We start from the raw sequence: 55,179 nt of genomic DNA, 5'->3' as shown, positions 1-55,179 counted from the left end.
TTGAAGAAGCCGGCGCACGGCGCTAAGCCGGGTAAGTTGTTAGCCCCAGGCAAGCTCGCTGCGCGGAATAATTTTTCCCTCGTGCACGGCGAAGCCGCTGTGCCATAGTGCATCGCGGTCGTGGCGGTTCAGCGTTTCCGGGTCCAGCTGCAGGATCAGATCCGGGCGGCGGGCAGCGGTACGTTCAAGCTGCTTGCCGCGGCGGAAACGCGCGATCTTTGCATGGTTACCCGAGAGCAGTACCTCCGGGACCTCACGACCTTCCCAGCTAGCGGGCTTGGTGTAGACCGGGTATTCGAGCAGGCCATCGGAGTGGGACTCCTCAACCAGAGACTCGGGATTGCCAATGACTCCGGGGATCAGCCGGCCAATGGCCTCAACCATGGCAAGCACTGCAACTTCTCCCCCATTGAGCACATAGTCACCAATGGATAGCGGACGCACATCATAGGCTTCGGAGGCGTGCTCGATGACGCGCTCGTCAATCCCCTCATAGCGGCCGCAGGCGAAAGCAAGGTGCTGTGCCTCGGCAAGCTCGTAGGCCATGGCCTGGTCAAAGACTGCTCCGGCGGGCGAGGGAACAATCAGGATTGGCTTTTCTCCGGTGGCGGTGGCTACCGGGGATTCCACGGCGATACGCCCCAGTGCTGCCGCCCACGGCTCGGGCTTCATCACCATGCCGGCGCCGCCACCGTAGGGGGTGTCATCAACCGTGCGATGGCGATCGTGGGTGTAGTCGCGTAGATCGTGGACGTTGAGGTCCAAGAGGTTTTCGCGACGGGCCTTGCCGATCAACGAAAGATCTAGGGCAGCGAGATACTCGGGAAAAATTGAGACAACATCAATGCGCATGATTCGTCCCTAGGCTTCCTTGCCGGCGTCATCTGCGGCCGACTCTTCGCGGTTAACTTCAAAGAGTCCTGCCGGTGGGGTCAACAAAATGTAGCCGCCCTCGATGTTGACCTCGGGAACAATGTCTTCAACGAACGGGATGAAGATTTCTTCGCCATCATGACCTTCAATAACCAGTAGGTCTTGGGCGGTGTTGGTGCGCAGGGCGGTAACCTTGCCAACTACCTTGTCGGCAATGCGTGCTTCAAGGTCAACAAGTTCGTGCTCATACCAGCCTTCTTCATCGTCATCGAGTTCCTCGGTTTCGATGAAGAGCTTGGCTCCACGCATAGTTTCGGCAACGTTGCGGTCAAGGATTTCTTCGAAGGCAAGCAGCAAGATTTCCTTGTTCCAGCGGGCACCTTCAACCGTCAGGGCTTTGACCCCGGGGTGCTCAACCTCGAACACCGCACCCGGAACAAAACGGTCCTGTGGTGTGTCGGTGAGGACCTGCACGGTGACCTCGCCGCGAATACCGTGTGGTTTGCCAATGCGAGCTACCTGCAGGCGCATGCGTTTCTCCTTGAATTACGTGGGGGTGGTCCCCCAGTGCGTGTGCGCCGGAAAACCGCTAAGTCTTGGTTCAATCTTACGTGGGGGTTTAGAGCATTTTGACCCGTTGGTGGTGAGCGATGCATCCCATTTTGTGTTTAACGCACAATGGTCTCTCAGCCTCCTTGATAGGGGGCGAGAGACCATTGCTACACAAAAAGTGTGAAAGAGGCTGGCTACCGGCGACGATCAGTGTCGACAACGTCGACGCGGATCGATTCTTCCGCCAGTGCGGCAATCACGGTGCGCAATGCTTTAGCGGTGCGACCCTGACGTCCAATAACCCGACCGAGATCCTCGGGGTGCACGCGCACCTCAAGGATGTCACCGCGACGGTTTCCCTTCAACGCGACCTGCACGTCATCCGGGGTGTCTACGATGCCGCGTACCAGGTGATCCAGCGCATCTGTGAGCACTGGTTACTCAGCCTCGGTTGCTTCTGCTTCGACCTCGGCCTCAGCAGGCTTTTCGGCCTTCTTGGTGATGGCCTCGGGCAGGATGACCGAGCCCTTCTCCGGGATAACGAAAGCAGGCTTGGCAACCTTGGTCTTCAAGGTACCTTCCTGGCCTTCGATGCCCTTGAACTTCTGCCAGTCACCGGTGATCTTCAAGAGAGCGGCAACCTGCTCGGTCGGCTGTGCGCCGACGGAGAGCCAGTACTGTGCGCGATCCGAGGTGATCTCGATGAACGAAGGCTCTTCGGTCGGGTGGTACTTGCCGATTTCTTCAATCGCACGGCCATCGCGCTTGGCACGCGAATCCATGACGACGATACGGTAGAAAGGTGCGCGCATCTTGCCGAAGCGCTTCAGACGAATTTTAACGGCCACTTTAGTGGTCACTCCTGTTTTCTCAACATGTGCGAAGTTCTGTTTCTGCACCCGTGGGGCGGGTCATACCGCAGATCTTCAAAAGGACAGGATTCAAGGCGGAGAGAGGGGCCGCTTCAAATCGAGTACCTGTCTATTATGCCAGAAACTTTTACACTTCACAGACCACTCGGAGATTTTCATCAGTAGTGTGTCAAATTTCACAACCGTGCCCTTAGTGACTAAAAAGTTCAGTGCCGCAACCTTCGAAAAAACCGCCTATTCGGGGAGTCGAATAACGCTCAGCGCCCGGGTAAGGATTGGGCGAGGATCCTCCTGATCGCTTCGTGCCCAGCGTAGCCAGCCGGCAAAGAGGCATGCCGAATACGCTGCGGCAAGATAATCGGCGATATCCTCATCAGCACCTGTATCAGCCAAATAGTCGCGCACCGTTACGCGTTGCTGCTTGAGTTTTGCATGGACAAGGGTTGCCAACTCTTCGTAGGCACCAATCAGCAGTAGGCGGCCGCGGGTGACAGCAAGATCCGGCAAGTGATCCACCGGGGCCAGACCGGCCGCCAACAAAACGCCAAATGGGTCACCAGCCACATCCCCCTGCATCATCAGGCTTCTACTCGTGCTCACGGCCTCATCTAGTCCACCCCAGACCAGCGCCGCCTTGGTGGGGAAATACCGATAAAGACTCTTGCGTCCAATGCCCGCGGCAGTAGCGATGTCTTCCATGGAAACAGACTCGTATCCACGCGCTTCGAAGAGCCGGAGGGCAATGGCCGCTACCGCCTCGGGGTCGATAGTTGCCGGGCGTCCGGTACCTCTGTGAGTGGCATTTGGCTGTTCATCGTGCATTTCACAAGTATGGCCTATTGAGTTATGACACAGAGTGTCATAACCTTAAGGTGTCTTGTTGTTCCACATATGAGGGAGTCTTTGTCGACCATGAGCACCGAAACCACTTGGCAAGAAGTTCCAACCACCGGCCGCTTTGCGGGTCAGACGGTCATCGTCACCGGCGCAGGCTCGGGAATTGGTGAGGCAACCGCGCTACGCGTGGCTCGCGAAGGCGGCAAGGTCATTGCCGCAGATATCAGCACCGAACGTCTAGACGCTCTGGTTTCTGCAAACCCAGATCTAGACCTGGTCCCGGTTGCCGGGGATATTACCAATCAGCAGGTTGTTGATTCGGTAGTTGCAGCAGCCAACGGCCGCATCGACGCTCTGGCCAACGTCGCAGGAATCATGGACAAGTTTGAACCCATCCACGAGGTTGAGGATTCCACCTGGGAACGCGTGTTCAACGTCAACGTCACCTCGATCCTTCGCCTAACTCGTGCGGTAGTTCCGCTCATGCTTGAGGCTGGGCGTGGATCGGTGGTCAACATTTCCTCCGAAGCCGGGATTCGCGGTTCCGCCGCGGGCGCCGCCTATACCGCATCGAAGCACGCGGTGGTTGGCATCACGAAGAACTCGGCGGTCATGTACGGCAAGTCGGGCCTGCGTTTCAACGCAGTGGCCCCCGGGGCAACCATCACCAACATTGAAGCGCCAATGGATTCGACCTTTGCCCAGCAAAACCTTGGCCCGCTGATGGCCGTGAATGTTCCTACGGCGGCAACGGCAGCACAGCTGGCCGCCTCCATTACCTTTCTTTTGAGCGATGATGACACCAACGTCAACGGCGTTATCCTTGCCTCCGACGGTGGATGGTCGGCGGTCTAACGCCCCCCACGCACTACCAAATCAAAGCCGCTCGCAGCCCTCCACCTGGTGGGGTGCGAGCGGCTTTCTTCATACCGGATAATTGATTGACCACAGAGCTAACCCTGCAACGAGAAGGAATCGATGGCACCGGCAGATCACTGGAAACGCGCTCAACTCGATGACCATTTTTGGGAATCCCAACGCGCTGGTGCACGGGCACCTCATGTGGCACCCATCAACGCGCTCATCGACGAGCTCACTATCGCCAAGGATTCGGTGCAACTCCCCTACTCGGCACCGTGGCACGGCGGTATCGAGGCGTCGGTGCTATGCGTACTCAATGACCCCGGTGAACGAGCCGGCGTTCCAGAGTTTTTCTGCATTCGAAATCCTGACCGAGCAGCGGATCGCCTCAGACACCTGATGACCGAGTTCGAGATAGCCCCAGAGGAGATTTCTTTCTGGAACGGGTACCCGTGGCCACGCGAAACCAAGAAGGATCTGCTACCCGACGAAGCACTCGAGGGAGGCAAAGCTTTAGTGGAAGCACTCTCCCTCATGAAAAATCTCAAGCTACTGCTACTGTTGGGCCGCAAGGCTAGAGATGCAGCAGATGCGGTACTGCCCGAGCTTCTGGCCGCCCATCCCGAGGTCCAGATCATACGTTCGTTACATCCACTGGGTGCCAAAAGTACAGTACAACGCCAGGCACAAAAGCATCTTTGGGAAGCGGTTGCATCCCGGATTGAGCAGGCCAGGCCCTGATTCGCTGCGGCAGTTATCCCCCTTGATGATGCGCTAAACATCACCCAAGTTGATTCAAAAATCCCCACCACCTTGCACGCCGGCGTGACATGCTAGTTAGATACGTTCCCAAACCGTTCCAAGAGAGACTTGAAATGCCCCGCTTAATGACCGACCCCGACTTCAGAAACTCCCAAGAAGCGGAGTTGTGGGCCGAACATGTAGCTCCCATTAATTCCCTGGTTGAGGATCTGCGCGCCGAGAACCCCACAAGTTCGGTACAGTTCACTGCCCCACTTCATGGTGGAACCGACGCCCGCATCTTGGTATTGCTGCCGGCGCCCGAATCAGTGAACCGCCCACAGGATGGCTCGGACATCCTCTCGACCGAGAACGATGACGCAAATGCAGAGGCTCTTGCCACGCTGTTGGCCGAGGCCCGCATCGATTCGAAGGAAGTCATTCTCTGGAATGCTTTCCCGTGGTACCTCCCGAGCGACGAAACGGGCATGCTCAAGGCCTCCCGCCTGAATGAGGGAATGGAACCCGCAAGCCGTTTCCTGCGTCTTGTACCAACACTTCGTACTGTGATCCTAATGGGCAAGGGACCGCAGGATTTTTGGGCCAAGCTCTCGAAGAAATATCCAGAGGCCCTCACCCGTATCACCGCTATCAACGATGCGGCGCCAGCTCCCCTGGTAAGCACCGGAACCAAAGCTCAACAGGCATCTCGCCTAGAACGCCGCAGCGCCGCATTGCGTGAAGCCCGCAATCTAGTTCGCCCGGAACATGGTCGCGAAACCTTGCGCCGCGAAACCATGGTCCGTGCCGAAGAGCTAGGCCCGGAGCACCTCGGCCGCGTGGTTGAGGTGACCGACGGAAATTTGACCCTTCACGGTCCACTGCTCAAGGCATTCCAACCAAGCCCCGAATGGCGTGTGACGGTTACCGTCAGCGTGGCAAACCAGCGCCGTTCGCTCGGCGTTACACCCGATACCTGGGTTCGTATCTATCGTGGAGCTGGCGTTCGTTAAAAACACCCTCCGCTAAACGCAAAGTGCCCGTGGCTACCAAATCAAATCGGTAGCCACGGGCACTTTTTAGGTGCGGGCCCACTTAGCTGAGCACCGCAAATAATTCCTACTTGGAAGCTTTACGCACCGGATCAATTACAGACTCAACAGTGCCCTTGCTACGCTTCTCAGCGCGTTTTTCCTTGATGGACTTCGAAGGCTTCTTAGCTTCGGCCTTACGTGGTGACTTTGACATGCTGTGCCGTCCTAGCCGGGAATGCGAGGCATTCCCAAAAGTGAGGGGAAAGTACCCCTACCAGCGAACCCTACGCGTAAACGCGCGCCAATGAGCGGAACCCAAGTTTTTTATCCTCCGAGCGCAACAACCATCAATCGGAAATATATCTCCGGACCGGGCCCACCGACGAGCGTGTTTAGTCGTGTTTGTGCTCGTGCATATGTGCACGTTCTCCGCCATGATCAAAGATGGTGAGGATTTCTACGGGCCCTTGGTGGGCTCCGATGTGGTGGGGAACCATGGTTGAGAATTCAGCGGCATTGCCTTCCTCGATGAGGATGGTGCGCTCCCCGAGGACGAGGCTAACGGTTCCGGAAAGCACGGTGAACCATTCACGCCCCGGATGCACGGCGAGTTCAGCCTTTCCCTTGGATCGCTCCGGGGTGATGCGCATTTTGGCGACAGTGGTTCCGTTGGCCGTATGTTCGCGTGAAAGCAGCCAGATGCTTAGTCCTGCTTGGTGCTCTGGTTCTGGCCTAATAACCACGTCTTCGTCGCCCGTGGGTTCGACGAGCTGATCCAGTGTTGTTCCAAGCGCTTTGGCAATGGGTACCAGTTGGTCAAGGGCTATGCGTCGATGGCCGGTTTCGATGCGGCTGAGCGTTGAGGGGCTAAGGAAGCAGCGTGCTGCCAGGGCATCAAGTGACCAGCCCTTGGCCAGGCGCAGGCCTTTGATGCGTTGGCGGATAACAGTGTCCATGGAAAGTTCTTGCGTCATACGCAAGAGTGTATGCCATAGGTGCATTGCATGGTTAGGCTTGGTATATGACGAATAACCATCACCAGCACGGACACCATCCCACCGAACACACTGGTTCTCACTCACACGAGCATTCGCATTCCCCCGAAGATGAAGCGCGGATGGCCAAGATGCTCGATCTCGATGCAAGCGTTCTGGCCGACCACCTAGCCGAAGTCACCGACTGGATTGCGGGCAACGCGGGAACACCACACAAGATTGCTGATCTTGGTTCGGGCACCGGCACGGGAACCATCGCCTTGGCGAGACATTTCACCGCGGGAACGGTGTATGCGGTTGACAGCTCCAAAACCATGCTTGAGCGACTGCACAGCAGGGTGGTTGCCTTGGGATTGAACGAACATGTCGTTACCGTTCATGCCGATCTTGATGCCCAGTGGCCAGAGATCGGAAACCTTGATCTTGTGTGGGCCGCTTCTTCCATGCACCACGTAGCAAAGCCCGCCAAGACCTTTGCCGAAGTTTTTGCTGCGATGAATGCCGGCGGCGTTTTTGCCGTCATTGAAATGGATGGCTTCCCACGCTACATTCCAGAAGATTTGGAACTCGGTACACACGGGCTGGAGGCACGCATTCGTGCGATCATCGACAACCGGGGTTGGAACAAGTACCCGGACTGGGAAACCGATTTAGTTGCTGCAGGATTTGAGGTCGAACAACGCATTTTCAGTTACGACTTTGCCCCGGAACCCGAAGTTGTTGGACCGTATGCCGAACTCCTGCTTGGCAACGTTCGAACCGGAATCGCAGATCAGCTCAGCCCGGAAGATCTGCCAATTATTGATGCATTGCTCGATCAAGCTCATCCCGCAGCGCTTGTTAATCGAACCGATATTAGATTGCGCGGATCACGTACCGTGTGGCTTGCGCGTAAGCCATAGTCGACATCCTGCGTATGGTGTTTTCTCGCTAGCTTCGCCGCGAACCAAACACCACCTCGGCGGTCTTGGAAACTGTTGCGGTGCGGCCCGGAGCACTTTGGAATTGCCAGTACAGATTCATGTGCGCAATAACTGAGGCTGGCTCCGGGGCGCCCCACGCAGTGCGATCTGTGCAGGTGTGGGCATCGGAAACAAGTATTACGTCGTAACCACGGGTGAAAGCACCGTGAATCGTAGATCGAACACAGGCATCACTTTCGGCACCGGAAATTGCAAGATGCCCCACACCGGCCGCGGCGAGAACTGTTTCAAGCTCCGTTGCTTCAAATGAGTCACCATGGTTCTTTGCGATGAGCGGCTCGGTTTCGAGCGGCCTCAGGCTCTGGACGAATTCCCATTCGTTGCTTCCAAAAACTAACTCTTCATCGCTGTGCTGTACCCAAATAACTGGGGTCTTGGATTCTCGCGCAGATTCAACAAGCAGAGAAATGTTCTTGGTTACCGATTCAACATTTTGGGCATCGGTGATAACCGCATTTTGCATGTCGATGACCACCAATGCTGTTGCAATCCTGTTTTCCAACGTACTCATGATCATGTCCTTTGCGATGTTCATTCGGTTGGTTCCACAGTTGAGGATACGCCGACGCCGACGACATTTTGGTGACTGCCCAACGACGTGCGACCTAGCGATCTAGGAAGCTACATCAGGTGATTTCGTTGGAGGCAATAAACGATGTTGTGCCCCAAGGGCCGTCACCAAGAATCGCGTGGTTTAGATACGTTGCCCGTCGAAGACCCCGGCACGGCTCGTGAGCATAGAACCCGCTTAAGGCCATACTACGACCAGGTGCGTTAGCCCGTACTTTTAGATTTACTGCATGTTTTGGCCTCTGATATCCGTCTTGATCGCATCCAGAATCCTTGCAAGCTCAAGCACCGTCAGCACGTCTTCAAAGGTGAAGAGCCCCGGTGAAAATCCAATTGTAGGATCCCTTCACCCAGACTCTTCACCGACAGATATCTATTTAGCCGCAGGGCTTCCAGCTCTTACCACCTGGTGCGTAGCAACGTGGGCCGGTGTATCCGGAATAGGAGCCACCAGATTTCTTGGGTGCACGCTTCTTGGCTGGCGCCTTGTAGGTTTTCTTGGGAACAACGTTTTTCTTTTTCGGCGCCGCTGCCTTCTTCTTTGCGGCGGCCTTGCGTTGCGCTTCGGCCTTGGCGGCATGTGCCGCTGCGCTCTGACGCTTGGCCTTGGCCTGCTGCTCGGCTTGGATCTTCTGTTGTTCCTTGAGTTCTGCAGCCTTCTGCTCGGCCACAATTTTCTCTTGCTTTGCCTTCTCCTCTTGGACCTTCTGCGCAGCTGCGGCTTCCTTGGCAGCCTTTTCCGAGGCGGCTAGCGTACTTTGGCTCCGCGTCAGCTTCACTTCGATATCGGTCGCACGCTTCAGCGCGGCATCAAGCTTTGGTTGCGCCGCACCACGACGTGCAGCCCAAATACCTGCAGCCACGGTACTTTCACCCTCATGAAGCGATTTCAGCGCAGCATTCTTGGCCTTGCCGGCGAGAATTGCTGCGGCTGCAACGCCAAGCGCACTACCTGCGGCTACTGCCGAGGTGGGATCTGCATCCTCAACTTCATCAAAATCGGCAAGCGCACCGGCAACGGTAGCCGGTACCGTACAGGCGATAGCTTGACTAAAAAGTCCGGTGGCAGCTGTTTGCGCCGCTTCTTCGGCCGCTTTAACTTCGGCGTAGAAGCGCTCATTGGGCTGAAACAATACGGCTACCCCGAGTCCGGCGGCAGCTATTTGTGCGTTGACAAGCTTCTCATCTTTATAGACGCCGGCCAGCGTACGACCATAGGGATCAAGACGTTCGATGCCATAGGCGAGGGTCACCTTATCGCCCGGAGCCAGCAGGGATTCGGTAAAGTCTGTTGCTTCTTGGCCCAGACACTCGACGGGCTTATCCGGATGCTTAGTTTCCGGCGTATCAATATTTAGCAACCTGACGGTCGTGTCAGTGCCGGAGATATCGGCAACGATTGTATCGCCATCGATAATTCGAACGACCGTGGCGGCCGATTCGTCAGAATTCTTACTTGGTGCCGGCACCGCGGTGCATGCCGTCATGACCAACCCGAAGCTCATGACCGTTGCAATGGCTGCTCCAAGCTTGCGCTTGGCGGCCACTACTTTGTTCGTTCCCCCGAACATTTAGACTCCCTTGGAATGCGCGAATCACAAAACCGCAAGTCTATCGGCTTTTACACCGCGTACTTGAACTGGATGAAGAGCTTGAAACTCAGCGCGTTTCCGGTGCACCAGAGCAATCGGCTTTAGCCTCAAAAACAGCGGGGATTTTCAGCGTGTAGGGGATCCCCCATTGGTTGGTGTAGCGAACTTTGAAACCTGACAGTGAGGATTCTCGCGTTGCCTCTGCAGGTTCTAAAGCCATGATGATCGATTGCACCGGGGCATTACCCAAACGTGCTGGGAGCAAATCCCGCTTGGTCCATGCAGCGGCGGCGGCAGTTCCATCATCGAAGAGTGGGTAGCCAATGCTGCCGATGGCGAATATTTGGTCCTGAACACCGGCCCCGGAGAGCCTGTAGTTCACTGGCTCGAGCATTTCAATTGACTTGATGTCGACCCAGCGACCGTGTCTAACTCGAATTGACGGCGCGGTGATGATACCCGTTCTGTCACCAACGTTTTCGGTGTTATGACAGGTTTTAGAACCTAGATCATGTTCTTGGACGGGATCGAACATTTGGTATGCCGCCCAGCTGCCAACTGCCAGCACAGCAACGAGTAAACCAATCGCCGCGAATAGTGGCCAACGTCGTTTCTGCCCGGCGTTCTTCTGTGCCGTGGGCCGCCTGGTAGCCATGATTCTAGTTCTTCCCCCGGTCGCTTCGAGTCAAGGTTGCTGCAGCGCTGTAACGCAATACCGTATCCTCCGGTCATCCTATCCAAAGCAATGCTTTGAACGGTGATACGCAGCAAACAGTTGTACCGCGTCGGTTCAATTCCGGATACTCGGTTCAAGAATTCGGGGGGGTGGTTCGATCCTGGGCCTTTGACCATCCGGTTGCTGCTTGGAACGACGAGTAGGCGGCAGGGCACGTCCGATCCCTTCTGGGGTGGAGGTGTCCTGCTGCCTACTGTGTTGGTGGTGCTTATTTTGGGGGTTAGGGGTTTCCCGGTGGGGAGCCTCCCGGCGGGTTTCCCTCTTGTTTTCGCTTGGGATAACCCTCAATTTTGATTCCCGGGAGCGGCGGTGCCTTGGAGATGTAGGTATGTCCGCTGGGGGTGGTGATTTTGAAGGTATGTCGTTGCCCTTTAATGGGCTTTTCTTCCCAACCTGGGGCTTCCTTGGTCTGGTTACACCCTGCACAGCGCGATGAGCTGTTGGCTTCAGTGGTTTTTCCGTTCTTCCGAACCTGGACCACATGATCCATATCCTGAATTTTTCCGTTGCAATACGGGGTTCGGCAATATTGGTCCCGCGCTTTAATGAGTTTTTTCAGGTTTCCTGTGAAACGCCGTGCCTGAGATTCCATGGCCATCAGGCGGCCGGTGCGGCTATTCACGTAGATCCCGCGCACCCAAGTGGCCAGCTGATCTTCGGGATCTTCGGCGATCAACTCTCTGGCACGCTTGGCGCTGATCATTCCATAGCCCGGGATCATCACCGGTTCATCGCTTTGTCCGGCCAAGACTGCCGCATCCATCACCAAGAGTATTTCCAGCCGAGTCTTCCGACCGGGGTGGGCTCCGGTGATCAACCCATAGAAGGCATCCGCTTGGATTTGGCCGGCATTTCGTTTTTCATCGGTTTGTTTTTGAGCCTTGGCTTTTTCTCTCGCCAGAACCTGAAGTATCGCAGCTCCCATGGATAGCGGAAATGTTCCGCTGATGAGGATTTCATGGGCATTGATCTGATATCCACCGATATGGCGGTTCTTCCACGCTTTGTCTTCCAAATCTTCTTCGGTCTGAGGTTCCAACAATAAGGCCCAGTAAGAAATGACCGAGGTCAGCAACGCGGTTCCCTGGTCAAAACAGCTGTTAACCTCTTCCCACAAGAGCTGGTCGATCAGCCGCCGATTCTCTTGTTGCAGATGTCTGGTTCCGCTGATCACCACTTGAGCTTGAACCCACGTGAGTTTTCCTGCACGTAGCCCTTGCAAAGTCTGGGGAAGATCGTCTTCCAAGATGCGGGAGCTATTGGTGAATTCGGTTCCGCGCTTGGGAGATAACCTCAGGGCCAACGCAATTTCTTTAGAGGCGCCCCAGCCCGGATTCTTTTCTCGCACTCTGCGGCTCTGCCGATCAAGAGAAAGTGCATCTTCGTAGGCGACCGCATGATCGACTTGCTTGGCCACCAGAGCACTTTTCGTTTCCTCCATGGCCACAAGGTTTTCTACCGTATCGAAATGATTATCGGGAACATCCATGCGGTTCAGGCTCGCGGCCAAAGCACGAATACCGTCGGCACCATGAACGGTGAGGAAATCGGCGATCACCTGAACCATGTTCACTCCGTCGGCTTGCAAGTCCGCGTAACTCAACTTCTTCTTGGAACCACTACGGGTGGCTTCAATAGTAGGAGTACCGCTTGATGACTTCTTCGCCATACCACAAGTATAGAACTAAGCAGCGGTGATTTGAAGTATAAATTTTAGATATTCGAAGTTATTTTCTATTTATTTCGAAGTGTCTAGCCAGCACCTAAACACCGGCCAAACTCTGGGTAATCCCCTCATACACAAGCATCCCAGCCGGCACCGACGATTCGGTTGGATAGGGCACAGCCGGCGGCCAATACATATCCATCGTATTTTCAGGGGGTGTCGGCCAATACCTCTAGGGACGCGGGAGTTGTGCTGTTCGGGAAACAACCCTTTGGCGTTCGAACGTAGAGCCGGATGCTTGTACGCTGAGCGAATGGCAAATTCCACCAAAACCCAGTGTTGCGCAGTCAAAACCAAGCTCCTTCCTACCCTTGGCGTGGGACTTGCAAGTGGGCTGCTCACACTCATTGATCCGGCAAAAATGCGCTCATCAACCCGCACTACCCTGTGCATTGCCACGGGCACGCTGGTCGGCGGATCGATATGGTTTGGTACTGGACAAGACCCTGACACCAAACACAACATCAAGCTACGCTCCGGGATGACCCTTCTGCTTTCCGCACTCGGATATGCCAGCACCAAGATGGGCTTTGCCCTAGATGCCAAAATTCACCAGGGCCTGGTCAAGCGCGGAATTACAAACCCGCGCACCCTCATGGCAGTTGGCGCTGCGATACTCACCGTCGGATCGTACTTACTAGAGCCGCAGAGCACCGAAGAACCAGCAGTAGCTCTGAAAGAACCTACCGAATCCGGCACACCAAGCTCCGAGACCATTGTGTAGGTCCAAGCCCAAGATAAGAGCACTACACTGTTCACCGAGCCAACTCCCTCCCCTTTCTGAGCGAAAGAAGCAACTTGCAGCGCAGCACCATCGAATCCCCCAGCCAACACGTGCCCGAAGCGCTTGCCTCGGCGCTGGCCCAGGAGCAAGCAGTTCTTGATACTGCGCGCCAGAATCGTGACAGGGCTTTAGAAACAATTCGAGCCCAACTTTCGGTGCCAAGCAATGACCCGGTGGAACAAACACGCCTGCGCAATTTGCACGCTCGCGCCGAGGAACTACGCAATGCCGGAGACTCGCTGCTCTTTGGTCGGCTAGATGCGCTGAATGGAACCACCCTTCACATTGGCCGGATGGGGATTCCGGGTATCGAAGAGTACAGCGACCCTCTGGTCATTGACTGGAGAGCCCCCGCCGCACGGCCCTTCTACACCGCCACCCCCGTAGATCCGCAAGGTCAGGCACGCAGACGTCACGTACGCATTGCCGACGCAACGGTTATCGGCCTCGACGATGAACAGCTCGATGGCAGCAGCCCAACGGATGCGGTGGGTAACGGCGCGCTGCTCGCTGCCCTGCAAGAGAAACGCACCGGCAAGATGGGCAGCGCCGTGGCGACCTTGCAGCGCGAACAAGATGACATTGTCCGTGCCGAGGCTTCGGGTCCGCTGATTGTTCAGGGCGGTCCGGGGACCGGAAAAACCGTGGTGGCCCTGCACCGGGTTGCCTACCTGCTCTTTACGCATCAGCTACTTGCCACTCGCGGGGTGCTGGTCCTTGGACCCTCAACGCGCTTCCTTGAATATATTTCTCAGGTACTGCCCGCCCTGGGTGAATCGGCGATGGTTGCCGCAACGCCGGATACCTTGGTTCCGGGGGTTCGTGCGCACCGCGGCGAGTCGCGTGAACTCGCCGAAATCAAGGGACGCGGCCTGTGGCAGGGTGCACTTGTTGACTATGCCGGGTCTTTCACTCCGCGAGCCACCGATTTTTCGCTGCAGTGGGAAGGTGAAAACTACTCAATCCCCTCAAGGCTCATTGAGCGAGCCATTACCGCAGCACGTTCGGGACGCAGCTATCACGGCGCCCGCTCGGTGTTCGCCGAACACATCTTTGAGCTGCTCACCGATGCCGTGATCACCCGCGGTGAAGAACTCATGGCAGGGATGGAATCCGGGCTTGAAGACATCTTAGGTGGCGTTGATGCTGCGTTGGCCAAGGACGATGACCGTGGCGTCACCACCATGGCCAGCGGTAGCGATGTTGATGGTTCCTACACCGATGAAGATCTTGAGCAGCTGCGCGAAGCCATCGCCAGCGATGCGCGAATCACCGCATCACTTGAGGATTTTTGGCCACGGCTCGATGCATCCACATCCTTGCAGGAGCTACTAGCCAGTGCAACACTGCTCAAAAAGTGGACTAGCGGATTATCGGACGACGAGATTCGGGCACTAACGCAAGAACCTGCCGGGCTGGCTCCCAGCGATATTCCACTGCTCGATGCGCTCATGCATGAGATCGGAGAGCTGGATTCGTCATCCGACCAAGGCGAATTCACCACGGGTCAGGCTGCCACGCGCCGCGACTGGGTTTATGGGCATGTGGTTGTCGATGAGGCCCAGGAACTCTCACATATGCAGTGGCAGATGGTGGTGCGCCGCTGCCCCACCAAATCGATTACCGCGGTAGGTGACATCGATCAGACCGAGGCCCCACACCAACATACAAGCTGGGCCGAATCTGTCAGCGCTCCCCTTGGCACACGTTGGCGCGAGGCCAAATTGAGCATTTCCTATCGCACCCCCGGCGAGGTCATGAAACTCACGCACCCGGTACTGCGCCTGGCCAATAGCCATAGTGAGCCTCCGCGCGCCGTGCGTTTCTCCGGTATCGACCCCTGGGAGCACAACGTTTCCGAGGTGAATCTGCTGACACATTCACACACAGCCATCACGGATCTTGCCGATCGATGGGACGGCGGATTGGTGGGCATCATTGCTCCGGTGACCCGAGTCGAAGCATTGCGAGCCGCATTGCCGGGTTTCGCGGTGCTCAGTGCCACCGAGTCCAAGGGCCTTGAATGGGATGCAACACTACTAGTTGACCCCGCCGGAATCGCCGCCGAACCTCGCGGCTACAACGGGCTCTATGTTGCGCTGACCCGTTGCACCCAGGAACTTGGGCAATTAGTACTTGTGCCCTAGTTTTTGCGCCCGGTGAAATGCTCCATTGATTTGTACACCCCAAAGACGCGCCCGGCTACAACATCCCACACGGCCAGCGGCAGTACCCCGCGTAGGGCGGTGCTTAGCTTGACGGTCCATGGCATCATCAGCATGGCCTGACCATCCTTCATGGCCTTCCAGACTCGCCGGGTCACCGTCTCGGGTTCCATCAGCGGGGTCAGCAGGGGGCCGCGGGCACCGGCAAACATGCCCGTCTTAATGTAGGACGGGCAAAAGGTGGTGACCAATATGTGTTTGTGCCCGGCCAGGATCAGTTCCAGCCGCAGCGAATCGGACCAGCCGATCACCGCCCACTTAGAGGATGAGTAGATGCTCATGCGCGGGTTTGCCAGCAGTCCGGCCGCCGATGCCACATTGACGATGCGAGTGGGGCGTTTTCCGCGGATCATCTCCGGTAAAAATTCGCGGGTAATGTGCATCAGTGCCAGCGCATTGATATTCATGGTTGCGGCAATATCGGCGCGCTGGTCGTGTTCCCAGAAGTATTTGCCGCGCACGATTCCGGCATTATTGATCAGGATATCCGGGGTGCCCGGCCCCTTGCGGACCTCGGCCGCGGCTTCCTCAATGGCTTCAAGTGTGGAGACATCAACCACCTGGGTATGAATTTCACTTCCCTGCCCGCGCAACAAGGCCGCGGACTCTTCAAGGGCCGCCGCATCAATGTCCCAGAGGATCACGTGCCGGGCCTTATCGGCAACGGCAAGCTGCGCATACATCCGTCCCATGCCCATGCCGGCTCCGGTGATCAGCACGGTTGAGGCGTGCAGCGATTCAAGACTCTGGCTCATGAATTGTCCTTCTTCCGGGTGGGGATGAGTTTGCCGGGGTTCATGATCCCGGTGGGATCCAGTGTGTGTTTAACACTTGCCAAGACCTCGATGCCCAGGGCACCGATTTCGTGTTCCATATAGGGCGAGTGGTCGATGCCGACCGCGTGGTGATGGGTGATGGTGGCACCCGCACCAACGATCGCCTTGGAGGCCGCGGCCTTGATGCGCTCGTTTTGGGCCAGCCCGTCAGGCTCCAGCGCCCCAAGGAAGGTGAAGTACAGCGAGGCACCATCCGGGTAGACGTGCGAGATGTGGGTTTGTACGTAGCCTGGTTTGCCGTGCTCCCCCAGCGCGTCAAGGATTGCGCCGCGCACCGCCGCGTAGGTGGAATCTAGTGCGCTCCAGGTGGCAGAGGTTTCTAGGGTTTCTACATAGACGCCACGGGTTAATAGTTCATCGCGTAGATAAGGTCCGGAAAAGCGGCCGTGTTCCCAGGCCGTTGCGGGCATGGGTCCCAGCCGCACACCAGCGGCGGCCTTCAAGATCCGCGCACTGCGTCGTTTACGCTTAGTGACTTCCGCGCGCGGGCCTTCCCACACGAACAGCGCAAGTGCCGGGGTCTTTTGGCCGCGCAGGGCCAGGTACTTGCCCAGTGCCTCGGTTTTAGTGCCGCCGAGTTTGAAGGTTGCCGCGGTCTCGTCGCTGTCACTGAGTCGACAGACGTGCGGCATATCCCCGCGCACACCATCTTGTTCCAACTGGCGCAAGGCCGCGGCTCCGGCGGCAAAAGATGGGAAAGACCAGGCTCCATAGGATTTGTGTTCGGGCACGGGCGTGATCTTCATGGAGGCGGAAGTGATCACGCCAAGGGTTCCCTCGGATCCCACCACCAGATCGAGTAGTTTTGGTCCTGCCGCGGACCCCGGTGCCGCGGAGCCCAGCATCATGGGACCGGTAGGGGTTTGCAAGGCAACGGATTTCACCAGCGCGTCGGAGCGTCCGTAACCGGTGGAGGCTTGCCCGGCCGAGCGCGTTGCAACATAACCACCGAGTGTTGCCTCCTGGTGGCTTTGCGGCAGATGACCCAGGGTAAAGCCGCGGGCCTGTAAGGCGGCCTCAATGTCCGGGCCACGCATTCCTGCCTGAAGCGTGGCGGTGCGCGCAACTGGATCAAGGTCCACCAGCTTATCCAGGCGGCGCAGATCAAGGGTGATGGCGGCACTGAAACCGGTGCGGATGGTGTGGACACCACCGACCACGGAGGTTCCCCCGCCAAAAGGTACCACCGCAATCCGGTGCGCCACACACACTTCAAGGACTCGACGTACAGCTTCCGCATCCGCCGGGAAGATCACCGCATCCGGTGCCCCTAGCGCATCCCCGGAACGAATCCGCAAAAGATCTGGGGTGCTTTTGCCCCCGGCATGCAGGATGCGTTCATGATCGGCTATTGAGACGTACTGACTCCCACAGATCTCCCACAATTCGGCGAGCGCCGCGGGGTCAAGCGTTGAGGTGGGAAGCCGAATGGCTGACATGTCCACCGGTTCATGGATTTTTTCGATGCTCTCGAGGGCCAGTGTGGCACGGAGGTAGGTGAGGGCTCCGGGGCGCAGTGTGGTGGCTCGGGCGGGGTCTGCCCAGCCGTACCAGATGGAGCGGGGAACCTGTTCTGTAATGTGCGTCACCATGAGATACAGTGTGACACATGGCGTCACAACGTACCAGCACGGATGGTGAGACACGGCTACTGGCAGCCACCCGAGAGTCGGTAATCCTGCATGGGGTGCGGCGCACCACGGCCAATGACATTGCCGAGCGTGCAGGGATCTCCCGCATGACGTTTTACAGGCGTGCCGGCTCGGTGGAGAACGCGGTGCTTGCCACGCTGACCGAGGAATTCCGCGCGGCGACAGCTACGCTGCGCTCCTCAAGCCCCGGTGGGACAGGACGTGAGCGGCTCGTCCACTTCGCGGTTGACTCCGTACGGGTCTTTGCCACTTCCCCACTGCTGGCCTCCATTGCCGAACGTGACCCCGAATTCTTGATTCCCTACGTCACCGACAGATTTGGCACCAGCCAACAATTGGTGCTCGAGGAAATCACCGCCCTGCTGGATGCCGGGCTCACCGATGGCAGCATCAGCGCCCGGGCGGGCACCGCGACACTTGTTTTGCTGTCGCTGCAGGGTGTGGCGATCTCTTCAAAGGTTTTGCTCAAAAATCACTCGTTCGATGAGGCACTCAACGAGCTGGGCATCATGCTCGATTCCTACCTGCACCACGGGACTACCCCATGATGCCCGGAGCCAACCGCAGTTGGATCAACAATGCCTCACGCACCCGCGCCCTAGAGCATCTGGCCAGTAACCACGTAGAGGTGTTGGTGGTGGGGGGTGGAATTACCGGAGCCGGTATTGCACTTGATGCAGCGCGTCGCGGCATGTCCGTGGCCCTGATTGAATCACACGACTTCGCCTCCGGCACCAGCGGATACTCCTCAAAGCTCATCCACGGTGGGCTGCGCTATCTGGCCAAGGGAGATTTTCCCGTGGCCTGGGAATCGGCGGTTGAACGCCGTTGGCTCATGGAATCAATTGCCCCACACCTGATCCGCCCGCTGGGCTTTGTGATCCCCGATGCCAAGATCGCCCCACGTCTCGAGGGTGCGCTCGCCGGATTCGGCACGCTGATCTACGACGGGCTGCGCCGCGCCACCGGTCTCAGTTCAAGGATCCTGCCACGTCCCCAGCTCTTGAGCCCCGCGGCGGTGCATGCACTGGCCCCGGGCGTAGCGGCAAAATCCGTGCGTCGCGGTTGGTTGTATTGGGATGGGCAGGTTGTTGATGATGCCCGGTTGGTGCTTGGGGTCTTACGCACAGCCGCCTCACTCGGCGCGCACGTCATACGCGATCTGCGGGTCACCGAGATGACCGAAACCTCGATGCGGGGCCTTGACACCCGCACCGGGGAAACTCTGGACTTCAAGGCGCGCGTGGTTATCAATGCCACCGGGATCTGGGCACACGACTTTGCCAACAACCTCTCCATGACACCCAGCCGCGGAACCCATCTGGTTGTACGCTCGGCGGCCGTGGGCAACCCGCATGCGGCACATACGGTGGCGGCCCCGGGGCATTTTGGCAGGTATGTCTTTGTGCTGCCACAGCCCGGCGGACGCACCTATATTGGGTTGACCGATGAGGAAGACCGCACCGCCGACGGGCACCATCCAAGCGTTCCGGAAACAGACATTACGTTTCTGCTCGAAACGGTCAACCGCACGCTCTCTGTGCCGTTGAGCCCGGAGGACGTTGTTGGTTCTTTTGCCGGGCTGCGTCCCTTGGTACATACCAACCATCAAAACGGGAACGATGGCAGTGCCGATATCTCCCGCCGTCATCTCTTGCGCGATAACCCCGGGGAGCCAATCACCGTGGCCGGCGGAAAGCTGACCACTTACCGCAAGATGGCAGAAGAAGCAGTTGATGCCGCGGCCAAACGGATCGGCAACACAACCCCCTGTTCAACCAAGCACCTGCCATTAGTTGGCGCCGCCAGCCGTGCTGCACTTGGGCGCATCAATGCGCCGAAGCCTCTGGTGGAGGCCTACGGAACCGAGGCAGCAGCACTCGTGCAGCTGGGCAACACCAATCCGCTGCTACAAGAACCACTCTTTGCCGGAAGTGAGATCACCGGGGCACACATCTACTTTGGGGTGCTGGCCGAGGGCGCCAATAGCGTTGAAGACTTGCTGCAGCGACGCACCCGACTCGCATTTGTACCCGAGGATGCACACAAGGCCCACTCACGCATGAGTGAAATTTTTGAGCTGGCCAAGGCCGATGAAGCATGAGCGTCCTGCTGTTGGTAAACCCCACCTCCGGACGCGGGCGGGCCCTGAAACTGCAGAAAGCAACAACCGAGGCCTTGTACCAGGCTGGGCACTCCCCCACCGTGCATGTGACGGTCTCGTTGGCCGAGGCCACCGAACTTGCTCGCGCGGCCGACGTAGGAACACTCATCGCGGTACTCGGTGGGGACGGTTTCCTGGGCGCGGTGGTAGCGGGTGCCAAGGATTCGGGAGCCGTGGTGTTGCCGCTGGCCGGTGGAAGCGGGAACGATAGCGTGCGCCGTCTGGGCCTACCGTTGGATCCGGTCAAAACCATCAAGAACATCAATGCGCTGTGCGAACGACGCGTAGATCTTGGGGTGGTGAACGGACGAGTGTTCCTGGGCGTGGCAAACGTTGGGTTTGATGGGCTCGCCAATGAGTTGGGCAATGGCGCCAAGATCAATCTTGGACCTCTTGTCTATCTCTATGGCGGGATCAAGGCGTTCCTGAGCTGGCGCAATGTGAGCTTCACGCTCTATGTGGAGGGTGGGCAACGCGAATTCCCCGGCTGGCTTGTGGCTGTGGGAAACGTGGGTCAATACGGCGGTGGACTGCGCATTTGTCCCGAGTCAAAAGTCGATGATGGGGCGCTGGATGTAGTGAGCCTGGGTAATGCCAGCATTCTGCGCGTGGCCGAGGTCTTTGTGCGCTCCTACCGGGGCAAACACTTGCAGGTGCCGGGCATCTCATCGATGCGTGGGCGCGAAATCAGGATTGAATCCGGCACACCACTGAACATTTATGCCGACGGGGAAAAGGTTGGCCCACTGCCGGCAACCATTAGCGTGATTCCTCACGCAGTGAAGGTATTGGTGCCAAAAAATTCACCGGTCTTTAGGTGAATTAGTTAGCGTGCCGCATAGGCCGGCGCAGCAACCGGCACCAGGCGCACGATGACCGACTTGGATACCGGAGTATTGCTGCCCTCGGCCGTGGCATCCAGCGGAACCAACACATTGGCCTCGGGAAAGTACGTGGCGACACAGCCACGCGCCGTGGGATAGGAAACCAGACGTAGCGTGCGCATGACCCGTTCGCGCCCATCGTCCGCTTCGCCGTGCACATCCACATAACCACCATCGCTCAGGCCAAGCTCGGTAAGATCCTCGGGGTTTACAAAGAGCACGTCGCGTCCCTTGCGGATCCCGCGATAGCGGTCGTTGAGGGAATAAGTGGTGGTGTTGAATTGATCGTGCGAACGCAGGGTTTGGAGGATCAGCCGCCCGGCGAGCAACGCAATGGTCTCCAGCTCATTGACGGTAATGACCGCCTTGCCACTGGGCGTGGGGAAGGTCCGTGAGTCCCGTGGTGGGTGAGCCAAGATGAATCCGCCGGGCCGTCGGATGCGGGCATTGTAGTTTTCGCATCCCTGGACCACGTGGGAGATGTGCTCCCGGATGGTGTCATAGCTCGCTTCGAAGCTTTCCCAATCCACGGGGTATTTATCCCCCAACACGGCCCGTGCCATGCGGGTAATGATGGAGATTTCCGAAAGCATTTTCTCCGAGATTGGTTTAACTCGGCCGGCCGAGGCGTGTACCGCACACACGGTGTCTTCGACCGTCACGAATTGTTCCCCCGAGGCTTGCATATCGATATCGCTGCGCCCCAGCGTCGGCAGGATCAGGGCTTGTTCTCCGGTATAGGCGTGGGACCTATTGAGTTTGGTGGAAATCTGCACGCTCAGGCGCGTGCGTGCAATGGCTTCCTGGGCCACCTGCGTATCCGATATTGCGTGGACAAGATTCCCACCGAGCGCCACCAGCACCTTGATGGTCCCTTCACGCATTGCCGCAATGCTTTTCACGGCGTCAAGACCGTGTGTGGCAGGGGGCACGAAATCGAATTCTGTTCCCAGTTTGTCCATGAATTCCTGAGGCATTTGTTCCCAGATGCCCATGGTCCGATCCCCCTGTACGTTTGAATGTCCGCGGATGGGGCATGGTCCGGCACCGGGCTTGCCAATGTTCCCGCGCAGCAGCAGCACGTTCATAATTTCCTTGATGGTGTCCACCGCCTTTTTGTGCTGGGTGATGCCCATGGCCCAGGTGATGATGACGTTTTCTGCATCCAGGTAGCGTTGGGCGAGCTCGTCAATTGCAGCGCTGGAGAGCCCCGTGGCCGCCAGTACCTGCGCCTCATCGAGGGATGCGAGGTGCTGCCTGTAGGCCTCTAGGCCGATGCAGTGTTCGGTGAGGAATGTGTGGTCTAGTACCGAGCCGGGGGCCGCGTCCTCGGCCTCGAAGACCCGCTTGGCCAGAGCTTGCATCAGAGCCATATCTCCTGCCAGGCGAACCTGTAGGTATTGGTCTGCCAGATCGGTTCCCCGACCGATGAGTCCGCGCGGGCGTTGCGGGTTTTTAAAATTCAGCAGTCCTGCCTCGCGCAGTGGATTGATGGCAATAATGCTGGCCCCGGCCCGTTTGGCTTCCTCTAACGCGGTGAGCATGCGTGGGTGGTTGGTCCCGGGATTTTGGCCCATGATGATGATTAGATCGGCCTTTTCAAAATCCTCGTAGTGGATGGCGCTCTTACCCACGCCGATGCTTTCGGTCATCGCGGTGCCCGTTGATTCGTGGCACATATTTGAGCAATCCGGCAGGTTATTGGTGCCAAAGGCACGCACGAACAACTGATAGGCAAACGCCGCCTCATTACTCGCTCGCCCGCTGGTATAAAAGGTTGCCTCATCGGGGGATTGCAGCGTACCCAGCTCCCGGGCAATGATGCCAAAGGCGTTATCCCACGAGATAGGCCGGTAATGATCCTGGCCGGCGGGCTTATAGACGGGCTCGACCAGCCGGCCCTGCTGGCCCAGCCAGTATTCGCTGCGGCCTTTGAGCCCCCCCACCGGGTTTTCGGCCCAGAAGGAGCGGGGCACCTTCAGCGGGTCGGCCTCCCAGCTCACGGCCTTGGCCCCGTTTTCACAGAATTCGGCAATCTTGCGCTCCGGCGGATCCGGCCAAGCGCAACTCATACAGTCAAAGCCGTCTTTTTGATTCATGTTCAGCAAGGTCCGCGCTGCCCGCCGCGGCCCCATATCGTTCAAGGCCAACGGAAGAGAATGAACCAAGCTGGGTAGCCCTACCGCGCTGGTCTGTGGTTTGCCTACCTGCAGATTTTCGTCGGTTGGATCGTTCTTCAGCGGTTTACTGGCCATGTCATTGCACACCCTTCACCGGGCCACCGGAAGGACCCGGCACGTGAAGTCATTGCCCTTACACCGGGCACGTCCCCGGGTCGGGCATTAGTCTTCCCTGTCTAGCACTCGGGCGCGGGCTTCACAAGGGTACGCGTTGACTCAGAAAGAAACCACCGCTTCCTTTGTCCTTGTTTTCCGGTTGCTACGGGTTTCCGTCGTCACTAAGGGTCTGACAATGAGCGAACGCAAGGCAGTGACCAAGCAGATGGCTCTGCGCTACCAGAAGACCGGATGTAAGGCCAAAGGAGCCCTTCTGGACGAACTGGTGAACCTCACCGGTTGGCACCGCGACTACGCGCGAGCGGCTCTGCGTGAAGCCTTGAACCCACCACGCCCGCGCAAAGTTCCAGCGGGGCGCAAGCCCACCTATCCCGCGGATCTGCAACCGGCACTGATCCTATGTTGGTCGGTGCCACGGGCCCCGGCTTCCAAGCTTCTAGCTGTCACCCTGAACTATCTAGTGCCCATGTTGCGCGCAGAAAAGGCCTTGGATGTCACTGATACCCAAGCTACCAGACTGATGCTTACGAGTGCCTCAACGATCGATTGCCGGCTGGCCCACGAACGCTCTAAGATGCGTCTACGCGGTCGCTCACATACAAAACCAGGAACCTTGCTCAAGTCCTAGATCCCCGTGCGGACCTGGGCCGAATGGGACGATGCCGTCCCCGGGTTCGTGGAGATCAACTTAGTTGGGCATGAGGGCGGGAAATATCCAAAAGCGAGCAGCCGCCCGCGGTGCCCCGGGGGGATCCACCGGCCGCCGAGAGGTCTGTTCGCGGGACAGATTCGGACCTGAGATATTCACGGCTAAGCCCCATGGCTAAGCCCAACCCTCACGCGAGGGTATATTTTAGGGATGGTTCCCGGCACTTTCACTGAATTCGACACCCCACCCACCACCGACGTCAATGACGTGTTTGACCAGGCAGGCAGGCGCAGAACGTTTGCTATCATTGCGCACCCCGACGCCGGCAAGTCGACATTGACCGAGGCCCTTGCCCTCCATGCGCGGGTCATCACGGAGGCAGGTGTAACACACGGCAAGCAGGGACGCCAAGCGAGCATGTCCGACTGGGGCAGCATGGAACGCGAACGCGGTATCTCCATCAGCTCCACCGCATTGCGGTTCGAACACGGCAATGTCATTTTCAACCTGCTCGACACCCCGGGGCACGCGGACTTCTCCGAGGACACCTACCGGGTGCTGACAGCCGTGGACTGCGCCATCATGCTTGTCGATTCCTCCCGGGGAATGGAAACCCAGACCCTGAAACTCTTTGCCGTCTGCAAGGAACTCGGGCTGCCGGTGGTCACCGTGTTCAACAAATGGGACCGACCCGGACAGGAAACGTTGCAGCTGCTCGATGAGGTCCAGGATGCCACCGGCCGAATGCCGGTGCCCTTGAACTGGCCCGTAGGCATCGCGGGCGACTTCCGCGGACTGTACAACCCGGAGAGCGGAACCTACACGCGCCTATCTCGCACCAATGCAGGCGCCAGTCTCGCACAGGCCGAGGAGCTCGGCCCCGAAGAGGCCGCTCTGGACGCCGGGGACGCTTGGGAGGCCGCCCGCGAAGACTGCGACATGGCTGTGGCTCTCAATGGCAACTTCAACTCGGACGATTTCTTGGCTGGCCGGGCCACGCCGGTGCTTTTCGCTGCCGCGGCATCAAACTTCGGGGTCGCCCCGCTCCTGGATTTCCTGGTGGACCGGGCGCCAGCGCCTGGTCCACGCCCGGATTCGGCCGGGGCCGAACGTCCACTGGATTCGGATTTCTCCGGGTTCGTCTTCAAGATGCAGTCGGGCATGAACCCTGCCCACCACGACAAGCTTGCCTTTATCCGGGTCTGCTCGGGGACGTTCCGACGCGGCATGGCCCTGCTAAACGAATCCACGGCAAAGCCCGTTTCCTCCAAATACACTCACCACATGAGCGGCAGGGACCGCGATTCAGCAGATGAATCGTGGCCCGGCGACGTGGTGGGCTTCAGCAACGCCAGCGGATTGCGGATTGGCGACACGGTACATGCCGGCAAGGCTGTTTCTTTTCCGCGTTTGCCGCACTTCAACGCCGAGCACTTCCGCGTGGTGCGCAGCCTGGATGCAGGCCGTTCCAAGGCCTTCGCCCGGGGAATCTCCCACCTCGAAGAAGAAGGCACCATTCAGGTTCTCTACCGCGGTTTCGGGACGAGCCAGTCGCCAATCTTCGCGGCGGTCGGAGTCTTGCAGTTCGAGGTGGCCCTGGATCGGCTGAAGCGCGAGTTCAACGCTCCGGCCGTCATCGAAGAGGTACTGCCCTTCGAAATGGCCAGGGACCTATACGGCCCGGATCCGGTACAGACCGCCAAGGCCGCCGCCATCGATGTCGTCTACCGGTCGAACGGGAATCCCGTGGGGCTCTTCAGGAACCAGTGGAAGCTCGGTCGCACCATGGCCGACAGCCCCGAGCTCTTCGGCATCACCGACAACGAAGCCAAATAGCCCGGGAACCTGCGGGGACCGGGTCCGGCCGGTGCCTCGCGGGTCGAACAGAGGCCACCTTCATCTACGAGATCAAGGAGTAGCCCGACTCCCCCTGGAATCCAAGCCGCATACCGCGCACGCTAGATATCGGGCCGCAGCTTCCCCTCGGAGGGAAGGTGCGGCCCGACGTTTTTCTTCCGGGCGCTTAGGCATCGATCACCAGGTTCCCGGTCGGCGTGGAGCAGCAGATCAGGATCTTGCACGCGGCGATCTCCTTGGGCCTGATCCCGCCGGCATGGTTCATTTCCACCTCGCCTTCCAGCAGGGGGCATTTGCAGGTGCCGCACATCCCCTGCGTGCAGGAGGAGGGCAGCGGGATCCCGGCGGCCAGTGCGGCATCGAGGATGAAGGCATCCACCGCGCAATCGATGGTTCTCCCGCTGCGCACGAACCCGACGCTAAACACCTGCGCACCGGCCGGGGCCGGTGGTGCGTGGTCGGCGATGTCGAAGCACTCGACCGTGCGCGCCGAGGCTTCGCAGCCCGCCGCATCCAGGTATTGCTGCGGGCCGCAGGCAAAGACCTCGCGCCTGCGCACATCCGGAACCAGTTCGAGCAGGAGGTTGGCATCCGACCGGCCGAGTGCCCGCGGGATGCCAACGGTGGGAAGGGCCCGGTGCTCAGCACCATTTCCACGCAGATCCCGCTGGCCGCTTCGGAGCGAGCGCAGCTCACGGCGGAAGATGAACTCGGCCGGTGGCAGCCCAGCGGGTGGCGGTCTTTCCGCGGGCGGAATCAGCGCCTCGAATTGGTACCAAAGGGGTTCGATAAGGCATGGCACAAGGGCAGACACGGTTCTTCCATTCAAACGTTTTCTTGGTGAAAATGTGTTTGGCAGGAGTCATGCCTGTCTTGTTTATTGATGACGTCGGTTGCCCACTTATTGACGTTGACGTTCGGATAAATGGTGCCGTCGCAGGCAGCTATTGACGGGTTTTCCAATCCTTGTGCACGAACATGCGGCGTGCCTCAACGGGATTACCTAAAGGAATCCTCGCCGGGTACGACGTGGCTACCTGCGGCTGGACCAATAATTCATCAACATTTCCTGGCCCTGCTGCTCTGAAATCTTGTCGACCTCATCCGGCGCAAGGTTCAGCTGATCCCGAAGGGCAGTTCTTAACCAGTCCGGCAGGGAAGTCTCCCGATCAGGTTCAGCCGTGGCTTCAACCGACTCGTAAAGGCGACCCATCTGGGCAATGACGTCTTTCAGGGGCCGAAGCTTGGGGTCATCGCCAATCCGAGCCACGCGGTCTTTGAGCTCGTCGTAAATCTCCCCATCGGATCGGGCGCCAACGGCCCACACCTCGGAAATGTCAAGGACAGGCGTCCCGTCGGCGTCTTCAGTGACGCGCCAGACAATTCGCCAATCACGGTCACCAACTACAAGTTTCCGAAAACCAACCAAGGCTCCCAGCAGCGGTTCACCCGCATCTGGCGACCTTTCAAGAAGCAACATCTTCTTGAAAACGTTTCGTACGATGTTGGGGTCCTTCTTGCCAAGCCGGTGCAGATCAGCGATAGCATCCTCGGTTAGTCGAACAATACAGACTCGCAGAGGATGCCCCGTCATGCTCGACCCGCGGCGATATCTGCGGCAATCTCGGCCTCAAGCTCAGCACGCGTAAAGCCAAAGAATTCCATGGCCTGGTCCAAGTCGGTTCGAATGCCGGAATCCGTTGCGAAACGGGCCATGACAAGTGCTGCATCGCGAAGGGTGTCACGGTCTCGCCGCAAACTGGCGATTTCCTTCGCGGAAACCACCTCGGCAACGACCTTGCCATGCCGGGAGAGAGGAATGTCATTCCCCTCTTCAGCAGAGGCCACAAGCGCGGATAGTCCTGCACGAGAAGCTTCTGTGATGGTCATTGCGGTCATACCATAACTATATAGATTTCTGTGTAGATTCTCAATAGGCGTTGGCTACGTCCGGACACCTGCGCGCCAACTACATGACTTCCGGGGGCCGAGACTTGCCCTGGATGACGAGTCCCGTTTCGGTCACGGACAGGGCCCGGCCCCGGATCCGCGGTCGCGCTATCGCCGGCGACCCAGCACACTACTCAGGCATCGATCACCAGGTTCCCTGTCGGCTTGGAGCAGCAGATCAGGATCTTGCCCGCGGCGATCTCCTTGAGCTTGATCCCGCCGGCGTGGTTCATTTCCACCTCGCCTTCCAGCAGGGGGCATTTGCAGGTGCCGCATATCCGGAACCAGTTCGAGCAGCAGGTTGGCATCCAACCGGCCGAGTGCCCGCGGGATGCCAACTGTGGGAATGGCCCCGGTGCTCAGCACCATTTCCACGCAGATCCCGCTGGCCGCTTCGGAGCGAGCGCAGCTCGCGGTGGAAGATGACCTCGACCGGGCCGTGCGCGCTGCAGAGCAGCACCGCTTCCACCGGGGCGCCGGTATCCAGCAGCGCCCGGTCATGGACATCAGCGGGGCGATCCCCCAGCCCTCCGGCGGTTTAGTGCTGGGCTGGAGCGCGGTGGCCGTGATCTACGGTTGTGCGTGGCTCTGGCCGGCTACGTGGTGCTGCGCCGGTGCCGGCTGGACCGCGCCGCCGCGGCCTGATCTCCGCGGGCAAGGTTTCTTTCCCGTTCGTTACTTCGCCACGACCCAAAAGAGCCGGGCTTTTGGCTCCGGCCTGCTGACCCACCTATGCTCTATCTTGCCCAACTTGGCAGCCAACTACGGCCTGACCAGATGCAACCAAAAACTGGAGCCTCATGTCCACCCGTATTCCACAGCACAAGACGGTGGCCTTCGCCGCCCTGGTCACGCTGGGATCCCTGGCCCTGGCAGCCTGCAGCTCACCCGGCTCCACCGCGTCGACCCCGACGCCAAGCACCACTGCCCCCGCAACCACGGCGGCCCCCTCGAGCATGCCGGCGGCCCCGGCGACAATCTCCGCCACACCCCAGGCCCCGCGGTTGACCACCCACAGCATTGCCAAGGGCCACTTCGAACTGACCATGCCGGCTGACTGGAGAATGAAGGAGATAAAGCTCGAACCGTGGCAGGAAGACCGCAGCGCGGCCACCAGCCTGCGGATCCAAAACGCCCAGGGCCGGGACATGGCGGTATTCAAGTCCGGCGGCCCGGGCCCAAGCGGCCTGACACTGATGGACGAGGGGGAAAAGTACACCCAGCTCGACAAGGCAAAACCCGCGCTCAAGACACCGAACTTCTACTCATTCGAGGCGCTGGGCGCCAAGGGGGAAAAGGCCTCCATCAACCTGAGCGCCTTCGACCTGGGCCAGGCGGCCACGCTCTCGGACCTTGGATCCATGGTTTCCTACGACGACGGCCACGGCTACTTTGGCCGCGAGATCTCCGGGGACGAGAAACTGGATGGCGTCCCGGCTTCCGCCAAGGGCATGGAGCGGCTGCAGGCCTACGCCAAGACCGCCGAGTACGGGCAGATCAAGGCCATGTTGCTCTCGTTGAAGCAGACCAAGTCGACCGGCACGGGATCAGCCCAGGCCGAAGGCGCCGGGACGTGCATCGGCGCGGTGTACACCTACGACCTGGCCGGTTCGGGCCTGAGCTGCGCCGAGGCAAAGTCGTTTGTCCAGAAGCTCTCCGACTCGCGGCCCAGCGCCGGCGCCGTGGAGATCATGGGCCACGGGGCCTGCGAGCTGCCGTACCCCGGCAACCCGGGCAAGTGCGTCGTGGAGCGCAGCGGGGCCACCTTCAGCTACCACATGAAGTAGCCGCCCGGCTCCCGGCGCACGGTTCAAGCATCGATCACCAGGTTCCCGGTCGGCGTGGAGCAGCAGATCAGGATCTTGCACGCGGCGATCTCCTTGGGCCTGATCCCGCCGGCATGGTTCATCTCTACTTCCCCTTCCAGCAGGGGGCATTTGCAGGTGCCGCACATCCCCTGCGTGCAGGAGGAGGGCAGCGGGATCCCGGCGGCCAGCGCGGCGTCGAGGATGAAGGCATCCGCCGCGCAATCGATGGTGCGACCACTGCGGGTGAACTCGACGCTAAACACCTGGCTGCCGGCCGCGGGCGCAACAGCCGGAGCCGGTGGGGCGTGGGCGGCGATGTCGAAGCTTTCGGTGTGGAAACGTGCCGGGTCGTGGCCCACGGCTTCAAGCATGCCGCGCACCGAGTCTAGGTACCCGGCCGGACCGCAGGCATAGACCTCGCGCAGGTGGGCATCGGGGACCAGCTCGCGCAGCAGGGCCGCATCCAGCCGCCCCGGGGCGCGCGGGGTGCCCAGGGTGGGGATGGACCCGGTGCCCAGGATGGTTTCGGTGCGCAGGCCGCTGGCCTCGGGGATCGAGCGCAGCTCGCGGTGGAAGATCACCTCGGCCGGTTCGTGCGCGCTGTAGAGCAGCACCGCATCCACCGACTGCCCGGACTGCAGCAGGTGGCGGGCGATGGACATCAGCGGGGTGATGCCGCTGCCGGCTGCCAGCAACAGGTAGGGGGCCTCGGTTTCCGGGGTGAAGGACCCCAGCGGCCCGTGGGCCTCCAGCACGGTGCCGGGTTCCAGCTCCCCGTGCAGCCAGCCCGATCCCGGGCCGCCGACCAGGGCCTTGACGGTGATTTCGATCCCCTCACCGGGGATGGAACTGATCGAATAGCAGCGGTGCACATCCCCTGAGGGCAGCGGCAGGGTGAAGGTGAGGTACTGGCCCGGCAGCCAGCCAAAGCCCTCCCCGGAAACCGGCTCGAAGGCGAAGGTCTTCACGCTGGCGGTTTCCTCCCTGATGGACGTGCAGCGCAGCACCCGGTCCGCCGGGGCGGACGGCAGCGGGGCCTGCGGGGCGTGGAGTTCCTGGGTCATGGCAGCTGCTCCATTCCGCTGCCGGCGCGCAGCGTGTTGATGTACCAGGAGCAGAAGTCCTCGACCTGGTATTCGTTCGGGGCGTAGGGCCCGGGCTGGTAGGCGGGGTTGGAGACCCCCAGCTGGGCGCGCTGCACGAAGGTGCCATCCTGCGCGTTGGTCCGCTCCCAGACCAGCTTCAGCGCCTCCACATCGTAGTCAACGCCCTCCACCGCATCCTCGTGCACCAGCCAGGTGGTGCGCAGCAGCGTCCTGTCCGGGGCCAGCGGCAGCACCGAGAAGGTCACCGCGTGGTCGGAAAGCAGGTGGAACCAGGCGTTGGGCTGCAGGTGCATCGACAGCCGCCCGAGCCTGGGTTCGGCCAGCTCCCCGAGGAGCTTGCGGCACATCAGGGTCCCGTCGGCGCTGAAGGATTCCCCGGCCCCGTCCAGCGGTTCGCGCTGGATGCGGAAGGCGGTGTCGGGCTCGCGCAGCTCCTGGATCTGCGCGTAGGGCAGCCCGTGGGCCTCACTGAGCCGCTGCAGGTCGGCCTCGGCGGCCAGGTAGCGGTCGTAGGCCGGGTGCAGCCGGGGCGGCAGCGAGTCGGGGTCGTAGCCGTAGGTGGGGAAGAGCGAGCAGGAGAGTTCCGGGTGCCCGTCGCAGTGGTAGCACTCGCGGTTGTTCTCCATCACCAGTTTCCAGTTCCCGTGTTCCACCAGGTCCACCTGCGCGGCGACCTTGGTGCGGCCCAGCGCGTGCGGGGCCAGGTAGGGTGTGACGCGTGCGGCGTAGGAGTCGAAGTCCTCCGGCGGGTCGGTGGCCAGGCAAATGAAGATGAGCCCGCCGACCGAGCGCACCGCGACCTTGCGCAGCCCGAACGCGGTCTTGTCGAAGTCCGCCGGCTGCGAGTCGGCGTGCAGCAGCGCCCCGTCGGAGCCGTAGGTCCAGTGGTGGTAGCCGCAGACCAGGTTCCCGACCTCGCCGGAGGGGTCGTTCAAGATCCGGGCCCCGCGGTGCCGGCAGACGTTGTGCAGCGCGGAGAGTTCCGTCTCGTCATCGCGCAGCAGGATCACCGAATACGCACCCACCTCGATGGTGAGGTAGTCCCCGGGCTCCGGAATCTGCGCATCGGTGGCCACGAAGATCCAGTGCCGGGCAAAGACGTGCGTGATGTCCATGTCGAACACCGCTGGTGAGGTGTAGAACGCCGCGTCAAGGCTCAGCCCCGGCACGCGCGCTACTACCAGGTCGGCGAGCGCGGCGGAAAGTGGGGGCGCTGCGGGCAGCGCCAGGGTGCGGGCATCGGGGGAAGTCATGGCGGGTCCTTATCAATGGCGGGGGGTCACATGGGTTGGCACAGGCGCAGGGAGTCGAGGATCGCGGCGTGGATGTTGCGCGAGGCCACCGCGTCCCCCACCCGGTACAGCGCAAAGCGCCCTTCCGGGTTTGTGCCGGCCGGCTGCGGCGCACCGGCCAGCAGCGCCGGGTAATCGATCACCCCGGCGTTGGTCGAATCGGCCAGCAGCTCGAAGTAGAGCTCGTCGTTGGGCAGCGTGCCGTGTTCGATGAGAACCAAATCCACGTTGCGGGTGATCTCGCGGCCCGAGTACTCGCTGAACAGCACCGCGGTGTAGCTCCCGTCGGGTTCCTCGGTGATCTCGCGCAGCCGGTGCGCCAGGGTCACAGTGACCGCGTGCTCGGAGAAGGCGCGCAGGTAGGCCGGGGAGTTCATGGCTCCCACGTCGGGGCCCAGCATGCGTTCGGGGGTGATGATTTCCACCCGTGCCCCGGCGGCGGCCAGCTGCTCGGCGGCATCCAGCCCGGGTTCGGCACCGTTGTCGTCATAGACCAGTACGCTGTCGGGAGCCTCGGACAGCGCCCCGAGCACGTCCCAGGGATCGGAGGCCAGTTCCCCGCCGCGGGGCAAGAAGTCGTGGTTGGGCGTCCCGCCGGTGGCCACCAACACCACGTCGGGCTCCTCGGCCAGCACGGTGGCGCGCTCGGCAAAGACGCCGTAGCGGATCTGCACCCCGGCCAGTTGCGCCTCGGACACGCGCCAGTCGATGATGCCGATCAAATCCCGGCGCCGCGGCAGTGCGGCGGCCAGCAGGACCTGCCCACCGGGTTCGAACCCGGCCTCCAGCACCACCACCGCGTACCCGCGCTCGCCCAGCACCCGGGCCGCCTCCAACCCGGCCGGCCCGGCGCCGATGACCACTGCCTTGCGGCGGCGCACCGCGGGGTTGGGCAGGATCACGTGGGCGAGCTTCAGCTCGCGCCCGGTGGCCGGGTTGTGGATGCACTTGGCGTCCCCGGAGGCGTAGATCGAATCCAGACAGTAGTTGGCCCCCACGCAGGGCCGGATCCGTTCTTCCTGACCTGCCGCAAGCTTGGCGACCAGGTGCGGGTCGGCGATCTGCGCCCGGGTCATCCCCACCAGATCCAGCAGCCCGGCCTTGATCGCGTGCCGGGCCGTGGCAATGTCGGCGATCCGCGAGGCGTGCATGACCGGGATGTCGATCTCGGCCTTGATGGCCCCGGCGAAATCCAGGAACGGCGCCGAGGCGGTGCCCATCGAGGGGATCACCTTGGCCAGGGATGCATCGGATTCAATGGATCCCTTGATCACCGAGAGGAAATCGATGCCCGCGCCCGTGTAGCGGCGCAGCGCCGCCAGCGCTTCGGCGCGGCCCAGCCCGTGCTCGCGGTCCTCGTCCATGGACATCCGGATGCCCACGATGAAGTCCGCGCCCACCGCGGCGCGCACCGCGTTGATGACCAACAGCGGGAAGGCCAGCCGTTTCTCGAAGCTCCCGCCCCAGGCATCGGTGCGGGTGTTGGTGGCCGGGGAAAGGAAGGCGTCCATGAAGTGCCCGTAGGACTGGATCTCCACCCCGTCCATCCCGGCGTCACGGCAGCGCACCGCGGCGGCCGCGTAGTCGGCGGCAATGCGGTGCAGGTCCCATTCCTCGGCGACCTTGGGGAAGGCCCGGTGCGCGGGCTCGCGCATCGCCGAGGGGTAGGGCACCGGCAGCCAGTGTCCGGAGTAGTTGCTGGTGCGCCGGCCCAGGTGGGTGATCTGGCACATCACCGCGGCACCGTGGGTGTGGATTTCGCTGGTGAGCTTTTCCAGCCAGGGCGCGATCTGCCCGCGGTGCAGCTGCAGGTTGCCGAAGGAAGGCGGGCTGTCGGGCGAGACCACCGCCGAACCGCCGACCATCAGCAGCCCGGTCCCGCCCTTGGCGCGCTCCACGTGGTAGGCGCGGTAGCGCTCGGTGGGCAGCGAGTCCTGCCCGTAGGCCGGCTCGTGCGAGGTGCTCACGATGCGGTTGCGCAGCTCGAGGTTCCGGATGGCGAACGGCTGGAGCAACGGGTCGGTGCTGCGCATGGTGCTGGGCCCCCTTTGGCGATCCAGGGACCCGCTGTCGCAAGGACCTGGTGGCTCCAGTGTCGACCGCCGAACCGTTGAAGACCAGCGAACGATTTCGCACGATACCGTGTAGCCTTCGTGCATGATCGATTCAAGGCTCCACGTACTGCGGATGCTGGCCGCGCACGGCACGGTCACCGCCACCGCCAAGGCCCTGCACTACACTCCCTCGGCGGTCTCGGCGCAACTGCGCACGCTGTCCGAGGACCTCGGCGTGGTGCTGCTGGCCCCGGCCGGGCGCGGGGTCCGGCTGACCCCCGCCGCACGCATCCTGCTCAGCCACATCGACTCGCTGTTTTCGGATTGGGAGCACATCCGCGGGCTGCTGGCCGCCGAGTCGGGAGCCTATGCCGGGACGCTGCGGATGTGCGGGTTCTCCACCGCCGCCGCGGCCCTGCTGCCGGGGGTCGTCACGGCACTGAACACCACCCGACCGGAACTCGAGGTGCGGATCATCGAGGCCGACCCGGCCGACTGCTTTGCCATGCTGCTGGCCGATGACGCCGATGTGGCGGTGATCGTCTCCACGCGGGCCGCGCCCTCCAGTGCCGATGCCCGCTTCGAGACCCAGTTCCTGCTCGATGACCCGCTTGAGCTGCTGCTGCCGCTGGGCCACAAGCTGGCCGGCCGCACGGCGGTGGGCCTTCAGGAGACGGCCGACGAGCCGTGGATCGTGGACAGGCCCGGCCGCCCGCACCGCCAGCTGGTGTTCAATTCCTGCGCCGAGGCAGGCTTCACCCCGCGGGTCGCGCACGAGGCCGCCGAATGGGACACCGGGGCGGCACTTGTCGCAGCGGGCTTCGGGGTCTGCCTGGTCCCGAAGCTGGCCCGGATCCCTTCCGGCTACCCGATCACCCGCATCCCGCTGCGCGGGGACCCCGCCCCGTCGCGGCACATCCGCACCGTGGTGCGCCGCGGCAGTGCTTCCCAGCCGGTCATCGCCGAGGCGCTGGAGGTGCTGAAGCAAATCGCGGCGGCGGCGAACCCGACTTAGTGCTCGTGCCCGGGATGCGCGCCGTGCAGGTAGGCCTTTTTGCCGCCGTGGTCGAAGATCGTTAGGATCTCCACCGGCCCGTCGTGCGCCCCAATGCGGTGCGGGACCATGGTGGAGAATTTCGAGGCCTGGCCCGGGTGGACCAGGATGGTGCGCTCCCCCAGCACCAGTGACACCGTCCCGGAAAGCACCGTGAACCACTCTCGTCCAGGGTGCACGCTCAAGGATACATCCTTCATGGAGCGTTCCCTGGTGATGCGCATCTTGGCCACGGTGGTCCCGTTGGCCGAGTGCTCGCGGGAGAGCAGCCAGGTGGTGAGCCCGGGTTGGTGCTCGGGTTCGGGGCGGATCACCACGTCCTCGGACCAGTCGGAGTTCATGCTCGGGCGGCTGGCCGCAAAGATCGAGGCACACGGGCTTACCGGGCGCGTGGACACCGCGCAACCTCGTGGCCCGCGGCCACGGACGTGAACCTTATCTGGGCCGCATCCTCGATGCACCGCATGGCCAACCCGGCCCGCGTCTTCGAGAAGATCGGCACCACGCTATCCAAGGACTGCCTGCTGGTGGTCGTGGAGATGGACGTACTGCCGCGCTACCTGCCCGAGGATTTGGGCTTCGGAACCCCGGGCTTGGAGGAACGCTGCCACGCCGCGGTGAACAGCGCCGGTTGGAACTCCCACCCGGACTGGGCCGAGGACATCGACCGGTCCGGCATGGCGACCACCGCGAAACGCACCTTCACCTACTCCATCGCCGAGGAGAAGGAACTGGTGGCGTCCAACGCGCAGAACTTCCTGACCCGGATGCGCGAGAACCTCACCGGCACCCTCCCGGCTGAGGACCTGGCCACGCTCGATGCGCTGCTGGCCACGCACGGCCCGCACTCGGTGCTTCAACGCACCGACCTGGCGATGCGCGGCAGCCGCACCGTCTGGACCGCGCGACCGGCCCGCTAAAAGCTGCCAGGGCTCCTCAAGATTCCGGCCAGGCCCGGTGCACCAATATCCCCGAAAACAATGAAACGGCTTGTCGGAAGCAAGTAGTGCACGCGGGGAAGCTAGCTTCCGAACTCCATGTCCGCGGTTGACACCACCGCTGCGCGACGGCCCGGCGCGCCCTGGAACTGCCAGTACATGTTGATGTGCGAGATCGCCAGCTCGGGTGCCGGGGCACCCCACGGGGTCATGTCGCTGGTGGTGTGCGCGTCGGAAACCAGCGTGACGTCGTAGCCGCGAGCGAAGGCGCCGTGGGCGGTGGACCGGATGCACGCATCCGACTGGGCACCGGATACCACCAGCTTCCCGACCCCCACTCCTGCCAGCACCGTTTCCAAGTCCGTTGCTTCGAAGGCATCGCCGTAGGTTTTCTGGATGACCGGCTCCCCGGGCGCCGGTGAAAGCTCGGGAACGATTTCCCAGCCCTGACTTCCGATTTCCATGTCTTCGTCCGAGTGCTGGACCCAGATAACCGGGGTGTTCGCGGCGCGGGCCTTGCGAACCAGCGCATTGATGTTGGCGATGGTTTCCTCGCGGTGGTAGGCATCGCCCACGACGTCGTTCTGGACATCGATCACCATCAGCGCGGTGTTCGTTCGATCGATCAAGGTGCTCATGGTGATTCTCCTTCGGGTGTCTCCGGTGGTTTTCCGGTACCCACAATAGGCGCGGGCACCGACATTTTGGAACACCCCAAGACCCGTTTTTACTGCCCCTTCAGCCGGGCCGCGGCACTGGCATTGCACCACCCAGCGCGCTGTAACCGGAAGCCACGCTCAGGGCTTTTGTGCCAACTCCGCGATGGCCCCGAAGCTGGCCTGCAGGATCTTCTCGACCACAGCAGGCGGGTACCCCAGCCGGCCCAGGACCTCCTGGTAGCGGGCGATGTTCCCGCTCTTCCATTGCTCGGCCACCTCGGCCGGGGTCAGTTCCGGCTTCCAGCGGCCCAGCGTGGCGAGGGCTTCCTGGGGGCTGGTGGTTCCGGCAACCAGCCCGTCAAGCAGCTGCTGGAAATCCGGGACGCGTCTGCGCCGGGCCTCGATCCCCGCGCTATACACGCCGATCAACGACACCAGCAGCCCCACCACACCGACGAGGAACCCCGCCACCTCGAGGAATTCGGCGTGCGTGTCGGGCGCCTTGTCGTTGCCGCGCGCGGCCTCGAACGGTGCCGCCGCGGCCGCAAATGGCCCGGCCACCGCGGCAAGATCCGCCGGAAGTTCCTCCTTGAACGTACCCATGTCGTATCCCCGTTTTCCTCGCATCGTCGGTGCAGCCACTTGGCGCGGAGTCTAGCAACAAATCAGGTCCCGGGACATGGGCCACGCGAACCGCGAGCGGTTATTCGGACTCCGGCCAGCAGAACTCCCAGTCCGTGCCGCCGTTCCCGTAGCAACGTGGCCCGTTGTAGCCGGGGAATCCGCCGTTCTTGGGCTTGCCCTTCTTTTCCAGAGCCCCGTCTCCCGGCGTCTTCTTTACCTCGGTCTCGGTCTCACGCTCGTTACCCTTCTGTTCCTCCTCGCGTTCCTCGGCCTGGCGCTCCAGCGCTGCCTTCCTTTGCTCGGCCTCTTTCTTGGCCTTGGCGACTTTTCCCTCTTCGGCTTCCTTCTTGGCCTGTGCCAAAGCGGCTTGCTTTCCGGCCAGCATGCTCTCGATGCCCGTGGCGCGGTCCATCGCGGCATTCAGCACCGGCAGGTAGGTGGCTTTGCCGGCCGCCCACACCACCGAGTTGACCGAGTCCGCCGAGGAATCCAGCGCCTTCAGCGCCGCATTCTTGGTCCTCAAGACCACGATGGCCGCGGTGACGACTCCCCCCAAGGCCGCCTCCACGCCGGCGGCACCCGCCGGGACCGTGTCATCGAGTGCGTCGAGCCCTGCCACGGCGTCCTCGACCATCGCCGGTACGGTGCAGTCGATCCCGGGCTCGAAGAGCCAGTTGCCGTACTCCTGAGCCCGCTGCTCTGCGGCCTGCACCTCCGGATAGAAGCGCTCGTTGGGCGCGAAGAGCACCGCGACGACGAACCCGGCCGCGGCAATGTCAGCGTTCACCAGGCTCCGGTCCTTGCACACCCCCACCAGCGTGCGCCCGTGAAAATCCTGCCTGGTGACGTCGCAGGACAGCTCGATGGCATCCCCCCGGGGGCCAACAGCGATTTGGTGAACGCGGTGGCCTCGGCACCAAGGCACTCGACCGGCCGATCCAGGTGCTTGGATTCAGGGGTGTCGATGCTCAGCAGCCGCACCGTGGTCTCTGTTCCCCAAGACATCGGCCACGATGGTGTCCCCGTCGATGACCCGGATGACGGTGATCCGGACCTCGTCGGTGCTCTCCTGCTGCGCCGGCGCCTGGCTGCAGCCCGTGGCCACCAAGACCAGCGCCACCACCCCGGCGATGAGCCCGCCGAGCTTCTTCCCGCGGCTCACCGCTATTTCATTTCCCCCCAAGCGCTGTGGTTCTCCTGACATTGCTAGTAGCTGCGAACGAACAAACCTTCAGTTTGGCTGCGCAAAACTCCCGAAAAATACTCCGACCTGGGACATTTCTCCCGCCCAGAACAGGACATGGCACCCTGCCGTGAGGCGCAGGGGGATCCATAGCCTTGAACCAGCCAAGGGGAAGAGATGAACCACCATGGCACGGCACACCGCCTTCGGAGTCACAACCACCCAGCAACACAGACGCGTCCGCCGCACCGGGACCATCCCGGCCAGTTCTTGGCCGCGCTAGAGGCGGTCCTGACCAACGACCCGGCACCCGGGCTCCCGCCTGCCGGGTGGAGCGGATCACCAAAACCCTCACTGACCAGACCCGTCACCGAGGAATGCAGCGGTAGTCTGGAGCCATGACTTTTACCCCCGACACATCCAAGAAAAGCGCCCGTGTACGCATCCTGCCCTCCCTGCTCGCCGGTGCGGCCAGCGGGGCGCTGACGCTGATTGACCCGGCCCGCTTCAAGCCGTGCACCCGCAGGGGCCTAGTCACCGGCTCCGCTGCCGCCTACGCGGCCGTGGCCTGGGTCGGCAGCTCGGGCAGCGAGGAATACAAGCCCGGCAACATCCTGCGCGGTTCCCTCGCCCTGGGCCTGGGTGCGCTGGGAGCCATCGCCACGCATTACAGCTTCACGCTGGATGGCAAGATCCACCAGGGGCTGCTGCGCCGCGGCATCAACAACCCGCGCCCACTCATGGCTGTGGGCTCCGGTATCCTCACCGCGGCTCTGGTGCTGCTCGAACCTCCGGCCGAGGCACCGGACCCGGTCGCGTACGGGAACGATGACGGACCGGCCGAACGGGAGATCACCACGAACGTCCGCGACCTGGTCGCCGGCATGCTCAACGCCACCGATGACTTCGGCGCCGCGCAGCTGCGCGAGCAGCTGAAAAGCGCCAAGGAGCAGCACTGGGTCGGGCCCGACGAGTTCACCTGCGGCCTCACCTTCGTGGTGCCGGAAGATGCGGTGCGCACCGTGCCGCGCAATTTCACCTTCCCGGTCCACGCCGACTTCACCACCGACGACGGGCACCCGATGCGGGTGAGCCTGCAGGTGCATGACGGCGTCCTTGACACCCTGCTCATCGACGTGCCGCACGAGCAGCTCGATGCGGCCAACACGGACGAGGATGATCCCTTCGAATCGGTCACCGGATGGCCGTTGGCCTCGACGGTCGTTTACAGCCCCGAGGCCTGACAAGCGGAAAACCCGGGGCGTAGGGTGAAGCCATGACACGCTTCGCGATCGACCCTCCCGCACTGCTGGCCATCGTGCGGTCTGGCACCCCGGTGCACCCCGGCCACCAACTTGTTGCACCCCACGCCATCCGCACCGCAGCCCTCGAACTGCTGCTCGCCGAGGTGGAAGCCGGCACGCTGGATGAAGCCGGAGCCTTGCCCCTGCACGAATCCATGACCGCGGTGAAAATCCGCACCCTGGGCGACCGGGTATCGCGCGGCACCGCCTGGAAGCTGGCGCGCAAGCACGGGTGGGATTCACTGGGTGATGCCGAGTACCTCGCGGTCGGCGTGCTGCAGGCCGACGCGCTGGTGGCGCTGGATGCACAGCTTGCCGCTCGGGCCTCGGGGATCGTCCCATTGGCGCCGTTGCCAGCGCTCTTCAGCGCGTAACCCGGCTCAAGCTTCGTGGCTCTGTGGGTGGCGCTGGGTGACCGATTACCCGTTGCCATACACATCGGTCCAACAGCTACTTAGAGCGCCGTTTCGCAGTTACCGACTGCAACGCGCAGCTTACTGGTCCAGGGGTCTTCGAAGCACAACGCGGCACCGGTCTGGCGGCTGGCGATTCCAGCAATCTTCAGGCGGTCTCCGAGCGCTCCTATCTTAGCCACGTTGGGCACTGTGATTGACACTTCGCTTAAACTTAAGGTGTTCCTGTGTGGTTCGGTTCCACGGGAGTTCCAAACGTTCATGGCCATGTGGTGCGATATCCGCTGGCATGGCGGCACGGTATTCGGTCGCAGAGATCTTGCATTTATTCAGTTGGGCGATTGAACGCTCCTCACCCGATGAGATCAGGTCCGCTTCCGGTAGGCCCTTTCATGGTCATTTAGATTCTCGCCGATCGGCTTCTTGAATGAAGTAATCGCGTAGATATCGATAGAGTCGGGCTCTACGCGCAAGCTGCGATCCCTAAGGATTTTTTCCACCCGATTTCGATCAGCGCCCAGCTGCAGTGACGGCACCCAGAGCAAGCGTCGAAACACTGAGTAACGGTCTTGGGCGCTGGCATCCTCGTTCAACACACAATGGCGGCGTTTTATGGAATTGATCTATGTGATCCCGGTCTTGAAGCACGGTATCGGCCTGGCCCATAAACACAGTGCACTTTCGGGCTAGTTCACTTAGGTCAACGGGTTCGCGGCGGGCTATTGACTCTGTAAGGATCCGCACTAAAGTGCGGTACTGCCGCGAGGTTCTAGGCTGTGTTGGGCCGAAGCAGTCCGCGGCAACGGCCTGGATCTTATCCTGCCGAAACAAAACCAATATCGGTGCAATTTGCCGGTAGAGATCCAGAACCTGCGACCTACTGCTAAGCCTCTTGACCGGTTGGGAGTATGAACTCAACACCTAGGAAACTCTGCGATAGTTCAGTGACATGCTTGCTGACCAACACCGCAGTAGAGTCCTATCGCTTCGGCTTAGTTTCCCGTTATTTAGGCCTTGCCCAATGCCAATTTGCCACGCAAAAAAGTCATTCTTCGGTACCCGGGTTACCCCTGATTCGTCAGGGTGCTCTTGAATTAAGATCAATGATGCTGGGAACAAGCCGTGACCTGTTCCCAGCATCTAGCCATTACTTCAGCAGTGAAATTTTTTCAACCTTGAATAAAGGCACGGTAGTGTTGCCACCCACCTGTGTGTCATAGCTGAAAGAACCTAGCGAAGTTGCAACTATCTTGACGTTGTCATCCGCAACGACATCATCAAGCTTTGGGCACTCTTCTTCGCCGTCTCCTCCTACAAACATGGAGTTGTGCTCATACTTCCACGAACTCGACATTCTGGTATGTGCGACATTTGCGCGGAAAGTGCAGTCACCAGTCGCGGCATCGAACTGAGTGATATTTCCATAGACGACAACAACGTCACCCTTTGCGCTATCAGGCTTCTTTACCAAGCGAGCCAGATCCCTTGATGTCATTGGCTTAGCGTTATCGATCTTCGCCTTAGCATCTGCTTTTTCTTTCTTCGCCTTCGCAGTTGCTTCCTTCTGAGCCGCTTCTTGCTCTGCGGCTGCTTTCTCCGCTTCTGCCTTGGCCTCTTCAGCCGCAGCCTTAGCCGATGCTTCCGAAGCTGAAGACTCTGCAGCCGCCGAAGATGCAGCCGCCGACGAAGCCGCGGCGGCAGACTCAGCGGCGGCCGAAGACTCAGCTACTGCTGCGCTGTTTCCGGCTGCACCCCCATCACTGGCACAACCTGCCAGTCCTAGGATGCAAAGCACAGAGGCAGCCCCCAAAAAAATCTTCTTCATGAAATCCCTATCTACGAATGATGACTTACCAACCCTATATCTAAGGTATGACGCTTCAAGAAACCGTCAATGCCGTCCGCACTAGTAGATTCACCCATTCATTCAACTTACGGCCGATTGATGACTTCCGCTTTAAACCCTTTCCAAAACTAGCCCGGTAGCTCCGGAGCGTCTTGGCTAGCAAAGATCTGCTTAACAAGTTCATAGCGGAAAATCGATCACGTAAGGTCACACAATGAAGTCCCGATCTGTTGTTAAGCGGTTATTCGTGTAACCACCTATTTTGTAGTTCTGAAGTTTCATCAAGGGGTCGATGCAACCACCCAGACAAAAGAGTTCACCTCCGTGATGATTCATCACTAGGTCTTGAACCCCATTTTTGGTTAAAGAAGCGCTCTCCGGTAAATTACCTCACTATCGAAATAGATGTTTACGGTTCAGGATTTCGTCTAGCCCACGGCAACGCGCAGCTTATTGGCCCATGGGTCATCGAAGCGCAGTTCGGAACCGGTATGGTGGCTGGCGATTCCGGCAGTCTTGAGTCGATCGGCGAGCGCTCCAACTTCGTCGGTGTTCGGCACAGTGATGAGCACCTCGCCCAAACCCAGGGTGTCCTTGCGCGGTCCGGCTCCGCGGGAATTCCAGACGTTCATTGCCATGTGGTGGTGGTATCCGCCGGCGGAGACGAAGAGCGCTTGACCGTGGAAGCTTGTGGTTTTAGCGAAGCCTAGTGTGTCTACATAGAACTTTTCTGCCGTGGGTACGTCCCCTACCTGTAGGTGAACGTGACCGATTCCGGCGCTAGCCGTGCTTTGACCGCTAACTGCTGCCTCGTTGACATGCTTGTTGAGGTAGTCGTTGGGGTCTAGATAGATGGTGTCCATGGCTACGGTGTCACCGTTCCACGTCCAGGTGTCGCGTGGGCGGTCCCAGTAGAGTTCGATGCCGTTACCTTCTGGGTCATTGAAGTAGAAGGCTTCGGAGACCAGGTGGTCGGAGGATCCGGTAAAGAGTGAGCCATCGTATTGGGCTGCGGAAAGGACCGTTGCCGCGAGGTCGGGCTGGGTGTCGAAAAGTAGCGCGGTGTGGAAGAGTCCGGCTTCGCCACGTGCGGGCAGGTTCAGTCCGTGGCCGTCGGCGAGGTGGACCAGCTCCAAACCGTTGCGCCCGAGCATGGTGCCCGATGCCGATTCTGAGAGGATTTCTAGGCCGAGCGCCTTTTGGTAGTAGGTGCTCATGTTTTTCATGTCTCCTACCTTGAGCTTGACAGTGCCCATGGTGAGGTCTGCTGAAAGTTGGTCTTGAGTTGTATGTGCCATCGCGGAGGTTCCTTAGGCTGTGGGGAGTTATTGGTGCTTAGTTCAAGTATTACACCATTTAGTTGAAGCTACAACCTTTTATTTTGATCCGCTCGTCACACCACTCACTACCAGCAGTCGCACCACCACCCAGAAGCGAATAGCTCCGCGCTTGCACGCCACTACTATTCGTCGATCACCCAGACCCGGTACCCCAGCCTGCAATCGATTGCACCAATGAACCTAGCGTGTTTGACTGTGGACGAATCACGGGTGAAAGTCCTACACAGCAAGGAACGGGGTATCTGATGTCCAAGGGCAGTAGTAGCATGGACGGGTCCGGCTCGAATGCCGAGACCGCGGCAAAAGACAGGCACGCACCGGAACCCGAGGACGAACGTAAGCCAGACTCCCCCACCAAGCTGACCGCCGCTTCGTGGAAATACGCTTTGGGACGCTCGACTCGAGAGTTTTCAAGACTGTCAATCACCGATTTAGGGGCAAGCCTGGCCTACTACGGGATACTCTCACTCTTCCCTGCCCTTCTGGCACTGGTTTCACTGCTAGGCATTGTCGGTCAGGCTGAATCGACAACGCAGAACATGTTAGAGATGATCGGTAAGGTTGCTAGTCCCGAGGTTTCTAGCATTTTGGAACAACCGATAGAGCAGCTGGCCAACAATCGTGCAGCTGGGCTCACGTTCCTTGTGGGTCTGCTCGGTGCACTCTGGAGCGCCTCGGGATACGTCGGCGCGTTCGGCCGATGCCTCAATCGGATCTATGCGATTGCCGAAGGCCGGCCATTCTACAAACTCAAGCCCCTCATGTTGCTACTCACCGCGGCATTGCTGGTGGTTGTGGCGCTCATGGCTATTTTGCTTGTGGTCTCCGGGCCATTCGCTCAAGCCATTGGTGACACCATCGGGGCCGGTAGCCAAACCCTGCTGATCTGGAATATTGCCAAGTGGCCGGTGCTGGCAATCTGCGCTGTGGGCCTAGTGACGGCGCTCTATTGCGGGACGCCCAATATCAGGCAACCCAAGGTCAGGTGGTTGAGTGCTGGCTCCGCTACGGCACTGTTGGTGCTCGCGTTAGCAACACTTGGATTCTTTTTCTATGTTGCAAATTTTGGCAGCTACAACAAAACATATGGCACCATCGGTGGAGCAATAGTGCTTCTGCTCTGGCTGTGGATCGCCAATCTCTCGCTGCTCTTCGGCGCGGTGCTAGATGCAGAAATCGAACGTGCCCGCGAGCTACAAGGAGGAATCTCGGCCGAGCGTTCAATCCAACTACCTCCTCGCGACACCACGGCCAGCGATAAGGCTCTGGCCAAGGAAAACAAGGACATTGAGCGTGCGGCCCACTTGCGGACGGCCGCCCGTCAGAGCAAAGACAACTAGGAACTACTCGGCAAAACCAATGCTAGGCCCAGTGGCGGGCACCCCAGAAGTGTGGCTTATCGCCGCCTGACAGCGCTAGTCTCTGAACATGACTAAACGGCAGAAGCATAGTGTCAGGATGGATCTCACCTTGCGGGTCACCGATGAGGCTGCGCTGAAAGACTTTGCCGAGCAACGCATGCGCACCGAATATGAGGATGACCCGGACATGCTGCTCGATGAGCTTTCGGAGCTTCGAAATGGGCATATTGCCTCGTTGTCTATCGCTCTGGAGCCGGAGTTTCTCACGTCAATGATCCCGGGCATCCAGATCATTGAATCCGAATGCTCAATTACCTCGGAGAACGCCGAAGAGACGATTCTCCAGGTGGAGCCGGAGCCCGCGGCCCAACCCCGGCAGGCTTCAGATGATGCCTCTGCTTCCACATCAAATTCACCCCTTAGCGACATGGCAGCGCTCGGTGCCATGGTCCGCATCCACGCGCTTGAGCAGTACACGGAAGAATTTGAGGAAAGCGACCCGGAAGCGGATGATTTTTCTCCAAACACACTACTCACCGGAGCACTGATGTGGTCCTACGAGACGCTAGTCGACTCACTTTTCGAAGATATCTCGTTTCAACGAAATGGTGGAACGGCAATCGAAGAGACCCTATGCCTCTCCCAACTTCCCGAAGCATTCCAAGAACACTACACCTCAGGCTTCACACAGCGGTTCCTAGCCATCACCATGGATCTGGGACATAGCCTTGTCTCTGGTTTTAGTCATCCAAGTTGCGTGGCCCAAGAACTAGTCTTGCGCCTAGTCTTCAACCGGATGGAATTGCTTGAGGACCTCTATACGGAGCTTGAACTTCCCGATGATTGGCGCTCAATGCTCGAGGATCTGATGTTTGAAGATACCGATCACGAATTTCTCTACGACCCATCAATGCTTGGCATAGGCAGTGATCCAAAGTTTGCTCACATGCGGGTGGTTAATTTGGATATTGCCGACTGGTTCACCCCCTTCGCTGACCGCACGGTGAATCCTTATGCGCATGATGCCTTGGGCACCACCGACTAGCTCCTTGGCATAGGAACTTGCCATGAACCAGAACCTCACCCTGGTTTGCTACGGCATCATCTTGGCCGCGGCCTCACTTGCGTGGCAATTTGCGCCGCCGAGTGCTCACCAACGAGACTTTCGCCCCAGGATGACTTTGTCTGCAGTGATGATCATCGGCATCCCGTCACTGGCTCAGCTCACCGTGGCTCCGGGATTATTGACGAGCCTTGAACGCAATGGATTTGCCGGTGCGCTACTCCAACCCTGGCGAGTGGTGACCTCGTTACTGGTTCAAGATGGCCTTTGGCCAGGGATGCTCTTTAACCTCGCGGCTCTTGCCTGGATTGGCATCCTTGCCGAATCCTTGTGGAAGCCACGGCAGTGGCTTTTCATCGCCCTCGGCTCGGGACTTGGCGCCCAATTCTGGGGATACCTTGTGCAACCGCTCGGAGCCGGGAACTCTGTGATTGTTTTTGGGCTCGCTGCCTCACTATTGGTACGCACATGGTCAAGTGGAAAACTCACATGCCGCATCGCCGCAGCGGTGGGCCTTAGTGCCGTTGCTCTACTAGTGCTCAGCAAGGATATCCATGGTGGTGCCGCGCTACTAGGTGCGCTCATCGCTGTACTTTTATTACGCTTACAAAGCCCCAAACACATCGGCTAGTATGTGACATCCCTTAGCGCCTACCCGGTCCGAAAGACTTTAAGTTCTGGCCACTGATCTGTGGCAAAACGTTTGGGACCAGTTTCTAAATGTCGATCCCCGAAAACCTCATCCAAGTCCACGGTTGTTGCACTATTCCAGTACGTTTCATATGCACCCTCCCGCCAATATTCTGGGCTCCGGGCGGTCATGGTGAGATCTGCATATTCCCGCTCGGACTGCACAATCCTGATGCCAAAAGCATTGCCCTGCGCATCGCTAAAGCGCATGAATTGCCCAATTCTGACGTTGTCCTCGCCTCGTCCGGTATCGATGGGAAGTACAGGAGAAATGGGCTTCAGTCCCTGGCGCTTCGCCGCTTCCTGGGCACGAGTTATCGCTTCATCTAACGATATTTCGCTCTGCATTTCCCACACTATTCCCAAGGTATATCCGGAGGACACGCTGCCATAGCCAATGAGATCCTCTGCCCTATTGACCCCGGAGGAATCCACCACTCCCTCGCGGCGATGAGCATCCTTACGGGCAATCCATCCGGTACCGGCAATCGCACCACGCAGCGGAACCAGCTCTTCCTGGAGCGAATCCCATCGCAAGTTGTGTAGCTCCCGTGTCTCTGCCACCGATAAACGCTTCACGCTGTACTGGCTGTTCCCCGCAGCGTCTTGCGCATTGAAGATATTGCCAGCATAGAGAGTGCTCAGGGCAAGGACCACGAGCACCGGCGGGACCACTAATGATGTCCATGCGAGCGAAAATCGGCGCCTTAACGTGGATGAAGTGATGAATGAGAACACCATGACGGCCAACCATGAACTAAGTGCGCAGAGTGCGCCGATCCGGCTGAAGGTATTTTCCACACTTTCCGGCAACCACCACAAGATCTCTCCAATGACAGAATCCAGGGAACCCGAATCGCCGGACCCGCGTACGAATATCGAGAATATGATCAAGCTCCACCAGTGCAGTACCAACAATGCGCCGACAATGTTTGAGGTGGCCTTCTTCCCCGCCTTGCGCATGACGCGGCGAGGAATCAAACCCAGTAGCGCGTATGCCGGAAGAATTAATGGGGAGTACAACAAAGCGAAGAGCATTTCCCAGCCACCGGCCCCGGACACCGCAATAAGTATGAAGAGAGCAACTGGCAGTAGCCACGCCATCCATGGCCACATTCGATAAACGATTGCACCAAATTCATTGTTGCCATTTGAGTCCGCGTCGACGTCTCGTGCTCCAGCGGGCCGTTCCAAGGAATCCAACGCTTTCTCCTCGTCAAGAAGTCTGAAGTTGCAGAGCACCACTTGCCCCCAGTGGCCAATCCACGCCAATATTTCTAGCAATTTGAACTAATCTAGCATTTTCGCGTATTCACCATGGCTCGTGCGGGGCGGGTAAGCGCGCCACCGACAATGCGCACCAACTTCCCGGCGTCCCCATGGTGAATACGAATCGGTCATGATCCACAACCCCGGTCGACATGTGCTTTACAGGTAGAACACCGCCAGATGGCCAGCCAGCGGATTCACGTTTCAACCGGGTCCCGGCGGGTTGCGAAAGTAGGAAACAGGGAATTCGATGGCGGCCATAGACAATACTGTGCGAGACACACTATCGTGTTTGTTATGAACGATGAGGATGTACTTGCCGGACATCAACAGGAGCTGCGCCGCGGCACAGTGGTCATTGCGGCACTGGCTACGCTCAAAACCCCCGGATACGGCTACGGATTACTTGCCGTCCTCGAAAAATCCGGGCTTAGTGTCGATGCCAACACGCTCTACCCGCTCCTGCGCAGACTGGAAAAGCAAGGCCTGCTGAGCTCCAGTTGGGACACCACCGATTCGCGACCACGCAAGATGTATAGCACCAGCGATGCCGGCAGAAAACTGCTCCAACAGTTGGAATCCGAATGGAACTCGCTGACTCAGTCGCTAAATACCTTACGAACCGAAGATCCTAAAAACCTCCTCAAGGAGTTGTCATGAAGACCCTGACAAACCGCTACATCACCGCCGTCATCCACGCGGTACCCGAATCTCAACGCAACGATGTGCAAGCAGAACTCGCAGCGGCCATCGCCGATCTCACCGATGCGCGCCTCGAAGCAGGAGCAAGTCCACAAGAAGCCGAACACTCGGCGCTGCTAGAACTCGGCGATCCCATGCGGCTTGCGGCCGAGTATTCAAACCGAAAACTGCAGCTGATCGGCCCAGATCACTACCCCACCTACATCCGGCTGCTGAAGGTGCTCGCCGCGACGGTGCTACCCATTGCGGGTACGGGAATTATCATTGCCAACCTGTTGACCGGTGCGGATGCAGGCGACACCGCAGCTAAGACAATAGTCACCCTGATCCAGCTCACGGTTCAGCTTTTCTTCTGGGTCACTGTTGTCTTTGCCATCCTCGAACGCAACCAAGCACCCAAGTCCATGTATCCGGCCTGGGATCCTTCAACGCTTCCGGATCCACCCCAGGGTGGCGTGAAATTGGGCGACACGATCGCCTCGATCATCATGTCGCTGGTGGGTGTCGCCTATCTGGTGTGGCAGCACTTCCGCTCCCCCTTTACCGATGCCGGCGGGGCACCTGTGCCGAGTCTGGAGCCGAGCCTCTGGAGTTTGTGGATCCCGGTAATGATCGCTGGATTACTTACAGGTGCAGTCGTGGAATTCCTGCGCTATCGCGCCGGAGGCTGGTCGTGGCCCTTCGTGGGGCTCAACGCGGTCACTGGCCTGCTGGTTGTGGTGCCGCTGGTGTGGCTTGCCGCAACCAATTCCCTCCTCAATCCACCCATGGTCGAACGCCTGGTTGCCCTAGGTTGGCACGATGCGGCCCTGCACATCAATGTTTCGGTCATCGTGATTGCCGTTGGCATTCTGGTGTGGGAGCTTATTGATTCAACGCGCAAGGTTCGCACAGACGCTGCCGCGCGTACCAAGCATTCGAACTCAAACCCTTCATGAACCGCTCGGAGATTAACCGTGGCTCAACAAGACCGGAGTAACATCCGATAAGACCAGCGCTACAGCGGTTATTTGTGAAGAACCGGTGATCATTCGCTAGGAAACGGTCTCTGGTTAGTTCACTTGAACTCCATTCGCATCGGGTTGACTCCTGAGATTAACTAACCGCGTCTAGTAATTTTCTAATACCTCATTTTTGAACCGTTAACTGGATCCTTATGCCCCAGGACCAGCGCATAAGCTGTCTTCAAGGACCGGTCAAGTATCGGTAGCAACGCTTTGAAGTTGCCTCCCCGAGATGACTAAACCTTGAGCTCCAACGCTCCGGTCTACTCAGTTATTTTCCGACTTGTGCTTAGCACAAGGACTATCCCGATGGATCCATGCAAATATGAATACCATGCAAAAAGCGGAAATCGTCGCACGCGTGCTTGACGGAAATAGTATTCATTGCCGAGTTGTTTCACCAACCGGTCAAGTACTTGAGCTAACGGGATCAACGGATTCAGTTACTCCAAACTTTGAGCAGTCTGGGCTGGGCACCAACCGTATGCTTGTCAACAGTGCTTGGGCTTTCGCATTGGATAGGTATGCAGCCGTTGATCTACCCGACCAACAACAACAGCAACAAGCCGAGAACCGTGCTCAGAAGCATCGAAAGATGGTTGAGTGGTTAGCGGAAGTTTCTGATGAGCTCACGGATGAGAAACGTTACGGATGGTGCTCAGCGTGCTTCGGTCAACACGAGCACCGGAAGGTGAAGCGACCGTTGGGACAGTTGCCCGTGTACTTATGCGATGAGTGCGGCTCCCCAACTCTTCCCTGCGCCGCACCTCTGTGCAAAAATATGGCGGTCCGTGGTCGAGGATCAATATCGATACAACGCTATTGTGCCGAGCATCGCCATGAGACCCCCGGATTTGCCAAAGCAAGCACCCCCATGGGCGCTCTGAACGACTATGAAGAGTTCCTCAAGTACGACAAACCCAATCTTGCACGAGCCGTAAAAGTAGTTGGGTTTGCCGGCGCAGGTCTTGCCGCCGCCACCCCGTTTGCATTTTTAGCAGCTCCCGCCATCGGCGGTGCCGTTGGCGTAGTTGCAGGCGGATTCTCTGGTGCCGCAGCTACTAGCTACGGGCTAGCGCTCTTGGGCGGTGGAGCTATTGCCGCCGGAGGACTTGGAATGGCGGGTGGAACTGCCGTCGTTACCGGTCTCGGTGCAGCGTTAGGTGGAGTTCTTGGCTCAACTATCGCTAATGCATACGTCCGCGAAGACAAATCGTTCCATATCGAGATGCTACAAGGTGGAAGCGGTGTACCGGTTGTTGTCTGTAATGGTTTCTTGAGTGAATCCGGTCGTGGATGGGGTGAATGGCGCAATATCATCACTCAGCGTTATCCAGATTCCCCCGTTTATCGAGTGCATTGGGGTGCCAAAGAACTCAAGAATCTTGCTTATTTTGGTGGTGGAGCTGCTGCAAGGGTAATTGGTGCCCCAGCAGTACAGCAAGTCGCCGCGAGGGCAGCTAAACTCGCCGCAAAAAAACTAGGGCCCATTGCTCCAGCGCTGCTCGTCGCTGACCTGGTCAAGAACCCGTGGCATGTAGCTAAAATTCGGGCTGAGAAGACCGGTGCTATCTTGGCAGACTTAATTGCGCGAACCACAGAAGATTCTTTTGTCTTGGTAGGGCATAGCTTAGGTGCTCGAGCGATGGTGTTTGCAGCTCAGGCTTTGAACACCAAAACCGATGGGCCACGCATTGAATCCATGCATCTCTTGGGCGCAGCTATTGGTGCAAAGGGCGACTGGAAATCCTTAGCTGAAGGCGTCAATGGAACTGTTTACAATTACCACTCAACGAATGACGGAGTACTCAAGAGCATCTATCCGGTAGCGCAAGCTGGCCAAACAGCGGCAGGACGCAGCGGATTCATGCCTGTGGTCAAGGGACTGAAAAATGTGGATGTTTCGGAAAAGGTGAAAGCGCACTCTGATTACCATGAGCACGTCCAGCTGTCGCTTGCCGATGTTAACGTTGATGAATCCAATAGAAATTAATCGCTGCTGGCCGGACTCAACGACCAGTTATGTGTTGACGAGCTAGGCATTCGCGTAACGACCGAGAGAAGTTTCGAGGGCGACGATAAGTGTCTTTCTGGGTCGATCTGAACCCAGAAAGACACTTATCGTTTGATGCTCGTTAGAGTAAGAAGCCGATCTTTTCTGGATCCAGTTAGACGTCTGCTGTTCGAGCCCTGGACGGAGACTCATCTAAGGCTCCCACCATTTTCGGCTGTGTCTGTAGCATAGCGTTCTAGTAGGAATTTCGCCCAGATCAATAAAGGCACATCCGGAAATGTCTTGCTCGGATCAATCTGCGCATCGAAAGCATCTGATTGGTTCAAGCGCAAAGTTGCTGCTTTGACACAAAGTCCTACATCGTTCGCAGTGATAATCTCGCGACTGAATGGGCAACCGGCCATAAAGGTAACCACCGATACGAATTCGGCAGTGGGCCAACTTCCAACTCCGCAGGCAACGCCTTGCACGCTCCATAAATGGAAGGGTGTTCAGAAAACCGATCCACCACCATCAATACAGCACGGTCAAGGACTTCGGCAGGACGCTCTTCAAGCATAGCTATTATCTTTCTTAGGACAGCCGTATCAAATCTGGGATGATTCAGGCTGAACTTCTAGCTACCGGAGCGAACGTAGAGTTCTCGGGTCTGGCCATTGTAAATACGATCTTCGTTGATATTCTTCTTGGCAACCTCTGGGTATGACTTATCGTCAACTGAAGTTTTAGCCGGGTAGAAAATGCCAAGCGGCGCGTCATAGGTGCTCATATTCAGGAGGTCTCCGTCAACCTGAATTGAAAACGTTCGTGGGTCATGATCGCCAGACGATACGGTTGGGAAGCTGATTTCAAGGCAGTTTTTGCCTGCGCCAGTGGAGGATTCCACGAGGCACCAGGTGCCATTGATCGATGAGGTCTCAAGAAGTTTGCTCGAACCATGGGTTGTGTCGGCGAAACTCGAGGTTACGAGCTCTTTGCCATTCCACGCAAGGGAAGCTGCGAATTTTCCGCTGGGGCTGATCGCATTGTCGCTCAGGAGCACCTGAGGACCGCTCAGAGAAAGCCGACCGTTGGCGTATTTGAAGCCACTTGGCATTCCACGAGCGCCTCCGCTGATAGTACCGATCCCGAAGGGTTGGCCCAGCGCGGCAATGCCGTCAACTGTACTTTCAAAGAGCTGGATCTGTGCAGGCCACGAGACGCCTCCTTTATCGCAGTAGAAAACAGCTGCGAGTTCATCGACGCCATCTCCGGTGAGGTCACCAGCGACGACAAAATCGCGATTTGGAATCCGCGGTGAATTTGCACCGGGGTGTTCAGAGTGTTTCTTCGAAAGTTCTCCGTTCTTCATCTTTCCCTTCGGGAAGCCGCACATCGAGGGAATCGACGCGTCCATGACCATTGCCGTCTTCAGAGCCGGTAAGGGCTTTGGAGTAACCGATGGCGTGGGAACGGCAGATCCTGTGGAGGCAGGTGCTGATGAAACGGATGGTGGGGCGCCTGCTGCCTCAACGTCAGCAGCAGCACTGCATGAAGCTAATGAGAGTGTCAGTGCAGCACACAGCGCCGCGAATTGGGTGCTCTTACGTATATTCAAAGTTGTCTCCTGACCCCTTCAGTTGGAAAGGTATTCTCCTTGAAGAATCCTCGGACTTTAGGAGCAAATCGGGTTTTTAGGCGAAAGGGTTATTCGTCAATGGTTACAAGGGCAACGAAGCATCGAGGCGCAATGAAAAAGTCGGTTACTGGTCTCTAGGTTTCTTGCGGGTTGAATGGAGTTAAACCAGCATTTCCAGTAGCTCAAGACCATTGAGGTGGGCCTTGTATAGCTCCGGCAGATAAGCCGCTCTGATGTTCTCTAACGCAGATTCCCACGCGATTGAAGACGCCGGAGTATACGACCGCGCCGCATCGCTAACACTCTTCTCAAACGCCTGGAGCATTTCATCCGCCGCGCTTTTAGCAGCAATGCTTGAAGCAGTGAGTCTTCGTCCATCATCGAATGGCAGATCCTCGCTAGGCGAGACGGTCTCGTATTCCAAGCTTTCATCCAAAGATTTGTATGCGGCTTTCATAGATTCACGAACAATCTGCATCTGAGAAGAAATCTTTGAGCTGACGAATCCGCCCCTTTGGAAGCCGTCATCATAGGCTCGTTCTGCTGATGGCCTAAGCTCCTGTTCGAAGTTTGCTCGAAGAGAGTTACTGAATGCTTCACGGGCAAGACCAAGTTCCTTACCGGCCGCATACTCCCGCGCAGCTTCCCACGGGAAACTGCCAAGCATCTCTTCAAGAGGATTACCCTCGACGTGACTTTCCAACATTTCCGAAATTGCGTCGACGACGTGCTCGGATGTCGATGCCCACGCGTGGTTCTCACCCGAGAGCTCGTCAATTAGGGAAATCGCTTCAGCGCTTTTCTGTTTAAGCCCAGGAGCAAGCGCTTTCAACTCCGCCCAGGAGGAATACTGAGAATCTCGTCCTTCGAAATTCAAAATATTTCCAGTGAAAATTTCGGTCGCTCTACACATGAGCCATGCGGAAGTCGCGAGTGCACGCTTTTGAGTTTTTCCATCCTGTGATGTGCCCTGCAACTTTGGCAGCCAGTGCTCGAGATTTGCCGAAGAAGGATGCCTACTCCAGGTTGAAATGAGCTGCTCTTGCTCGTAAAGCGCTATCCATAACCCGGCAAGGACTGGACAGACGGTTTCGTCAAATCTCAGTACGGGTTTGGGCATGCCGTGGGTGCCCCACGCACTACCAACGACTTGATTGAATGCCGATCGTTGCGCACGGTCCGCTTCGAATACGGCATCATCATATGCGGCTGCAAGATCTGCGCGTTCGGCCCCGAGGGTGCCTTCCCAGTCAATACCCATCTCCACTGCCTCCCATATCTTTGCAAGTCTTATAGCAAGAGAGTTGCACACGGGAACAGGGTTAGACAAACGGTAAAAGCCCATGTCAGAGACGGGAGGATTGGAATATCGGCAGGCTCGCTGGCTTGTTACTTCAGGTTGGAACAAACCCTAAACAATATTGAAGTAAACGTATCATATACAACCAAATTAAGGCGTCAAAACTTAGTTTCTTCAGGCAAATCAAACGTCCTCTATGACTCTTTTGTTACGGAGATTGCCTCACGTCAGAAAACAATCAATGGAGTCAGCCCGACGACGATCAAACTGAACCCCGTGTGCAAAATCAAGGCCGCGGAGAGCCTGCCGGTACGGCGAATTAACCAATGGCCGGTAATAGCTAGCATCGGAGCCGCAATAACTAGTGCAAGATTCCCCGTGACCAATGTCGATAGCGTGTAGAGAACTACCGAGCATAATTCGGGGTTTCGGCTAAATAATCGAGGTAGGGCACCGCGGAAAAAGATTTCTTCCCCCCATCCGGTCACCAAGGCAATAACGAGTGTCAGTCCGAGCGATATTGTTTCCGCCGTAGAACTTGCCGAGTGAACATAGCCCGATAAGGCCGGTAACTTAGCCAAGATCCATGCCCCAGTAAGAATTACTAAGTTCAGAAACAGTGTCACAACGATCGCTAGCTTAATGCTCTTCCGAAGCTGCATGGGTGCGACATTATTCTCTGGCACACGTCGCCGAATGAACAATCCACCAACAAACCATGTAGCTGCGGTAACGGCAGAAAGTCCAACAAATGCCATCGGGTCATCGGCGAACCGAAAGGTCAAAAACAAGGCAAATGACCCCACAAAAACTATAGCCAGTCCCAAAAACAGAGCATTAGGCTTCAAGTAGTCCATATATTAATCA

At 59.1% G+C, this 55,179-nt stretch carries 57 protein-coding genes and 1 pseudogene (1 of these 58 only partly in view); 25 read left to right on the top strand and 33 right to left on the bottom strand.

What is annotated here, in order from left to right; all coding sequences use genetic code 11:
- Positions 1–26, top strand: the 3' portion of a protein-coding gene (locus tag CQ018_RS12665; RefSeq protein WP_105550363.1) for an ankyrin repeat domain-containing protein. 748 nt of this gene lie to the left of the window's left edge; the window shows 26 of its 774 coding nt (coding positions 749–774); the start codon falls outside the window, past its left edge; it ends in the stop codon at positions 24–26.
- 13 nt (positions 27–39) lie between these two features.
- On the opposite strand, the gene trmD is transcribed toward CQ018_RS12665, so the two are convergent.
- The 5 genes from trmD to CQ018_RS12640 all read right to left on the bottom strand — a co-directional run bounded on the left by trmD (position 40) and on the right by CQ018_RS12640 (position 3,119).
- Positions 40–852: a tRNA (guanosine(37)-N1)-methyltransferase TrmD gene (trmD, locus tag CQ018_RS12660; RefSeq protein ID WP_105550362.1), complete on the bottom strand. Its 813-nt coding sequence runs from the start codon at positions 850–852 to the stop codon at positions 40–42.
- Between the two features lie 9 nt (positions 853–861).
- Positions 862–1,404: a ribosome maturation factor RimM gene (rimM, locus tag CQ018_RS12655; RefSeq protein WP_105550361.1), complete on the bottom strand. Its 543-nt coding sequence runs from the start codon at positions 1,402–1,404 to the stop codon at positions 862–864.
- Between the two features lie 215 nt (positions 1,405–1,619).
- Positions 1,620–1,859, bottom strand: a complete 240-nt coding sequence (locus CQ018_RS12650) for an RNA-binding protein (protein ID WP_105550360.1) — start codon at positions 1,857–1,859, stop codon at positions 1,620–1,622.
- 3 nt (positions 1,860–1,862) lie between these two features.
- The gene (rpsP, locus tag CQ018_RS12645; protein ID WP_105550359.1) at positions 1,863–2,273 is read right to left on the bottom strand and encodes a 30S ribosomal protein S16; all 411 of its coding nucleotides are present in this window, start codon (positions 2,271–2,273) and stop codon (positions 1,863–1,865) included.
- Between the two features lie 258 nt (positions 2,274–2,531).
- Positions 2,532–3,119 (bottom strand): TetR family transcriptional regulator, encoded by a 588-nt coding sequence (locus tag CQ018_RS12640; RefSeq protein WP_105550358.1) that lies wholly within the window; start codon positions 3,117–3,119, stop codon positions 2,532–2,534.
- Between the two features lie 90 nt (positions 3,120–3,209).
- Here CQ018_RS12640 and CQ018_RS12635 point away from each other — a divergent pair, with 90 nt between their 5' ends.
- The 3 genes from CQ018_RS12635 to CQ018_RS12625 all read left to right on the top strand — a co-directional run bounded on the left by CQ018_RS12635 (position 3,210) and on the right by CQ018_RS12625 (position 5,749).
- Positions 3,210–3,989 (top strand): SDR family NAD(P)-dependent oxidoreductase, encoded by a 780-nt coding sequence (locus CQ018_RS12635; RefSeq protein ID WP_105550357.1) that lies wholly within the window; start codon positions 3,210–3,212, stop codon positions 3,987–3,989.
- A gap of 123 nt (positions 3,990–4,112) precedes the next feature.
- Complete coding sequence (locus tag CQ018_RS12630; RefSeq protein WP_105550356.1) at positions 4,113–4,736, top strand: hypothetical protein; 624 nt, start codon at positions 4,113–4,115, stop codon at positions 4,734–4,736.
- A gap of 134 nt (positions 4,737–4,870) precedes the next feature.
- Entirely contained in the window at positions 4,871–5,749 is an 879-nt protein-coding gene (locus CQ018_RS12625; RefSeq protein ID WP_146111899.1) for a hypothetical protein, read from the top strand.
- A gap of 106 nt (positions 5,750–5,855) precedes the next feature.
- Here the strand turns inward: CQ018_RS12625 and CQ018_RS20540 are convergent, their stop codons facing one another.
- Entirely contained in the window at positions 5,856–5,984 is a 129-nt protein-coding gene (locus CQ018_RS20540; RefSeq protein WP_258142589.1) for a hypothetical protein, read from the bottom strand.
- A 178-nt stretch (positions 5,985–6,162) separates the two neighbouring features.
- Positions 6,163–6,744, bottom strand: a complete 582-nt coding sequence (locus CQ018_RS12620; RefSeq protein WP_105550354.1) for a helix-turn-helix domain-containing protein — start codon at positions 6,742–6,744, stop codon at positions 6,163–6,165.
- Positions 6,745–6,791: 47 nt separating this feature from the next.
- On the opposite strand from CQ018_RS12620, the gene CQ018_RS12615 reads away from it, so the two are divergent.
- Positions 6,792–7,667, top strand: coding sequence for a trans-aconitate 2-methyltransferase (locus CQ018_RS12615; protein ID WP_105550353.1), 876 nt, complete (start codon positions 6,792–6,794; stop codon positions 7,665–7,667).
- A 28-nt stretch (positions 7,668–7,695) separates the two neighbouring features.
- Here the strand turns inward: CQ018_RS12615 and CQ018_RS12610 are convergent, their stop codons facing one another.
- The 4 genes from CQ018_RS12610 to CQ018_RS12595 all read right to left on the bottom strand — a co-directional run bounded on the left by CQ018_RS12610 (position 7,696) and on the right by CQ018_RS12595 (position 12,315).
- Positions 7,696–8,259 carry an isochorismatase family protein gene (locus tag CQ018_RS12610; RefSeq protein ID WP_105550407.1) on the bottom strand — a complete coding sequence of 188 codons (564 nt, stop codon included), beginning with the start codon at positions 8,257–8,259 and terminating at the stop codon, positions 7,696–7,698.
- Positions 8,260–8,695: 436 nt separating this feature from the next.
- Complete coding sequence (locus CQ018_RS12605) at positions 8,696–9,889, bottom strand: thermonuclease family protein (RefSeq protein WP_105550352.1); 1,194 nt, start codon at positions 9,887–9,889, stop codon at positions 8,696–8,698.
- A gap of 88 nt (positions 9,890–9,977) precedes the next feature.
- The gene (locus CQ018_RS12600; protein WP_105550351.1) at positions 9,978–10,565 is read right to left on the bottom strand and encodes a hypothetical protein; all 588 of its coding nucleotides are present in this window, start codon (positions 10,563–10,565) and stop codon (positions 9,978–9,980) included.
- Between the two features lie 301 nt (positions 10,566–10,866).
- A complete protein-coding gene (locus CQ018_RS12595; RefSeq protein WP_105550350.1) occupies positions 10,867–12,315 on the bottom strand; it encodes a DUF222 domain-containing protein in 1,449 nt (482 codons plus the stop codon).
- 310 nt (positions 12,316–12,625) lie between these two features.
- Between CQ018_RS12595 and CQ018_RS12590 the strand changes: the two genes are divergently transcribed.
- Positions 12,626–13,096, top strand: a complete 471-nt coding sequence (locus CQ018_RS12590) for a hypothetical protein (protein WP_105550349.1) — start codon at positions 12,626–12,628, stop codon at positions 13,094–13,096.
- Positions 13,097–13,170: 74 nt separating this feature from the next.
- On the top strand, positions 13,171–15,303 hold the full coding sequence (locus CQ018_RS12585; RefSeq protein WP_105550348.1) for a UvrD-helicase domain-containing protein: 2,133 nt from the start codon (positions 13,171–13,173) through the stop codon (positions 15,301–15,303).
- Here CQ018_RS12585 and CQ018_RS12580 read toward each other — a convergent pair.
- A complete protein-coding gene (locus CQ018_RS12580) occupies positions 15,300–16,136 on the bottom strand; it encodes an SDR family NAD(P)-dependent oxidoreductase (protein ID WP_105550347.1) in 837 nt (278 codons plus the stop codon). The genes CQ018_RS12585 and CQ018_RS12580 overlap by 4 nt on opposite strands.
- On the bottom strand, positions 16,133–17,809 hold the full coding sequence (locus tag CQ018_RS12575; protein ID WP_105550346.1) for an FAD-binding oxidoreductase: 1,677 nt from the start codon (positions 17,807–17,809) through the stop codon (positions 16,133–16,135). Before CQ018_RS12575 ends, CQ018_RS12580 begins: the two co-directional genes overlap by 4 nt.
- A 17-nt stretch (positions 17,810–17,826) precedes the next feature.
- Between CQ018_RS12575 and CQ018_RS12570 the strand changes: the two genes are divergently transcribed.
- From CQ018_RS12570 to CQ018_RS12560, 3 genes are read left to right on the top strand one after another with little or no spacing between them, the layout of a single operon-like run.
- Entirely contained in the window at positions 17,827–18,417 is a 591-nt protein-coding gene (locus CQ018_RS12570) for a TetR/AcrR family transcriptional regulator (protein WP_105550345.1), read from the top strand.
- Complete coding sequence (locus CQ018_RS12565) at positions 18,414–19,973, top strand: glycerol-3-phosphate dehydrogenase/oxidase (RefSeq protein WP_105550344.1); 1,560 nt, start codon at positions 18,414–18,416, stop codon at positions 19,971–19,973. The genes CQ018_RS12570 and CQ018_RS12565 overlap by 4 nt, the downstream gene beginning before the upstream one ends.
- Positions 19,970–20,854 (top strand): diacylglycerol kinase family protein, encoded by an 885-nt coding sequence (locus CQ018_RS12560; protein ID WP_105550343.1) that lies wholly within the window; start codon positions 19,970–19,972, stop codon positions 20,852–20,854. Before CQ018_RS12565 ends, CQ018_RS12560 begins: the two co-directional genes overlap by 4 nt.
- Positions 20,855–20,859: 5 nt before the next feature.
- On the opposite strand, the gene CQ018_RS12555 is transcribed toward CQ018_RS12560, so the two are convergent.
- A complete protein-coding gene (locus CQ018_RS12555) occupies positions 20,860–23,172 on the bottom strand; it encodes an FdhF/YdeP family oxidoreductase (protein WP_105550342.1) in 2,313 nt (770 codons plus the stop codon).
- Between the two features lie 136 nt (positions 23,173–23,308).
- Here CQ018_RS12555 and CQ018_RS12550 point away from each other — a divergent pair, with 136 nt between their 5' ends.
- Both CQ018_RS12550 and CQ018_RS12545 read left to right on the top strand, forming a co-directional pair.
- Positions 23,309–23,842, top strand: coding sequence for a transposase (locus tag CQ018_RS12550; RefSeq protein WP_181149872.1), 534 nt, complete (start codon positions 23,309–23,311; stop codon positions 23,840–23,842).
- Between the two features lie 231 nt (positions 23,843–24,073).
- Positions 24,074–25,699 carry a peptide chain release factor 3 gene (locus tag CQ018_RS12545; RefSeq protein WP_105550341.1) on the top strand — a complete coding sequence of 542 codons (1,626 nt, stop codon included), beginning with the start codon at positions 24,074–24,076 and terminating at the stop codon, positions 25,697–25,699.
- A 187-nt stretch (positions 25,700–25,886) separates the two neighbouring features.
- Here CQ018_RS12545 and CQ018_RS12540 read toward each other — a convergent pair whose 3' ends face one another.
- From CQ018_RS12540 to CQ018_RS20840, 4 genes are all read right to left on the bottom strand, one after another.
- Positions 25,887–26,534, bottom strand: a complete 648-nt coding sequence (locus CQ018_RS12540; protein WP_181149871.1) for a 2Fe-2S iron-sulfur cluster-binding protein — start codon at positions 26,532–26,534, stop codon at positions 25,887–25,889.
- A 219-nt stretch (positions 26,535–26,753) separates the two neighbouring features.
- Entirely contained in the window at positions 26,754–27,314 is a 561-nt protein-coding gene (locus CQ018_RS12535) for a type II toxin-antitoxin system RelE/ParE family toxin (RefSeq protein ID WP_105550339.1), read from the bottom strand.
- A complete protein-coding gene (locus CQ018_RS12530; protein WP_105550338.1) occupies positions 27,311–27,619 on the bottom strand; it encodes a type II toxin-antitoxin system Phd/YefM family antitoxin in 309 nt (102 codons plus the stop codon). Before CQ018_RS12530 ends, CQ018_RS12535 begins: the two co-directional genes overlap by 4 nt.
- Before the next feature lie 185 nt (positions 27,620–27,804).
- Positions 27,805–27,978, bottom strand: coding sequence for a 2Fe-2S iron-sulfur cluster-binding protein (locus tag CQ018_RS20840; protein ID WP_374954200.1), 174 nt, complete (start codon positions 27,976–27,978; stop codon positions 27,805–27,807).
- A 492-nt stretch (positions 27,979–28,470) separates the two neighbouring features.
- Here CQ018_RS20840 and CQ018_RS12520 point away from each other — a divergent pair, with 492 nt between their 5' ends.
- Positions 28,471–29,457, top strand: a complete 987-nt coding sequence (locus CQ018_RS12520; RefSeq protein ID WP_105550337.1) for a hypothetical protein — start codon at positions 28,471–28,473, stop codon at positions 29,455–29,457.
- A gap of 23 nt (positions 29,458–29,480) precedes the next feature.
- Here the strand turns inward: CQ018_RS12520 and CQ018_RS12515 are convergent, their stop codons facing one another.
- Genes CQ018_RS12515 through CQ018_RS12505 form a run of 3 tightly spaced genes read right to left on the bottom strand, consistent with a single transcriptional unit; the run spans position 29,481 to position 33,909 of the window.
- Positions 29,481–30,542: a flavin reductase family protein gene (locus CQ018_RS12515; RefSeq protein ID WP_105550336.1), complete on the bottom strand. Its 1,062-nt coding sequence runs from the start codon at positions 30,540–30,542 to the stop codon at positions 29,481–29,483.
- The gene (locus CQ018_RS12510) at positions 30,539–31,837 is read right to left on the bottom strand and encodes an aromatic ring-hydroxylating dioxygenase subunit alpha (protein WP_105550335.1); all 1,299 of its coding nucleotides are present in this window, start codon (positions 31,835–31,837) and stop codon (positions 30,539–30,541) included. Before CQ018_RS12510 ends, CQ018_RS12515 begins: the two co-directional genes overlap by 4 nt.
- Before the next feature lie 26 nt (positions 31,838–31,863).
- Positions 31,864–33,909, bottom strand: a complete 2,046-nt coding sequence (locus tag CQ018_RS12505) for an FAD-dependent oxidoreductase (RefSeq protein WP_105550334.1) — start codon at positions 33,907–33,909, stop codon at positions 31,864–31,866.
- Positions 33,910–34,033: 124 nt separating this feature from the next.
- Here CQ018_RS12505 and CQ018_RS12500 point away from each other — a divergent pair, with 124 nt between their 5' ends.
- Positions 34,034–34,945 (top strand): LysR family transcriptional regulator, encoded by a 912-nt coding sequence (locus tag CQ018_RS12500; protein ID WP_105550333.1) that lies wholly within the window; start codon positions 34,034–34,036, stop codon positions 34,943–34,945.
- Here CQ018_RS12500 and CQ018_RS12495 read toward each other — a convergent pair.
- Complete coding sequence (locus CQ018_RS12495) at positions 34,942–35,382, bottom strand: cupin domain-containing protein (protein ID WP_258142587.1); 441 nt, start codon at positions 35,380–35,382, stop codon at positions 34,942–34,944. The genes CQ018_RS12500 and CQ018_RS12495 overlap by 4 nt on opposite strands.
- Positions 35,383–35,448: 66 nt before the next feature.
- Here CQ018_RS12495 and CQ018_RS12490 point away from each other — a divergent pair, with 66 nt between their 5' ends.
- A complete protein-coding gene (locus CQ018_RS12490; RefSeq protein WP_146111898.1) occupies positions 35,449–35,904 on the top strand; it encodes a hypothetical protein in 456 nt (151 codons plus the stop codon).
- Between the two features lie 101 nt (positions 35,905–36,005).
- Here the strand turns inward: CQ018_RS12490 and CQ018_RS12485 are convergent, their stop codons facing one another.
- The 4 genes from CQ018_RS12485 to CQ018_RS20835 form a co-directional block, all read right to left on the bottom strand.
- A complete protein-coding gene (locus CQ018_RS12485) occupies positions 36,006–36,560 on the bottom strand; it encodes a cysteine hydrolase family protein (protein ID WP_105550331.1) in 555 nt (184 codons plus the stop codon).
- Between the two features lie 159 nt (positions 36,561–36,719).
- The gene (locus tag CQ018_RS12480; protein WP_105550330.1) at positions 36,720–37,184 is read right to left on the bottom strand and encodes a hypothetical protein; all 465 of its coding nucleotides are present in this window, start codon (positions 37,182–37,184) and stop codon (positions 36,720–36,722) included.
- A 100-nt stretch (positions 37,185–37,284) separates the two neighbouring features.
- Positions 37,285–37,992: a hypothetical protein gene (locus CQ018_RS12475; RefSeq protein WP_146111897.1), complete on the bottom strand. Its 708-nt coding sequence runs from the start codon at positions 37,990–37,992 to the stop codon at positions 37,285–37,287.
- Entirely contained in the window at positions 37,989–38,210 is a 222-nt protein-coding gene (locus CQ018_RS20835; protein WP_374954199.1) for a thermonuclease family protein, read from the bottom strand. Before CQ018_RS20835 ends, CQ018_RS12475 begins: the two co-directional genes overlap by 4 nt.
- On the opposite strand from CQ018_RS20835, the gene CQ018_RS20830 reads away from it, so the two are divergent.
- The 3 genes from CQ018_RS20830 (at position 38,188) to CQ018_RS12460 (ending at position 40,066) form a co-directional block, all read left to right on the top strand.
- Positions 38,188–38,406: a hypothetical protein gene (locus CQ018_RS20830; RefSeq protein WP_374954198.1), complete on the top strand. Its 219-nt coding sequence runs from the start codon at positions 38,188–38,190 to the stop codon at positions 38,404–38,406. The genes CQ018_RS20835 and CQ018_RS20830 overlap by 23 nt on opposite strands.
- A 380-nt stretch (positions 38,407–38,786) precedes the next feature.
- The gene (locus CQ018_RS12465; protein WP_105550327.1) at positions 38,787–39,632 is read left to right on the top strand and encodes a hypothetical protein; all 846 of its coding nucleotides are present in this window, start codon (positions 38,787–38,789) and stop codon (positions 39,630–39,632) included.
- A 32-nt stretch (positions 39,633–39,664) separates the two neighbouring features.
- Complete coding sequence (locus tag CQ018_RS12460; protein ID WP_105550326.1) at positions 39,665–40,066, top strand: hypothetical protein; 402 nt, start codon at positions 39,665–39,667, stop codon at positions 40,064–40,066.
- Between the two features lie 80 nt (positions 40,067–40,146).
- Here CQ018_RS12460 and CQ018_RS20535 read toward each other — a convergent pair.
- The 3 genes and pseudogenes from CQ018_RS20535 to CQ018_RS12445 all read right to left on the bottom strand — a co-directional run.
- Positions 40,147–40,389: pseudogene (locus CQ018_RS20535) on the bottom strand (VOC family protein); the annotation flags it as partial.
- Positions 40,390–41,252: 863 nt separating this feature from the next.
- Positions 41,253–41,930 (bottom strand): hypothetical protein, encoded by a 678-nt coding sequence (locus CQ018_RS12450; protein WP_105550324.1) that lies wholly within the window; start codon positions 41,928–41,930, stop codon positions 41,253–41,255.
- A 449-nt stretch (positions 41,931–42,379) separates the two neighbouring features.
- A complete protein-coding gene (locus tag CQ018_RS12445) occupies positions 42,380–43,249 on the bottom strand; it encodes a VOC family protein (protein ID WP_105550323.1) in 870 nt (289 codons plus the stop codon).
- A gap of 287 nt (positions 43,250–43,536) precedes the next feature.
- Here CQ018_RS12445 and CQ018_RS12440 point away from each other — a divergent pair, with 287 nt between their 5' ends.
- The 3 genes from CQ018_RS12440 (at position 43,537) to CQ018_RS12430 (ending at position 46,346) form a co-directional block, all read left to right on the top strand.
- Positions 43,537–44,631, top strand: a complete 1,095-nt coding sequence (locus CQ018_RS12440; RefSeq protein ID WP_105550322.1) for a YihY/virulence factor BrkB family protein — start codon at positions 43,537–43,539, stop codon at positions 44,629–44,631.
- An 88-nt stretch (positions 44,632–44,719) separates the two neighbouring features.
- Complete coding sequence (locus tag CQ018_RS12435) at positions 44,720–45,697, top strand: hypothetical protein (protein ID WP_146111895.1); 978 nt, start codon at positions 44,720–44,722, stop codon at positions 45,695–45,697.
- Positions 45,698–45,719: 22 nt separating this feature from the next.
- Complete coding sequence (locus CQ018_RS12430) at positions 45,720–46,346, top strand: rhomboid family intramembrane serine protease (protein ID WP_105550320.1); 627 nt, start codon at positions 45,720–45,722, stop codon at positions 46,344–46,346.
- A gap of 20 nt (positions 46,347–46,366) precedes the next feature.
- Here the strand turns inward: CQ018_RS12430 and CQ018_RS12425 are convergent, their stop codons facing one another.
- Complete coding sequence (locus CQ018_RS12425; protein ID WP_105550319.1) at positions 46,367–47,608, bottom strand: hypothetical protein; 1,242 nt, start codon at positions 47,606–47,608, stop codon at positions 46,367–46,369.
- A 363-nt stretch (positions 47,609–47,971) separates the two neighbouring features.
- Here CQ018_RS12425 and CQ018_RS12420 point away from each other — a divergent pair, with 363 nt between their 5' ends.
- From CQ018_RS12420 to CQ018_RS12410, 3 genes are all read left to right on the top strand, one after another.
- A complete protein-coding gene (locus CQ018_RS12420) occupies positions 47,972–48,334 on the top strand; it encodes a PadR family transcriptional regulator (RefSeq protein WP_105550318.1) in 363 nt (120 codons plus the stop codon).
- On the top strand, positions 48,331–49,314 hold the full coding sequence (locus CQ018_RS12415; protein WP_105550317.1) for a permease prefix domain 1-containing protein: 984 nt from the start codon (positions 48,331–48,333) through the stop codon (positions 49,312–49,314). The genes CQ018_RS12420 and CQ018_RS12415 overlap by 4 nt, the downstream gene beginning before the upstream one ends.
- 391 nt (positions 49,315–49,705) lie before the next feature.
- Positions 49,706–51,373, top strand: coding sequence for a DUF726 domain-containing protein (locus tag CQ018_RS12410; RefSeq protein ID WP_105550316.1), 1,668 nt, complete (start codon positions 49,706–49,708; stop codon positions 51,371–51,373).
- Positions 51,374–52,010: 637 nt separating this feature from the next.
- On the opposite strand, the gene CQ018_RS12400 is transcribed toward CQ018_RS12410, so the two are convergent.
- A complete protein-coding gene (locus CQ018_RS12400) occupies positions 52,011–52,745 on the bottom strand; it encodes a hypothetical protein (RefSeq protein WP_146111894.1) in 735 nt (244 codons plus the stop codon).
- Between the two features lie 43 nt (positions 52,746–52,788).
- Here CQ018_RS12400 and CQ018_RS12395 point away from each other — a divergent pair, with 43 nt between their 5' ends.
- The gene (locus CQ018_RS12395) at positions 52,789–53,004 is read left to right on the top strand and encodes a hypothetical protein (protein WP_105550313.1); all 216 of its coding nucleotides are present in this window, start codon (positions 52,789–52,791) and stop codon (positions 53,002–53,004) included.
- 168 nt (positions 53,005–53,172) lie between these two features.
- Here the strand turns inward: CQ018_RS12395 and CQ018_RS12390 are convergent, their stop codons facing one another.
- Together CQ018_RS12390 and CQ018_RS12385 are read right to left on the bottom strand one after the other, a co-directional pair.
- Positions 53,173–54,273: a hypothetical protein gene (locus CQ018_RS12390; RefSeq protein WP_105550312.1), complete on the bottom strand. Its 1,101-nt coding sequence runs from the start codon at positions 54,271–54,273 to the stop codon at positions 53,173–53,175.
- Positions 54,274–54,539: 266 nt separating this feature from the next.
- Entirely contained in the window at positions 54,540–55,169 is a 630-nt protein-coding gene (locus CQ018_RS12385; RefSeq protein ID WP_105550311.1) for a CPBP family intramembrane glutamic endopeptidase, read from the bottom strand.
- Between the last annotated feature and the right edge of the window lie 10 nt (positions 55,170–55,179).

The sequence above is a fragment of the Arthrobacter sp. MYb227 genome (genome assembly GCF_002975435.1).
Lineage (GTDB): Bacteria > Actinomycetota > Actinomycetes > Actinomycetales > Micrococcaceae > Paeniglutamicibacter.
This window is presented reverse-complemented; position numbering and strand designations above follow the sequence as displayed.

Bases quoted from the DNA above. Each gene is read 5' to 3' on its own strand.
- CQ018_RS12620 (WP_105550354.1), bottom strand. From the start codon at position 6,744: ATGACGCAAGAACTTTCCATGGACACTGTTATCCGCCAACGCATCAAA.
- CQ018_RS12570 (WP_105550345.1), top strand. From the start codon at position 17,827: ATGGCGTCACAACGTACCAGCACGGATGGTGAGACACGGCTACTGGCA.
- CQ018_RS12400 (WP_146111894.1), bottom strand. From the start codon at position 52,745: ATGAAGAACGGAGAACTTTCGAAGAAACACTCTGAACACCCCGGTGCA.
- CQ018_RS20540 (WP_258142589.1), bottom strand. From the start codon at position 5,984: ATGTCAAAGTCACCACGTAAGGCCGAAGCTAAGAAGCCTTCGAAGTCC.
- CQ018_RS12630 (WP_105550356.1), top strand. From the start codon at position 4,113: ATGGCACCGGCAGATCACTGGAAACGCGCTCAACTCGATGACCATTTT.
- CQ018_RS12460 (WP_105550326.1), top strand. From the start codon at position 39,665: ATGACACGCTTCGCGATCGACCCTCCCGCACTGCTGGCCATCGTGCGG.
- CQ018_RS12450 (WP_105550324.1), bottom strand. From the start codon at position 41,930: ATGAAGAAGATTTTTTTGGGGGCTGCCTCTGTGCTTTGCATCCTAGGA.
- CQ018_RS12605 (WP_105550352.1), bottom strand. From the start codon at position 9,889: ATGTTCGGGGGAACGAACAAAGTAGTGGCCGCCAAGCGCAAGCTTGGA.
- CQ018_RS12500 (WP_105550333.1), top strand. From the start codon at position 34,034: ATGATCGATTCAAGGCTCCACGTACTGCGGATGCTGGCCGCGCACGGC.
- CQ018_RS12535 (WP_105550339.1), bottom strand. From the start codon at position 27,314: ATGACGGGGCATCCTCTGCGAGTCTGTATTGTTCGACTAACCGAGGAT.
- rimM (WP_105550361.1), bottom strand. From the start codon at position 1,404: ATGCGCCTGCAGGTAGCTCGCATTGGCAAACCACACGGTATTCGCGGC.
- CQ018_RS12440 (WP_105550322.1), top strand. From the start codon at position 43,537: ATGTCCAAGGGCAGTAGTAGCATGGACGGGTCCGGCTCGAATGCCGAG.
- CQ018_RS12510 (WP_105550335.1), bottom strand. From the start codon at position 31,837: ATGACTTCCCCCGATGCCCGCACCCTGGCGCTGCCCGCAGCGCCCCCA.
- CQ018_RS12485 (WP_105550331.1), bottom strand. From the start codon at position 36,560: ATGAGCACCTTGATCGATCGAACGAACACCGCGCTGATGGTGATCGAT.
- CQ018_RS12565 (WP_105550344.1), top strand. From the start codon at position 18,414: ATGATGCCCGGAGCCAACCGCAGTTGGATCAACAATGCCTCACGCACC.
- CQ018_RS12580 (WP_105550347.1), bottom strand. From the start codon at position 16,136: ATGAGCCAGAGTCTTGAATCGCTGCACGCCTCAACCGTGCTGATCACC.
- CQ018_RS20840 (WP_374954200.1), bottom strand. From the start codon at position 27,978: ATGCCAACCTGCTGCTCGAACTGGTTCCGGATATGCGGCACCTGCAAA.
- CQ018_RS12465 (WP_105550327.1), top strand. From the start codon at position 38,787: ATGACTTTTACCCCCGACACATCCAAGAAAAGCGCCCGTGTACGCATC.
- CQ018_RS12385 (WP_105550311.1), bottom strand. From the start codon at position 55,169: ATGGACTACTTGAAGCCTAATGCTCTGTTTTTGGGACTGGCTATAGTT.
- CQ018_RS12490 (WP_146111898.1), top strand. From the start codon at position 35,449: ATGGCCAACCCGGCCCGCGTCTTCGAGAAGATCGGCACCACGCTATCC.
- CQ018_RS12555 (WP_105550342.1), bottom strand. From the start codon at position 23,172: ATGGCCAGTAAACCGCTGAAGAACGATCCAACCGACGAAAATCTGCAG.
- CQ018_RS12415 (WP_105550317.1), top strand. From the start codon at position 48,331: ATGAAGACCCTGACAAACCGCTACATCACCGCCGTCATCCACGCGGTA.
- CQ018_RS12435 (WP_146111895.1), top strand. From the start codon at position 44,720: ATGACTAAACGGCAGAAGCATAGTGTCAGGATGGATCTCACCTTGCGG.
- CQ018_RS12410 (WP_105550316.1), top strand. From the start codon at position 49,706: ATGAATACCATGCAAAAAGCGGAAATCGTCGCACGCGTGCTTGACGGA.
- CQ018_RS12560 (WP_105550343.1), top strand. From the start codon at position 19,970: ATGAGCGTCCTGCTGTTGGTAAACCCCACCTCCGGACGCGGGCGGGCC.
- CQ018_RS20835 (WP_374954199.1), bottom strand. From the start codon at position 38,210: ATGTCTTGGGGAACAGAGACCACGGTGCGGCTGCTGAGCATCGACACC.
- CQ018_RS12390 (WP_105550312.1), bottom strand. From the start codon at position 54,273: ATGGGTATTGACTGGGAAGGCACCCTCGGGGCCGAACGCGCAGATCTT.
- CQ018_RS12600 (WP_105550351.1), bottom strand. From the start codon at position 10,565: ATGGCTACCAGGCGGCCCACGGCACAGAAGAACGCCGGGCAGAAACGA.
- CQ018_RS12520 (WP_105550337.1), top strand. From the start codon at position 28,471: ATGTCCACCCGTATTCCACAGCACAAGACGGTGGCCTTCGCCGCCCTG.
- CQ018_RS12640 (WP_105550358.1), bottom strand. From the start codon at position 3,119: ATGCACGATGAACAGCCAAATGCCACTCACAGAGGTACCGGACGCCCG.
- CQ018_RS12515 (WP_105550336.1), bottom strand. From the start codon at position 30,542: ATGACCCAGGAACTCCACGCCCCGCAGGCCCCGCTGCCGTCCGCCCCG.
- CQ018_RS12635 (WP_105550357.1), top strand. From the start codon at position 3,210: ATGAGCACCGAAACCACTTGGCAAGAAGTTCCAACCACCGGCCGCTTT.
- CQ018_RS12420 (WP_105550318.1), top strand. From the start codon at position 47,972: ATGAACGATGAGGATGTACTTGCCGGACATCAACAGGAGCTGCGCCGC.
- CQ018_RS12430 (WP_105550320.1), top strand. From the start codon at position 45,720: ATGAACCAGAACCTCACCCTGGTTTGCTACGGCATCATCTTGGCCGCG.
- CQ018_RS12480 (WP_105550330.1), bottom strand. From the start codon at position 37,184: ATGGGTACGTTCAAGGAGGAACTTCCGGCGGATCTTGCCGCGGTGGCC.
- CQ018_RS12545 (WP_105550341.1), top strand. From the start codon at position 24,074: ATGGTTCCCGGCACTTTCACTGAATTCGACACCCCACCCACCACCGAC.
- CQ018_RS12505 (WP_105550334.1), bottom strand. From the start codon at position 33,909: ATGCGCAGCACCGACCCGTTGCTCCAGCCGTTCGCCATCCGGAACCTC.
- CQ018_RS12445 (WP_105550323.1), bottom strand. From the start codon at position 43,249: ATGGCACATACAACTCAAGACCAACTTTCAGCAGACCTCACCATGGGC.
- CQ018_RS12615 (WP_105550353.1), top strand. From the start codon at position 6,792: ATGACGAATAACCATCACCAGCACGGACACCATCCCACCGAACACACT.
- CQ018_RS12590 (WP_105550349.1), top strand. From the start codon at position 12,626: ATGGCAAATTCCACCAAAACCCAGTGTTGCGCAGTCAAAACCAAGCTC.
- CQ018_RS12395 (WP_105550313.1), top strand. From the start codon at position 52,789: ATGACCATTGCCGTCTTCAGAGCCGGTAAGGGCTTTGGAGTAACCGAT.
- CQ018_RS12575 (WP_105550346.1), bottom strand. From the start codon at position 17,809: ATGGTGACGCACATTACAGAACAGGTTCCCCGCTCCATCTGGTACGGC.
- CQ018_RS12530 (WP_105550338.1), bottom strand. From the start codon at position 27,619: ATGACCGCAATGACCATCACAGAAGCTTCTCGTGCAGGACTATCCGCG.
- CQ018_RS12625 (WP_146111899.1), top strand. From the start codon at position 4,871: ATGCCCCGCTTAATGACCGACCCCGACTTCAGAAACTCCCAAGAAGCG.
- CQ018_RS12610 (WP_105550407.1), bottom strand. From the start codon at position 8,259: ATGAGTACGTTGGAAAACAGGATTGCAACAGCATTGGTGGTCATCGAC.
- CQ018_RS12595 (WP_105550350.1), bottom strand. From the start codon at position 12,315: ATGGCGAAGAAGTCATCAAGCGGTACTCCTACTATTGAAGCCACCCGT.
- trmD (WP_105550362.1), bottom strand. From the start codon at position 852: ATGCGCATTGATGTTGTCTCAATTTTTCCCGAGTATCTCGCTGCCCTA.